Annotated in this window: 55 protein-coding genes and 2 pseudogenes (2 of these 57 only partly in view); 35 read left to right on the top strand and 22 right to left on the bottom strand. The window is 65.0% G+C overall.

Features of this window, described 5'->3' with window-relative positions:
• From AB7O82_RS01190 to AB7O82_RS01135, 12 genes are all read left to right on the top strand, one after another.
• Positions 1 to 41: the final stretch of a CopG family transcriptional regulator gene (locus AB7O82_RS01190; RefSeq protein ID WP_428618469.1), read on the top strand. Its footprint begins 397 nt before the window's first position; the window shows 41 of its 438 coding nt (coding positions 398-438); its start codon lies off the left edge, out of view; its stop codon occupies positions 39 to 41.
• Between the two features lie 189 nt (positions 42 to 230).
• The gene (gene trbB / locus AB7O82_RS01185) at positions 231 to 1,148 is read left to right on the top strand and encodes a P-type conjugative transfer ATPase TrbB (RefSeq protein WP_428618467.1); all 918 of its coding nucleotides are present in this window, start codon (positions 231 to 233) and stop codon (positions 1,146 to 1,148) included.
• A complete protein-coding gene (locus AB7O82_RS01180) occupies positions 1,148 to 1,471 on the top strand; it encodes a TrbC/VirB2 family protein (protein ID WP_428618465.1) in 324 nt (107 codons plus the stop codon). The genes trbB and AB7O82_RS01180 overlap by 1 nt, the downstream gene beginning before the upstream one ends.
• Positions 1,471 to 1,740 carry a VirB3 family type IV secretion system protein gene (locus AB7O82_RS01175; RefSeq protein WP_428618463.1) on the top strand — a complete coding sequence of 90 codons (270 nt, stop codon included), beginning with the start codon at positions 1,471 to 1,473 and terminating at the stop codon, positions 1,738 to 1,740. Before AB7O82_RS01180 ends, AB7O82_RS01175 begins: the two co-directional genes overlap by 1 nt.
• A gap of 10 nt (positions 1,741 to 1,750) precedes the next feature.
• Positions 1,751 to 4,183 carry a conjugal transfer protein TrbE gene (gene trbE, locus AB7O82_RS01170; RefSeq protein WP_428618460.1) on the top strand — a complete coding sequence of 811 codons (2,433 nt, stop codon included), beginning with the start codon at positions 1,751 to 1,753 and terminating at the stop codon, positions 4,181 to 4,183.
• A complete protein-coding gene (gene trbJ / locus AB7O82_RS01165) occupies positions 4,180 to 4,923 on the top strand; it encodes a P-type conjugative transfer protein TrbJ (protein WP_428618458.1) in 744 nt (247 codons plus the stop codon). The genes trbE and trbJ overlap by 4 nt, the downstream gene beginning before the upstream one ends.
• The gene (trbK-alt, locus tag AB7O82_RS01160) at positions 4,923 to 5,240 is read left to right on the top strand and encodes a putative entry exclusion protein TrbK-alt (RefSeq protein WP_428618457.1); all 318 of its coding nucleotides are present in this window, start codon (positions 4,923 to 4,925) and stop codon (positions 5,238 to 5,240) included. Before trbJ ends, trbK-alt begins: the two co-directional genes overlap by 1 nt.
• A 5-nt stretch (positions 5,241 to 5,245) precedes the next feature.
• On the top strand, positions 5,246 to 6,511 hold the full coding sequence (gene trbL / locus AB7O82_RS01155; RefSeq protein ID WP_428618455.1) for a P-type conjugative transfer protein TrbL: 1,266 nt from the start codon (positions 5,246 to 5,248) through the stop codon (positions 6,509 to 6,511).
• Positions 6,512 to 6,514: 3 nt separating this feature from the next.
• A complete protein-coding gene (gene trbF, locus AB7O82_RS01150; protein ID WP_428618452.1) occupies positions 6,515 to 7,195 on the top strand; it encodes a conjugal transfer protein TrbF in 681 nt (226 codons plus the stop codon).
• Complete coding sequence (gene trbG, locus AB7O82_RS01145) at positions 7,195 to 8,181, top strand: P-type conjugative transfer protein TrbG (RefSeq protein WP_428618450.1); 987 nt, start codon at positions 7,195 to 7,197, stop codon at positions 8,179 to 8,181. Before trbF ends, trbG begins: the two co-directional genes overlap by 1 nt.
• Entirely contained in the window at positions 8,178 to 9,350 is a 1,173-nt protein-coding gene (locus AB7O82_RS01140; protein ID WP_428618447.1) for a TrbI/VirB10 family protein, read from the top strand. The genes trbG and AB7O82_RS01140 overlap by 4 nt, the downstream gene beginning before the upstream one ends.
• A 9-nt stretch (positions 9,351 to 9,359) precedes the next feature.
• A complete protein-coding gene (locus tag AB7O82_RS01135; protein ID WP_428618444.1) occupies positions 9,360 to 9,629 on the top strand; it encodes a DUF2274 domain-containing protein in 270 nt (89 codons plus the stop codon).
• On the opposite strand, the gene AB7O82_RS01130 is transcribed toward AB7O82_RS01135, so the two are convergent.
• From AB7O82_RS01130 to AB7O82_RS01120, 3 genes are all read right to left on the bottom strand, one after another.
• Positions 9,612 to 10,517 carry a LysR family transcriptional regulator gene (locus AB7O82_RS01130; protein WP_428618443.1) on the bottom strand — a complete coding sequence of 302 codons (906 nt, stop codon included), beginning with the start codon at positions 10,515 to 10,517 and terminating at the stop codon, positions 9,612 to 9,614. The genes AB7O82_RS01135 and AB7O82_RS01130 overlap by 18 nt on opposite strands.
• A gap of 124 nt (positions 10,518 to 10,641) precedes the next feature.
• A complete protein-coding gene (locus AB7O82_RS01125) occupies positions 10,642 to 11,310 on the bottom strand; it encodes an acyl-homoserine-lactone synthase (RefSeq protein WP_428618441.1) in 669 nt (222 codons plus the stop codon).
• A 95-nt stretch (positions 11,311 to 11,405) separates the two neighbouring features.
• The gene (locus tag AB7O82_RS01120; protein WP_428618439.1) at positions 11,406 to 12,131 is read right to left on the bottom strand and encodes a helix-turn-helix transcriptional regulator; all 726 of its coding nucleotides are present in this window, start codon (positions 12,129 to 12,131) and stop codon (positions 11,406 to 11,408) included.
• A gap of 352 nt (positions 12,132 to 12,483) precedes the next feature.
• Between AB7O82_RS01120 and AB7O82_RS01115 the strand changes: the two genes are divergently transcribed.
• From AB7O82_RS01115 to AB7O82_RS01105, 3 genes and pseudogenes are all read left to right on the top strand, one after another.
• The gene (locus tag AB7O82_RS01115; RefSeq protein WP_428618432.1) at positions 12,484 to 12,981 is read left to right on the top strand and encodes a hypothetical protein; all 498 of its coding nucleotides are present in this window, start codon (positions 12,484 to 12,486) and stop codon (positions 12,979 to 12,981) included.
• A 251-nt stretch (positions 12,982 to 13,232) separates the two neighbouring features.
• Entirely contained in the window at positions 13,233 to 13,463 is a 231-nt protein-coding gene (locus tag AB7O82_RS01110) for a helix-turn-helix domain-containing protein (RefSeq protein WP_428618431.1), read from the top strand.
• Positions 13,464 to 13,571: 108 nt separating this feature from the next.
• Positions 13,572 to 13,736 (top strand): annotated as a pseudogene (locus AB7O82_RS01105) (JAB domain-containing protein); the annotation flags it as partial.
• Between the two features lie 7 nt (positions 13,737 to 13,743).
• Here AB7O82_RS01105 and AB7O82_RS01100 read toward each other — a convergent pair.
• Positions 13,744 to 14,808 carry an LLM class flavin-dependent oxidoreductase gene (locus tag AB7O82_RS01100; RefSeq protein ID WP_428555654.1) on the bottom strand — a complete coding sequence of 355 codons (1,065 nt, stop codon included), beginning with the start codon at positions 14,806 to 14,808 and terminating at the stop codon, positions 13,744 to 13,746.
• A 120-nt stretch (positions 14,809 to 14,928) separates the two neighbouring features.
• Here AB7O82_RS01100 and AB7O82_RS01095 point away from each other — a divergent pair, with 120 nt between their 5' ends.
• On the top strand, positions 14,929 to 15,981 hold the full coding sequence (locus tag AB7O82_RS01095) for an Ldh family oxidoreductase (RefSeq protein WP_428555657.1): 1,053 nt from the start codon (positions 14,929 to 14,931) through the stop codon (positions 15,979 to 15,981).
• A 41-nt stretch (positions 15,982 to 16,022) separates the two neighbouring features.
• Here AB7O82_RS01095 and AB7O82_RS01090 read toward each other — a convergent pair whose 3' ends face one another.
• Both AB7O82_RS01090 and AB7O82_RS01085 read right to left on the bottom strand, forming a co-directional pair.
• Positions 16,023 to 16,796, bottom strand: coding sequence for a class I SAM-dependent methyltransferase (locus AB7O82_RS01090; protein ID WP_428555660.1), 774 nt, complete (start codon positions 16,794 to 16,796; stop codon positions 16,023 to 16,025).
• Position 16,797: 1 nt separating this feature from the next.
• Positions 16,798 to 17,775 carry a Bug family tripartite tricarboxylate transporter substrate binding protein gene (locus AB7O82_RS01085; protein WP_428618428.1) on the bottom strand — a complete coding sequence of 326 codons (978 nt, stop codon included), beginning with the start codon at positions 17,773 to 17,775 and terminating at the stop codon, positions 16,798 to 16,800.
• Positions 17,776 to 17,889: 114 nt separating this feature from the next.
• On the opposite strand from AB7O82_RS01085, the gene AB7O82_RS01080 reads away from it, so the two are divergent.
• Positions 17,890 to 18,825 (top strand): LysR family transcriptional regulator, encoded by a 936-nt coding sequence (locus AB7O82_RS01080; protein WP_428555289.1) that lies wholly within the window; start codon positions 17,890 to 17,892, stop codon positions 18,823 to 18,825.
• A 232-nt stretch (positions 18,826 to 19,057) separates the two neighbouring features.
• Here the strand turns inward: AB7O82_RS01080 and AB7O82_RS01075 are convergent, their stop codons facing one another.
• Together AB7O82_RS01075 and AB7O82_RS01070 are read right to left on the bottom strand one after the other, a co-directional pair.
• Positions 19,058 to 19,945 (bottom strand): LysR substrate-binding domain-containing protein, encoded by an 888-nt coding sequence (locus AB7O82_RS01075; protein ID WP_428555292.1) that lies wholly within the window; start codon positions 19,943 to 19,945, stop codon positions 19,058 to 19,060.
• Positions 19,927 to 20,925, bottom strand: coding sequence for a phosphonate dehydrogenase (locus AB7O82_RS01070; protein ID WP_428555295.1), 999 nt, complete (start codon positions 20,923 to 20,925; stop codon positions 19,927 to 19,929). The genes AB7O82_RS01075 and AB7O82_RS01070 overlap by 19 nt, the downstream gene beginning before the upstream one ends.
• 96 nt (positions 20,926 to 21,021) lie before the next feature.
• Between AB7O82_RS01070 and AB7O82_RS01065 the strand changes: the two genes are divergently transcribed.
• From AB7O82_RS01065 to AB7O82_RS01040, 6 genes and pseudogenes are all read left to right on the top strand, one after another.
• A complete protein-coding gene (locus AB7O82_RS01065; protein ID WP_428555298.1) occupies positions 21,022 to 21,756 on the top strand; it encodes an MBL fold metallo-hydrolase in 735 nt (244 codons plus the stop codon).
• A 17-nt stretch (positions 21,757 to 21,773) separates the two neighbouring features.
• Positions 21,774 to 22,985 (top strand): MFS transporter, encoded by a 1,212-nt coding sequence (locus AB7O82_RS01060; RefSeq protein ID WP_428618426.1) that lies wholly within the window; start codon positions 21,774 to 21,776, stop codon positions 22,983 to 22,985.
• Positions 22,986 to 23,096: 111 nt separating this feature from the next.
• Positions 23,097 to 23,891: an adenylate/guanylate cyclase domain-containing protein gene (locus tag AB7O82_RS01055; protein WP_428553135.1), complete on the top strand. Its 795-nt coding sequence runs from the start codon at positions 23,097 to 23,099 to the stop codon at positions 23,889 to 23,891.
• A gap of 18 nt (positions 23,892 to 23,909) precedes the next feature.
• On the top strand, positions 23,910 to 24,353 hold the full coding sequence (locus tag AB7O82_RS01050) for a hypothetical protein (RefSeq protein WP_428553138.1): 444 nt from the start codon (positions 23,910 to 23,912) through the stop codon (positions 24,351 to 24,353).
• Between the two features lie 89 nt (positions 24,354 to 24,442).
• A pseudogene (locus tag AB7O82_RS01045) lies at positions 24,443 to 24,670 on the top strand (winged helix-turn-helix domain-containing protein); the annotation flags it as partial.
• Positions 24,671 to 24,841: 171 nt separating this feature from the next.
• Positions 24,842 to 26,005 carry a tetratricopeptide repeat protein gene (locus AB7O82_RS01040; protein ID WP_428553153.1) on the top strand — a complete coding sequence of 388 codons (1,164 nt, stop codon included), beginning with the start codon at positions 24,842 to 24,844 and terminating at the stop codon, positions 26,003 to 26,005.
• A gap of 269 nt (positions 26,006 to 26,274) precedes the next feature.
• Here the strand turns inward: AB7O82_RS01040 and AB7O82_RS01035 are convergent, their stop codons facing one another.
• Entirely contained in the window at positions 26,275 to 26,586 is a 312-nt protein-coding gene (locus AB7O82_RS01035) for a LysR family transcriptional regulator (protein ID WP_428553140.1), read from the bottom strand.
• A 272-nt stretch (positions 26,587 to 26,858) separates the two neighbouring features.
• On the opposite strand from AB7O82_RS01035, the gene AB7O82_RS01030 reads away from it, so the two are divergent.
• On the top strand, positions 26,859 to 28,019 hold the full coding sequence (locus tag AB7O82_RS01030; RefSeq protein WP_428553143.1) for a hypothetical protein: 1,161 nt from the start codon (positions 26,859 to 26,861) through the stop codon (positions 28,017 to 28,019).
• Between the two features lie 57 nt (positions 28,020 to 28,076).
• On the opposite strand, the gene AB7O82_RS01025 is transcribed toward AB7O82_RS01030, so the two are convergent.
• The 7 genes from AB7O82_RS01025 to AB7O82_RS00995 all read right to left on the bottom strand — a co-directional run bounded on the left by AB7O82_RS01025 (position 28,077) and on the right by AB7O82_RS00995 (position 36,160).
• Complete coding sequence (locus AB7O82_RS01025; RefSeq protein WP_428553150.1) at positions 28,077 to 28,991, bottom strand: carbohydrate ABC transporter permease; 915 nt, start codon at positions 28,989 to 28,991, stop codon at positions 28,077 to 28,079.
• Positions 28,992 to 28,993: 2 nt separating this feature from the next.
• On the bottom strand, positions 28,994 to 29,911 hold the full coding sequence (locus AB7O82_RS01020) for a carbohydrate ABC transporter permease (RefSeq protein ID WP_428553145.1): 918 nt from the start codon (positions 29,909 to 29,911) through the stop codon (positions 28,994 to 28,996).
• A gap of 9 nt (positions 29,912 to 29,920) precedes the next feature.
• A complete protein-coding gene (locus tag AB7O82_RS01015) occupies positions 29,921 to 31,303 on the bottom strand; it encodes an ABC transporter substrate-binding protein (RefSeq protein WP_428618423.1) in 1,383 nt (460 codons plus the stop codon).
• A 297-nt stretch (positions 31,304 to 31,600) separates the two neighbouring features.
• Entirely contained in the window at positions 31,601 to 32,482 is an 882-nt protein-coding gene (locus AB7O82_RS01010; RefSeq protein WP_428541133.1) for a carbohydrate ABC transporter permease, read from the bottom strand.
• The gene (locus AB7O82_RS01005) at positions 32,479 to 33,387 is read right to left on the bottom strand and encodes a carbohydrate ABC transporter permease (RefSeq protein ID WP_428541136.1); all 909 of its coding nucleotides are present in this window, start codon (positions 33,385 to 33,387) and stop codon (positions 32,479 to 32,481) included. The genes AB7O82_RS01010 and AB7O82_RS01005 overlap by 4 nt, the downstream gene beginning before the upstream one ends.
• A 73-nt stretch (positions 33,388 to 33,460) precedes the next feature.
• A complete protein-coding gene (locus AB7O82_RS01000; protein WP_428618422.1) occupies positions 33,461 to 34,279 on the bottom strand; it encodes a Bug family tripartite tricarboxylate transporter substrate binding protein in 819 nt (272 codons plus the stop codon).
• Between the two features lie 600 nt (positions 34,280 to 34,879).
• Positions 34,880 to 36,160, bottom strand: coding sequence for a CmcJ/NvfI family oxidoreductase (locus tag AB7O82_RS00995; protein WP_428541141.1), 1,281 nt, complete (start codon positions 36,158 to 36,160; stop codon positions 34,880 to 34,882).
• A gap of 60 nt (positions 36,161 to 36,220) precedes the next feature.
• Here AB7O82_RS00995 and AB7O82_RS00990 point away from each other — a divergent pair, with 60 nt between their 5' ends.
• From AB7O82_RS00990 to AB7O82_RS00950, 9 genes are all read left to right on the top strand, one after another.
• On the top strand, positions 36,221 to 37,153 hold the full coding sequence (locus tag AB7O82_RS00990; RefSeq protein WP_428541144.1) for an SDR family NAD(P)-dependent oxidoreductase: 933 nt from the start codon (positions 36,221 to 36,223) through the stop codon (positions 37,151 to 37,153).
• Positions 37,154 to 37,235: 82 nt separating this feature from the next.
• Complete coding sequence (locus AB7O82_RS00985; protein WP_428541147.1) at positions 37,236 to 37,658, top strand: PRC-barrel domain-containing protein; 423 nt, start codon at positions 37,236 to 37,238, stop codon at positions 37,656 to 37,658.
• The gene (locus AB7O82_RS00980; RefSeq protein ID WP_428541255.1) at positions 37,639 to 38,961 is read left to right on the top strand and encodes an MFS transporter; all 1,323 of its coding nucleotides are present in this window, start codon (positions 37,639 to 37,641) and stop codon (positions 38,959 to 38,961) included. The genes AB7O82_RS00985 and AB7O82_RS00980 overlap by 20 nt, the downstream gene beginning before the upstream one ends.
• 122 nt (positions 38,962 to 39,083) lie before the next feature.
• Positions 39,084 to 39,962: an N-acyl homoserine lactonase family protein gene (locus AB7O82_RS00975; protein WP_428541150.1), complete on the top strand. Its 879-nt coding sequence runs from the start codon at positions 39,084 to 39,086 to the stop codon at positions 39,960 to 39,962.
• Positions 39,963 to 39,984: 22 nt separating this feature from the next.
• A complete protein-coding gene (locus AB7O82_RS00970) occupies positions 39,985 to 40,911 on the top strand; it encodes an ABC transporter ATP-binding protein (protein WP_428541153.1) in 927 nt (308 codons plus the stop codon).
• On the top strand, positions 40,908 to 41,609 hold the full coding sequence (locus tag AB7O82_RS00965; RefSeq protein WP_428541156.1) for an ABC transporter permease: 702 nt from the start codon (positions 40,908 to 40,910) through the stop codon (positions 41,607 to 41,609). Before AB7O82_RS00970 ends, AB7O82_RS00965 begins: the two co-directional genes overlap by 4 nt.
• Before the next feature lie 19 nt (positions 41,610 to 41,628).
• A complete protein-coding gene (locus AB7O82_RS00960; protein WP_428541159.1) occupies positions 41,629 to 43,179 on the top strand; it encodes a GldG family protein in 1,551 nt (516 codons plus the stop codon).
• The gene (locus AB7O82_RS00955) at positions 43,176 to 43,727 is read left to right on the top strand and encodes a hypothetical protein (protein ID WP_428541162.1); all 552 of its coding nucleotides are present in this window, start codon (positions 43,176 to 43,178) and stop codon (positions 43,725 to 43,727) included. Before AB7O82_RS00960 ends, AB7O82_RS00955 begins: the two co-directional genes overlap by 4 nt.
• Positions 43,724 to 44,821 (top strand): HupE/UreJ family protein, encoded by a 1,098-nt coding sequence (locus AB7O82_RS00950; RefSeq protein ID WP_428541165.1) that lies wholly within the window; start codon positions 43,724 to 43,726, stop codon positions 44,819 to 44,821. The genes AB7O82_RS00955 and AB7O82_RS00950 overlap by 4 nt, the downstream gene beginning before the upstream one ends.
• A gap of 21 nt (positions 44,822 to 44,842) precedes the next feature.
• Here AB7O82_RS00950 and AB7O82_RS00945 read toward each other — a convergent pair whose 3' ends face one another.
• The 4 genes from AB7O82_RS00945 to AB7O82_RS00930 form a co-directional block, all read right to left on the bottom strand.
• The gene (locus tag AB7O82_RS00945) at positions 44,843 to 46,609 is read right to left on the bottom strand and encodes a hypothetical protein (RefSeq protein WP_428541168.1); all 1,767 of its coding nucleotides are present in this window, start codon (positions 46,607 to 46,609) and stop codon (positions 44,843 to 44,845) included.
• Between the two features lie 236 nt (positions 46,610 to 46,845).
• On the bottom strand, positions 46,846 to 47,781 hold the full coding sequence (locus AB7O82_RS00940) for a dimethyl sulfoxide reductase anchor subunit family protein (RefSeq protein ID WP_428541171.1): 936 nt from the start codon (positions 47,779 to 47,781) through the stop codon (positions 46,846 to 46,848).
• A 31-nt stretch (positions 47,782 to 47,812) separates the two neighbouring features.
• The gene (locus AB7O82_RS00935; RefSeq protein WP_428541174.1) at positions 47,813 to 48,559 is read right to left on the bottom strand and encodes a 4Fe-4S dicluster domain-containing protein; all 747 of its coding nucleotides are present in this window, start codon (positions 48,557 to 48,559) and stop codon (positions 47,813 to 47,815) included.
• Entirely contained in the window at positions 48,556 to 51,462 is a 2,907-nt protein-coding gene (locus tag AB7O82_RS00930; RefSeq protein WP_428541177.1) for a molybdopterin oxidoreductase family protein, read from the bottom strand. Before AB7O82_RS00930 ends, AB7O82_RS00935 begins: the two co-directional genes overlap by 4 nt.
• Positions 51,463 to 51,847: 385 nt before the next feature.
• On the opposite strand from AB7O82_RS00930, the gene AB7O82_RS00925 reads away from it, so the two are divergent.
• Positions 51,848 to 52,639: a hydroxyacylglutathione hydrolase gene (locus AB7O82_RS00925; RefSeq protein WP_428541180.1), complete on the top strand. Its 792-nt coding sequence runs from the start codon at positions 51,848 to 51,850 to the stop codon at positions 52,637 to 52,639.
• A gap of 458 nt (positions 52,640 to 53,097) precedes the next feature.
• Here AB7O82_RS00925 and AB7O82_RS00920 read toward each other — a convergent pair whose 3' ends face one another.
• Both AB7O82_RS00920 and AB7O82_RS00915 read right to left on the bottom strand, forming a co-directional pair.
• Positions 53,098 to 54,300 (bottom strand): amidohydrolase family protein, encoded by a 1,203-nt coding sequence (locus AB7O82_RS00920; protein ID WP_428541183.1) that lies wholly within the window; start codon positions 54,298 to 54,300, stop codon positions 53,098 to 53,100.
• Positions 54,269 to 55,636, bottom strand: coding sequence for an amidohydrolase family protein (locus AB7O82_RS00915; RefSeq protein ID WP_428541186.1), 1,368 nt, complete (start codon positions 55,634 to 55,636; stop codon positions 54,269 to 54,271). Before AB7O82_RS00915 ends, AB7O82_RS00920 begins: the two co-directional genes overlap by 32 nt.
• A gap of 251 nt (positions 55,637 to 55,887) precedes the next feature.
• Here AB7O82_RS00915 and AB7O82_RS00910 point away from each other — a divergent pair, with 251 nt between their 5' ends.
• On the top strand, positions 55,888 to 56,265 hold the 5' portion of the coding sequence (locus AB7O82_RS00910) for a GFA family protein (RefSeq protein WP_428541189.1). Its footprint extends 93 nt past the window's final position; the window shows 378 of its 471 coding nt (coding positions 1-378); the start codon lies at positions 55,888 to 55,890; its stop codon lies off the right edge, out of view.

Genomic DNA, 56,265 nt, shown 5'->3' with positions numbered 1-56,265 from the left:
CCCCTGCGTCTGAGCAGGGACAGGCCGACAAGAACTCCTGACACCGTTCGTCCCAGCCGCCTGTCTTTCCATCCCAGAGCCCTCCCGCCTCATCATCGTTGTTGCGGAGTCCCATTTCCGGCTCTTTCTAATCAACCCCGCTGACATCCGCCTCTGAGTTGAGGCGACCTTGCGGGGCTCATGTGACGACAATCTCCCTCCGGTCTGAAGCTTTCGCCCGCGGCGCGCGCATGCTGCGCACCGCGCTCGGGCCGGCGATCTCCGCCTATCTCGAAGATCCGAGCATCGTCGAGGTGATGCTCAATCCCGACGGTCGCTTGTGGGTCGATCGGTTGTCGGGTGGCCTCGAAGATACCGGCTGCCGCGTCACGCCAGCGGACGCTGAGCGCATCGTACGCCTCGTTGCGCATCATGTCGGTGTCGAGGTCCATGCAAACAGTCCGCGCGTCTCGGCCGAGCTGCCGGAAAGCGGGGAACGGTTCGAGGGCCTGGTGCCTCCAGTGGTCGCGGCGCCGTGCTTCGCCATCCGGCGTCCGGCCGTCGCCGTGTTCACGCTCGACGACTATGTCGGCTCCGGCATCATCTCGGCGGCGCAGGCAGAGCTGCTGCGCGTCGCGGTCCGCGAGCGAAAGAACGTGCTCGTCGCCGGCGGCACCTCCACAGGCAAGACCACCTTGGTCAACGCCCTCCTCGCCGAGGTCGCCAAGACCGGCGACCGCGTCGTGCTGATCGAGGACACACGCGAGCTACAATGCGCAGCGCCGAACCTCGTCGCGCTCCGCACCAAAGATGGCGCGGCGTCGCTCTCCGATCTCGTCCGTTCGTCGCTACGTCTCCGGCCGGACCGCATTCCGATCGGTGAGGTGCGCGGCGCGGAGGCGCTCGACCTCTTGAAAGCCTGGGGCACCGGCCATCCCGGCGGCGTCGGGACATTGCACGCCGGATCCGCGATCGGCGCGCTGCGCCGTCTCGAACAGCTCATCCAGGAGGCCGTCGTCACGGTCCCGCGGGCGCTTATCGCCGAAACGATCGATCTCATCGCGGTCCTCGCCGGCCGCGGCTCCGCGCGCCGGCTCGCCGAGCTGGCGGTGGTGAAGGGCCTTGGCCCGACCGGCGACTACGTCCTCACCTCCGCAGGAGACTCGTGATGCTGCTCAATCGTGCTCGCCGTGCGTTCGCCATGGCTTCGGCCTTCATCTTCGTCGCGCTTGCGACTGCGCCGGCCTACGCCGCCGGCTCCAACATGCCCTGGGAGCAGCCACTGACCCAGATCCTGGATTCGATCCAGGGCCCCGTCGCCAAGGTCGTTTCGGTGATCATCATCATCGTCACCGGCCTAACCTTGGCCTTCGGTGAGACGTCCGGCGGGTTTCGGCGGCTGATCCAGATCGTCTTCGGTCTCTCGATCGCCTTCGCCGCGTCGAGCTTCTTCCTGACTTTCTTCCAGTTCGGCGGCGGAGCGCTGGTGTGATGGAGCACGATGCGGCCATCCCCGGCTTCTACGCGCCTGTTCATCGCGCGCTGACCGAACCGATCCTGCTCGGCGGCGCGCCGCGCGCGGTTGCGATCGTCAACGGCACGCTGGCGGCCGCCGTCGGCCTGGGTCTTCGCTTGTGGATCGTCGGCGGGGCGATTTGGTTGCTCGGCCACCTCGCCGCCGTGTGGGCCGCGAAGCGCGATCCCGCTTTTGTCGATGTGGTGCGCCGCCATCTGCGCTACCCGCAGCATCTGGTCGCGTGAGGTTCGAACGATGATGAACCTCACCGAGTACCGTCGCCGCAGCCAGAGCCTGGCCGATTTCCTGCCTTGGGCGGCCCTGGTCGAGAAGGGTGTCATTCTCAACAAGGACGGCTCCTTCCAGCGCTCGGCGTGTTTTCGTGGGCCAGATCTCGACTCTTCGACGCCGGCCGAGCTCGTCGCCATCACGTCGCGCCTCAACAACGCCCTGCGCCGTCTCGGCTCCGGCTGGGCTGTGTTCATTGAGGCCCAGCGCGTGCATGCGCATTGGTATCCCGTCGGCGAATTTCCTGATGCGACCTCGGCTCTGGTCGATGCCGAACGGCGCGCTCAGTTTCAGGAAGAAGGCGCGCATTTCGAGAGCCGCTATTTCCTGACGCTGCTTTGGCTGCCGCCCGCTGACGATGCCGCGCGCGCCGAGGCTTGGCTCTACGAGAATCGCGCACAGGGTGCCGCGGACTGGCGCGCCGCGCTGGATGGCTTCATCGACCGCACCGATCGTGTCCTCGCCCTGGTCGAAGGCTTCATGCCCGAAGCTGATTGGCTCGATGACAGCGAGACTCTCAGCTACCTGCATTCCTGCGTTTCGACACGTCGCCAGCGCGTGCGCGTGCCCGAAACGCCGATGTATCTCGACGCCATCCTGGTAGACGAGGACCTGACCGGCGGCCTAGAGCCCAAGCTGGGCCGCGCCCATCTGCGCACCCTCACGATCATGGGCTTTCCGTCGCAGACCTGGCCCGGCCTGCTCGACGATCTGAATCGGCTCGCCTTTCCCTATCGCTGGGCGACACGCGCGATCTGTCTCGACAAGACCGACGCGACCAAGCTGCTCGCGAAGATCCGTCGCCAATGGTTCGCCAAGCGCAAGTCGATCATGGCGATCTTGAAGGAGGTGATGACCAACGAGGCGTCGGTGCTGATGGACAGCGACGCCGCCAACAAGGCGCTCGACGCGGACGCGGCTCTGCAGGAGCTCGGCACGGACCTGGTCGGCGAGGCCTACATCACCGCCACCGTGACGGTTTGGGACGAGGACTCCCGCGTCGCCGACGAGCGCTTGCGTTTGGTCGAGAAGACTATTCAGGCACGCGACTTCACGTGCATGCGCGAAGGCGTCAACGCGATCGAGGCCTGGCTCGGATCGCTCCCCGGCCACGTCTACGCCAATGTGCGTCTGCCGCCTGTCTCGACATTGAACCTGGCGCACATGATGCCGTTCTCGGCGGTCTGGGCCGGGCCGGAACGAGATGAGCATTTTCAGGCGCCCCCGCTGTTCTTCGCCAGGACCGAGGGCTCAACGCCGTTCCGATTCAGCCTCCATGTTGGCGATGTCGGTCACACGCTGATCGTCGGCCCGACCGGCGCCGGCAAGAGCGTCCTGCTCGCACTGATGGCGTTGCAGTTCCGGCGTTATACGGGCGCCCAGGTTTTTGCTTTCGATTTCGGCGGCTCGATCCGTGCCGCTGCGCTGGCGATGGGCGGCGATTGGCACGATCTCGGTGGCGCGCTGGCCGACAACGCGAGCGCGCCCGTCGCCCTTCAGCCCCTCGCGCGCGTCGATGACGCCGGCGAGCGTGCGTGGGCCGCGGAATGGATCGCGGCGCTGCTTGCCCGCGAATCCGTGACCGTCACGCCCGAGCTTAAGGAGCATTTGTGGTCTGCTCTGACCTCGCTCGCCTCCGCGCCGGATACAGAGCGGACGATCACCGGTCTTTCCGTCCTCTTGCAGTCCAATGCGCTCAAGCAGGCGTTGCAGCCCTATACGGTCGCCGGACCTTGGGGCCGGCTACTCGATGCGGAGACCGAACGCCTTGGGGAGGCGGAGGTGCAGGCCTTCGAGACCGAGGGCCTGATCGGCGCCGGCGCTGCGCCTGCCGTTCTGTCCTATCTCTTTCACCGGATCGAAGATCGCTTCGACGGCCGACCGACCTTGCTCATTGTCGACGAAGGCTGGCTCGCGCTCGACGATCCCGGTTTCGCGGGGCAGCTTCGCGAGTGGCTGAAGACGCTGCGGAAGAAGAACGCCTCCGTCATCTTCGCCACGCAATCGCTCGCAGACATCGACGGCAGCGCCATCGCGCCCGCGATCATCGAGAGCTGTCCCACACGGATTCTGCTGCCGAACGAACGCGCGCTCGAGCCGCAGATCGCGGCGATCTACGGGCGCTTCGGTCTCAATGACCGGCAGATCGAGATTCTGAGCCGGGCCACGCCCAAGCGCGAATACTACTGCCAATCGCGCCGGGGCAACCGCCTTTTCGAGCTTGGACTCTCTGAAGTCGCGCTCGCCTTCACCGCCGCATCCTCAAAGACCGACCAGACCGCCATCGATCAGATCCTCGCGGCCCATGGCCGCGAAGGCTTCGCCGCCGCGTGGCTGCGCCGCACGAACCTCGACTGGGCGGCCGACATGCTCACCCGCAACCAGGAGGTTTCCTCATGATCGCCCGTCGCCTGCGCGCCGGTCTCGTAACCGGCGTCGCTGCCTTGTCCATTGCCGCGCTCAGCGTTCCGGCGCGCGCCCAGTGGATCGTGTTCGATCCGACCAACTATGCGCAGAACATCCTGACCGCCGCGCGCGAGCTTCAGCAGGTCAACAATGAAATCCAGATGCTGGAGAACCAGGCGACATCGCTGATCAATCAAGCGCGCAATCTTGCAAGCCTTCCGTATTCCTCGCTCGCTACACTCGAACAGTCGATCGCCCAGACACAGCAGCTTCTCATCCAAGCGCAGCGCATCGCCTACAGCGTCAGCACGATCGACCAGGCGTTCACGCAACAATATCCGCAAGCCTATTCGAGCGGGACTTCATCGCAGCAGCTTCTCGCCGACGCGCAGTCACGCTGGCAGAACGCTCGCGCCGGATTCCAGGACACCATGCGCGTGCAGGCCGGCGTCGTGCAGAACCTCGACTCGACACGCACCCAGATCGACGCGTTGGTGACGGCGAGCCAAGGCGCTACCGGCGCGCTCCAAGCCGCGCAGTCCGGCAATCAGCTCGTCGCCATCCAGACCAAGCAGCTCGCCGACCTCACCGCTGTCATGGCCTCGATCGCGCGAGCCCAGAGCTTGGACGCCGCCCGCCAACTCGAGACCCAGGCCCAGGCGCAAGCGCAGATGCAGAACTTCCTCAACTATGGCTCGGGCTATCAGCCCGGCAATGCGCAGATGTTCCACTGATGCGCGGCCGTTTCCTCAATCTTCCCGCCATTGCGCGCGCCGTCGGCTTCGCTCTGGTCGGTATCGCAATTATCGCCGCCACGCTGCACTTTCGTGAGGCTCAATTGCGCTCGCCGGACCACGCTGCAAGTCCCGCGGCGACCTCCGATCCGCTCTCGGACGAACTGAAGCGGTGCCAGGTCCTCGCCGCGCAGGCGAAGGACGATGCCGATTGCGAAGCTGCCTGGGCCGAGAGCCGCCGCCGCTTCTTCACCTACCAGCAGCCGCCCAACACCACGACCCCGTCCGCAGCATCAGCCAAATCTCCCGACAGGTAAACGCAATGGGCGGCACCGGCGTCATCGACAATTTCCTGGGGACGTTCACCCAATACATCGATTCCGGATTTGGATTGGTCCAGGGCGATGTGCGCTGGCTCGCCGGCGTTCTCATCGCCATCGACATCACGCTCGCCGGTCTCTTTTGGGCGATGGCGCCCGACGAGGACGTGCTCGCGCGCCTCATCAAGAAGACGCTCTATATCGGCGTCTTCGCCTTCATCATCGGCAACTACAATAACCTCGCGCAGATCATCTACAACAGCTTCGCCGGGCTCGGCATCGAAGCGGGCGGCGGCACCATCAGCGCCTCGCAGCTTCTTCAGCCCGGCAAGATTGCCGAGGTCGGGATCGACGCCGGCAAGCCGATCCTGACCGCGATCTCCGGGATGATGGGTTTCACCAGCGTCTTCGCGAACCTGGTGCAGATCATCATCCTGCTCGTCGCCTGGCTGATCGTCATCATCAGCTTCTTCGTCATGGCGATCCAGCTCTTCGTCAGCCTGATCGAGTTCAAGCTGACGACCCTCGCAGGGTTTGTTCTCGTCCCCTTCGGCCTCTTCGGCCGCACCGCGTTTCTCGCCGAGCGCGTGCTCGGCAACGTGGTCTCGTCCGGCATCAAGATCCTGGTGCTCGCCGTCATCATCGGCATCGGCTCGACGATATTCAATCAGTTCACCAGCGGCTTCAACAATCCGCCGACGATCTCCGACGCGCTGACACTCATCCTGGCGGCGCTCTCGCTGCTCGGCCTCACGATCTTCGGTCCCGGCATCGCCAACGGCCTGATCGCTGGAGGCCCGCAACTGGGCGCTGGCGCTGCGGTCGGCACAGGCCTCGCGGCGGCGGGCATCGGCGCCGCTGGAATCGCTGCCACGGCGAGCGGACTCGCCGCCGCGGGTGGTGCGATCGCGGGCACGGCGCGCGCGGGCGCTTCCGTCGCGGGCGGTGCCACGGCCGCCTATCGCGCCGGCGGCGCGACCGGTGTCGCTCAGGCCGCCGGGTCGGTGGCGATGAGCCCGCTTCGCCGCGCGGCGGCCAGCCTGAAAGAGAGCTTTGCATCGGGCGAGCGCGCCGTGATGCGCGGAAGCGCGCCGGCGAGCGCCGGCGGTGCGGGATCCTCGACCGCTTCAGACGGCCCGCCGGCCTGGGCGCAGCGCATGAAGCGCAGTCAGACCATCAGCCGCGGCGTGTCCGCCGCCGACCACGCCATCCGCTCCGGAGACCGGGCGAGCGGCGGTCACCAGATCGACCTCTCGGAGGGGGATTAGCCCATGTTCAAACGATCCACGGTGCGCTACGGCAGGACGCCCGAGCCGGAGACACCCTATCAAAAGGCCGGCCAGGTCTGGGACGAGCGTATCGGTTCCGCCCGGGTGCAGGCGAAGAATTGGCGGCTCGCTTTCTTCGGAGCATTGGCGCTAAGCGGCGGCCTCGCTGGCGGGCTGGTCTGGCAATCGGCCCGGGGGACCATCACGCCGTGGGTGGTGCAGGTCGATAGGCTGGGCCAGGCGCAGGCCATTGCACCGGCGGTCGCGGACTATCAGCCAACCGATCCGCAGATCGCCTGGCATCTCGCTCGGTTCATCGATGAGGTGCGCAGCATTCCTGCCGACCCAGTCGTGCTGCGGCAAGACTGGCTCGACGCCTACAACTACGTCACCGACAAGGGCGCGCTGGCCCTCAACGATTACGCCCGCACCAATGATCCATTCTCGAAGGTCGGGAAGACGCAGGTGTCCGTCGAGGTGGCGAGCGTGATCCGCGCCTCCGACAGCAGCTTTCGCGTCGAATGGGTCGAGCGGCGCTATGTCGACAACGCGCTCGCCGCCACGGAGCGGTGGAGCGCCATCCTCACCATCGTTGTGCAGACGCCGACCGACGCCGATCGGCTGAAGAAAAATCCGCTCGGCGTCTACGTCCACGCCCTCAACTGGTCAAAGGAGCTCGGCTGATGCGCCCGCTGCCTCTCGCAACCCTTCTGCTTGTTTCGACGTCCCTGGCAGCGTGCTCGACGTGGAAGCCGCCCGAGATCACCTACGACGACACGCCGAAGCAAGCTGTGCTTCAGCCCGATCCACCCAAGCCCGTGCAGATTGTCGAGCTGCCGAAGCCGCTCCCTCTGCCCGGCCAGCTCAAGCGGATTCCCGGATCGACGAAAGCGCCACCCGAACCCGCCGATCCGCACGCGCGCGTCGATCAGGCGAATGGCGCGGCCCGAATTCAGCCAACACGAGCGGGTTATCTCAACGCGATTCAGGTCTATCCGTTCTCCGACGGCGCGCTCTACCAGGTCTACGCCGCGCCCGGCGAGATCACCGACATCGCGCTCGAGCCGGGCGAGCAGCTTGTCGGCTCCGGCCCCGTCGCGGCGGGCGACACCGTGCGCTGGATCATCGGCGATACGGAGAGCGGCGCCGGCGCGGCCAAGCGCATCCACATTCTCGTCAAGCCAACGCGCGCCGATCTCATCAGCAACCTCGTCATCAACACCGATCGGCGGACCTATCACCTCGAGCTGCATTCCGACGAGAAGACCTACATGGCATCGGTCTCCTGGGCCTATGCGCAAGACCAACTCATCGCCCTTCGTCAGCAGAACGCGGCCGCCGACGCTGCGACGCCCGTGGCGACCGGAGTCGATATCAACGCGCTGAACTTTCGCTATCGCATCGAGGGCGACAATCCCGCCTGGCGGCCGCTCCGCGCGTTCGACGATGGCCGGCAGGTGTTCATCGAGTTTCCGAGCGGCATCAGCCAGGGCGAGTTGCCGCCGCTTTGGGTCATCGGCGCCGAAGGGGACGGCCAGCTCGTCAACTACCGCGTCAAAGGCAACCATATGATCGTCGATCGGCTGTTCGCCGCAGCCGAACTCAAGCTCGGCGGCAAACATCAGCAACTCGTGCGGATTGTCCGCACCGACGGGAGGCCGCAGTCGTGACGGATGAACCCCGTCAAGAAGGCGAGCCGAGCGGAGGCAGTCGCCCAGCCGAGGAGATGCGGTTGCGGTCGAGCCGACCGCCGGTCACCCGTCTGTCGCGAAGAGTGCTCCTCGGTCTGGGCACGGCCGCGGCGCTCGGCATCGGCGGCGCGTTGTTCTTCGCGCTCAAGCCCCAGCATCAGACCACGGGCTCCGAACTCTACAATACCAACAATCGCAACACGCCCGATGGCCTGGCGAATCTTCCCCGAGATTACACGGGGCTGCCCAAGCCTGCGCCGCAGCTCGGGCCGCCGCTTCCCGGCGATCTCGGCCGGCCGATCCTCAACAGTGGAGCCCCAGCCCCCGGTATGCCGACCGGCACCGATCCCGAGCAGCAGCGGATCGCGCAGGAACAGGAGGCCGCGCGCACGAGCCGCCTCTTCACGACGACAAATGTCCGCCAAACTGCGCCAACAGCCTCGGCAGCAACTCCGGCCGGCACGACGCCTGCCGTCGCGGCCGTCGGTTCAAGCGACCTGACCTCGCAGGATCACAAGCTCGCGTTTCTCAACGGCGCCGTCGACCGCCGCACCACGAGCCCGGACCGCGTCCAGCCCGCCGCCAGCAAATACATTCTGCAAGCGGGCGCGGTGATCCCTGCAGCGTTGATCACCGGCCTTCGTTCCGACCTTCCCGGTCAGGTTACCGCCCAGGTGACGGAAGACGTCTATGATAGTCCGACGGGAAAGATCCTTCTGATCCCGCAAGGCGCGCGCCTGGTCGGGCAGTATGATGCGCAGATCGCCTTTGGACAGACGCGCGCGCTGCTCGTCTGGAACCGCCTGATCATGCCGAACGGCCATTCAATCGTCCTGGAACGTCAGCCGGGCGCCGACACCGAAGGCTATGCCGGCCTCGAGGACGAGGTCGACAACCATTGGGGCACGCTGTTCAAGGCGGCGATCCTCTCCACGCTCTTGAGCGTCGGCTCCGAAGCGGGCACGAGCAACAGCGAGAACAATCTGGCGCAGGCGATCCGACAGGGCGCATCGCAGAGCTTCAGCCAGGTCGGCGAGCAAGTCGTCGGGCGCTCTCTCAACATTCAGCCGACGATCACCATCAGGCCGGGCTTCCCCGTGCGCGTGATGGTCACCCACGATCTCGTCCTCGAACCCTACGGCGCATGAGGGACCAACATGGCAAAGCTGAAGCTCGGAACCATTCCGGACGACAAACCGGTCAAGCTCACGATCGAATTGCCGGCCACGATCCATCGCGACCTCGTGGCCTATGGCAATGCGCTCGGCCGTGAAACTGGCCAGGGAGTGGTGGAGCCAGCCAAGCTGATCGGTCCCATGTTGGTGCGGTTCATGGCGACCGACCGCGCCTTCGCCAAACTGCGCCGCACGGAATCCCCGCCGCAGCGTCCACATTCTGAAAAATCCGCCTCAGAAAAGCTGACGTGAGCGCGCCTCATCGCGCATGAAGGCGACGAACCGTCCGACGGCCGGGTCTTCGGCCTCCGGGCACCACACGAGCTCGACCTGCACCCAAGCGTTCTCCTCGCGGATCGGCCGATAGACGACGCCCGGGAACACGACTTCCGCCTGGCTCGTCGTGGCGAGGGTGATCCCGAACCCTGCTGCCACCAGCGCGAACACGCACTGCTTGCTGCCGGCGTGGGACTCGAACCTGACGCCGCAGCCCATGAACGAAGAGTAGAACTCGCGGGCGGAGTGACTGTTGTCCCAAGCCTGAACAAGGAAGGTTTCCCTCCGCAAGCTCTTCCAATCGACCGCGTCATCCTCCGAGAGAGGATGTTCACATGGGATCGCCGCAACAATCCGCTCGCGGTAGAGCGGTGCCGTCACGGCGTCTGGCCACAACGTGTGGCTCGTCATCAGAGCAACATCGATCCGACGCTCCCGCTCGGCTCTTTGAATCTCCCACTCGTTCATTTCCGCGATCGAAAGCACGACCTCCGGGTGTCTTTCTCGCCAACCGGAAAAGAGGCTCCGCAGCGGTTCGCCAACCGGCGGCATTCGCACCGCGAGGCGGACTTCCCCGACGATGCCATTGCCATTTTGATCGCCGGCATGACGAATGGCGTCGAGCTCGGCCAACGCGCGGCGGATGTGTGGCAGTATCGCCTTGCCGCCCGTCGTCAGCCGAACGCCCGCGTGCCCACGTTCAAACATCGCGAGACCGAGCTCGTCCTCGAATCGTCCCACGCGACGGCTGATCGTCGATGTGTTGATTCCGAGCGCCTTGGCGGCATGCGTGAAGTTGCCCGCGGCCGCCGACGCCTCAAGATACATGAGATCACGGATCTCCATGTCCGACAGGCTTTGCAAATTTACTCTGGCCTCCGAGGCTGAAATCGGCAGCCGATCGGCGAGCCCACGGACCGAGCGAAGGAGTCGCACGCGGTGGCGATGCTCGCCGGCGCCGGCTGCTACCGGGCTGCCGATCGGGGACTTACGCGACCGCCCGCTCCATCGCGCCACTTGGAGTGAAGCGTCGGTTTCGGACTCCCACATCGCTGATCGCCGGCGCGCTGAGGCCTCCGGCTTCTTGAACCTCCCGCAGCCGCTCAGGCGAGACTTCGAGGTAACCTGCGACCGCAATCGTTTTTCCGATAGCACGCGGTGTGCCGAGACGTTTCAGCGGCCAGCGCGCGCGGCAAAGAATGCGCTCCATCCGGGCGTCCGTTACTGTGACGATATCGGTGAGCTGTCGCATCAAGCCGAACTCGATCATGCCGGCGAAGAGCTCGTAGGTCGCTCGTGCGATGCTACCGGCGGTCTTCGCCTCTCTGGTGCAGAGATCGACGCCGAAGCGGCTGCTTTCCCAGATGGTGTCGGATGCCAGCGCAGCCTGTCCATCCAGGAGCGCCGGGAACGTGTCGCGAAGCATGGTGGGTCCGGCCGTCGGCAAGAGCCGCACGCAGCCCTGAACACGGCCGACGTCATCTCTCTGCAGCAGATAGACGGGCCGGCACGCATCGAATTCGTCGACTTCCATGTCGCCGCTGACCTGAACGTCCCAGCCGAGCCGTTCCTTGAAAATACGGTAACGAAGTCGATGCATTTCGGCGAGGTCATCGAGAAATGCACCGTAGCGATCGGGGGTGATGAGTTGGAGCATATTCGCCTCCTGGCAGGTTTGGACCTGCGCGATTGGAAGCGATCAGCGGGGCAGCCCACATCCTGTGCTGTTGCACAGGGGATGGAGAATGGAACCTATCCGGTGGCGGCCTTAGAGGCGGCCAACTTGGCGACGGCCTGGCATATTGTCCTGACGCCAAACTTCATCTTCGCATTGTCGAGATGAAACGCCGCCGTGCGACGTGAGATATTCAGAAGGCGTCCGATTTCCCATGCGGACTTACCCTCTGCGGACCATTCGAGGCACTCGAGCTCTCGCGGCGACAACGCGACACCATCAACAACGCGATTGATCGACAGCCGTCGGCGTGCGTGAGCATGAAAATACATCGCCATGAGCTGCAGCACAGTCCGATTTTGCTCGATACAGCGCTGGAACGTCGGGCGACGTTCGTCCGCGGCAAACGTGACCGCTGCTACCGGACCACGGGAGTCGTGAACCGGCACTGTGAAGCCACAGCGGATCCCGAACTGCGCCGCTTCGTCGAGCAGCGCGCATTGCGCCTTGGACAAACGCTTCGCCGTGAATTCTTGTCCCCACTCGAACGGCTCTGTGGCTTTCAGCGCCTCGACAATGACTGGGTCGACCCGCTCATAGTGTTCCCGCAGATAATGATCGGTCCACTCGACCGGGTAGTTCGAGATGAGCTCGGCCGCATCACCCCTTCTCGGCGGCATGGAAAGGTACGCGAAGCAGCTCAGATCGAGCGCCGCGCCCGCATCGGCGAGGACAGTATGGAGACGCTCGGGGTCGCCGTTGGCGGCAAGGCCGTCGATAAACGCTTGGAACACACGATGCATGCGGTTACGCCAGTTTCACATGAACTAATTGCCATCGCGTCGGTGCCGGGACGCAGCAAATTTCCTGGTTTCGCCCGTTGAGACACCGGTACGTGGCTGACTGGCCTGCACGTGCCTGGCAGGCACTGCCGCGCCCTCCCGGGGTGCCGGCGGCGTCACGACGCCGCTTGCGCCCTGCCTCGGGCCTATGTCCGTTCCGGGGGCCGGTGCGCAGGCCAGCCGGCACTCCTAAGGTCACGTCCACGGACGAGACCGGAGAGTAGCGGCGCCCGGAAGCCACCGGAAGAGCTAGAATAGCAGGTCGGAGCTGCGGAATCCGCACTCACAGGTAGTATATCATGTTGATCTGCACGTGTCGCAAGCACTGAGGCCAATTTTGGGGACCGCGCAGCACCTGCGGCTTGGGTTTCTCCTGGCCATAGCGCTTTTGATCGGAGGGCCGGCTCTCGCCGGAGATCCGCCGATCAGGCCGGATATGAACCTGACTCCGGGCGCGGTCTTCCCGGTCACTGCCGCGGAAGTGTGCCGACCGGGCTACGCGAAATCGGTTCGGCACGTGGCCGGAAGGACCAAAGCGCTGGTCTATCGTGAGTACGGCATCCAGGATCGTCGATCCGCCGCGTACGAGATCGATCACCTGATCAGCCTCGGTCTCGGCGGATCGAACGACATCCGTAACCTGTGGCCCGAAAGCCTGGACACGCAGCCCTGGAATGGGCGTGCCAAAGACAGGCTCGAGGATCGGCTGCACAAGCTGGTCTGTAAGGGCGCGTTGAGCCTCGACGAGGCGCAAGCGGCAATCGCGAGCGACTGGATCGCGGCCTACCAGAAATACGTCGAACAGCGATAGACATCCTCCGGAGTGATGAGCACCGGCGTCCGGTACACGGTGGTCGGCCAACTCTAAGGGCGTCCGATTTCTAACCTGCGCCGGCCTGCACGCCGCCGCCCGATCAGAATAGCTTTTCTCCCGCCGCCGCTCGCTGCATCTATTTGTCGTGCGTCATCGTGACTGTTCGGTGCCCATGGTCGTCGAGCGGGATTCAACGAACTTCGCACCGCTGCCGATGAGCGCGCCTTCGCCTTCCGTTGGAGGTTTTTGTGTCCGAAAGTAGGTACCTAACGACTGAAGAAGTTTGCGATCGCTATCGCGGTGAAGTCTCTGCGGGAACGCTCAGGAATTGGCGTGCGCAGCGCGTGGGACCGCCATTCATAAAAATCGGCAAATCGGTTTTGTATCCCGTGCAAGGTCTAGACGAATGGGATAAGAAGAATCTCGTGATCTGCCGTGCCTCACGCAAACTCGGCATGGTTGATGATGAGGGAGCGTGAGGATCACGTTGGATCACGCGCTACCGCTCCCAGCCCCATACCCCATCGATTTCTCCAGATGACGAAACTATTTGTCATTTCAGTAGGTTAGATCACTTGCGACGGCAGTTGCACAATCATCCCAGTGGCGATCCGAAACCCTCGCGCGACGACATCGAGATGACGCGCGAGATCAAGGCGGCGGCCGAGGCGCTCGGCATCGCGATCCACGATCACCTGGTAATCGGCCGCAAGGGGCACGCGAGCTTCAGGAGCCTGGGGTTGCTGTCGTAGGCTCGCCTCAGACACCGGCGATCACCTCCGCCCATTCCTCCAGCATCGCTGGATGGCCGTGACGGATGTGAATGGAAAAGTCGGTGTAGCCCGCGCCCTGCAGCTCGCGCAGCCGTTCGCGAAGCGCCGACCTGGTGCCGGTGATGGTCACGGCGCGGATCAGCTCGGCGGTGCAAACCTGATGCTCCTCCGGGCGCAGGAACATCAGGTGGCCGCGGTGGTTCTCCAGGTAGCGCGCATCGGCCGGCTCGTAGCGCTCGTAGATCTTCCGGTATTGATCAACCAGAGGCGAGAGCGCCGGCGGGACGCTGCGGCCGAAATTGCCGAACTGTTCCGCCTCGACAAGGTTGTGCAAGGCGACAGTCGCGTGCGGGCCGGCCTGCGCGCGGGCGCGCGGGCTGTCGAACGGCTCTCCCTCGGCCAGCACGCAGCCGCCGCAGAACGCGGTGACGATTCGCGTTGCCGGGTCGATGCCGGCCGAGCGCCAGGCGGCCTGCATGGCCGCGCTCGCGGCCTTCGCCGCATCGATGGGACCGACGGCGTTGATCCAATGGGCGCCGAGCTCGGCCGTCAGCGCCCTGGTGCGCGGGCCCAGCGCGGATATGTGCAGAGGGATCGGGTCGCGGTTGTTGACCACGCCGGTATCGGGGCTCAGGAACCGCATCTTCCGCCGGGCGCCCTCGAGCTCCCATTCCACCGTCTCGCCGGCGATCAGCCGCTGCACCTGATCGATGTAGCGCCGCATGTCGGCGAGCCGGACCGGACCAACTCCCATGGTGCGCCTGGCAGTGAAGCCGGTGGAGATGCCGAAGTCGATCCGCCCCGGCGCGAGCGCATTGAGCGACATGAGAGCGCTGGCGGCCACCGGCGCGATGCGATTCGAGGGGATCAGCACACCGGTTCCCAGGCGGATCCTGGATGTCTTCACCGCCGCCGCACCCATGGCGACGAAGATCTCCGCATTGAGCAATTGCGTGTCGTAGAACCAGGCGCGGGTGAAGCCCAGCTCTTCGGCGCGCTTCACCACCTTCCAGGAATCGGCCGCGGTCGCAAGATTGATGCTGTAGTCCATGTCCCGACCTTCCCGATGGCGGAACCCGTTGTCAAATCACCACCCACATGGAACCCTCGCTGTCGGTCGTCCGCCCCCTGTCGGCTTCGCGACTGAATGTCGTTGTCCTGAGGACCTCCCATGCCGATCGTTCAAGCTGATCGACTTTCCCGTATCGGCGCAGCATTGTTGAAGGCTGCCGGCGCCTCCGACGAAGAGGCGGGCGCGGTCGCCGTCGGTTGCGTTAACGCCAACCTCGCCGGCCACGATTCACACGGCGTGATCGCAATCCCGACCTACATCGATCGCGTGAAGGCAGGCCACATCGTGCCAGGCGCGAAGTGGACCATCGTCCGGGAGTCTCCCACGACGGCGGTGATCGATGGTCACTGGGGCTTTGGCTTCCACGTCAACGCCAAGGCGATGGCCCTCACGATCGAGAAGGCCAGGACCGCGAATGTCGCGGCCTGCACGGTATTCCGTCAAAGCCATGTCGGCCGGCTCGCAGCCTATCCGATGATGGCGATGCGCGAGGGCATGATCGGGCTTGCCACCGCCGATTCCGGCCGGTCGCCCAAGCACGTCGCGCCATTCGGGGGACGAGAGCCGCGCCTCGGCACCAATCCAATCTCGATTGCGGTGCCGTCGGATCTCGAGGGTCCCTTCTATCTCGATATGGCGACCTCGGCGGTTGCGGCCGGAAAGATCGCGCTTGCAGTGGCGCGCGGCGACCAAATCCCGAATGGCTGGATCATCGATGCTGCCGGTCGTCACACGACGGACCCCACGGACTATCGCAAGGGTGGCGCGCTGCTGCCGCTCGGCGGTACCGAAGGCTACAAAGGAAGTGGTCTCGCGGCGATGGTGGAGGTGCTGTGTGGATTGTTGACCGGCCTGGGCTTTGGCGTCGAGCCGTCCGGCCGCCACAATGACGGCTGCTTCATGGCCGTGTTCAACGTCGCCGCGTTCCGGCCCCTGCAAGATTTCAAGAAGGAGGTTGCCGAGTTCGCACGCTATCTCAAGTCGACGCCACCTTCCGAAGGGTCGAACGGCGTGTTTTATCCAGGCGAGATCGAATATCTGCGCGAGCAGGAGCGTCGCAGGAACGGCATCGAGGTCGAGGACGCGACCTGGGACAAATTGCGCGCGCTCGCCGCCGAATACGGGATTGCGGACGAGCTCGGTCTTGCCTGAGCGCCGCGACAGCCGCCGCCACGCTTTGGCTGCGACTGCAGCTACTTTGGCAAGTGACCCTTTATCGCGTTGGCACGGGCGCAATACGTGATGCTTCCGGATTCTGCGGAAAGCCGCGTGCGCACCCTGTCCTTGAGCGTCTCGATTTCGCCCGACGCCAGATCGGCGACTGCAGCGGCAACCGTCGGCGCCGCAAGGTTGATCAGCCAGAACTCGTCGAAGCTCGCGAACGTTCGTTGTACCGTGACCTCTCGCGTCTCCACGTCCTCGAGACCCGCAGCCATCCACAGGTCGCGCAGCCTCGCCACACGCGATACCTCGACCTGCGGCGGCCTCGGCGGCGTGAGGCCCATTGCCCGCATCTCGACAAGAATCGGGTCGAGGGGAAATCCACCACCCGTCATGTCCCACATGTAACTGGCGATCAGGCCACCGGGGCGCACCACGCGGACCATTTCCTCAAGGCCTTTGACCGGATCGGGAACGAAGACAATCGCCAGGGCCATGACAGCGGCATCGAAGCTGTCCGCCGGACAGGGAAGCGCCATGGCATCGGCCAGATGAAAGGTCACCCGGCACGCCGCCGGTCGCGTGCGGGCAAAGGCGAGTTGGCCCTCGGACGGGTCGATGCCCTGGACCTCTACCGGGGCGCAGCGTTCGACCAGCAGCTCGGTGAAGGCACCGTTGCCGCAGCCGACGTCGATCCATCGCAGCCCCAGGGGCGGAGCCAGCCAATCGACGAAGACCTCGCCGACGAGCCGGCTCCATATCCCCATCATGCGCTCATAGCCGGCGCCGTCCTCGAAACGAATCATGTCACTCCGCCTTCACGCTCGCGAACCTGATGACCTTCGCCCACTTTTCCGTCTCTTCGACAATCAGCTTGCCGAACTCAGTCGGCCCGAGATCAAGCCGCACGATGCCGAGCTCGGCGAAGCGCGCCTCGAGCGGCGCGCCAGCCAACGCGTCGCGGAGCGCCGCATGGAGCCGTTGCACGATTTCCGGCGGCGTGTTGCGGGGGGCGGCCAGTCCTTGCACCGACGTGACTTCATAGCCGGGCAAGGTTTCGGCAACCGTCGGAACGCCGGGCAGGACCGCCAGTCCGCTGCTCGTCGTGACCGCCAGCGGCCGCAGCCTTCCCGTCTTGATGTGCTGTAGCGAAGACGAGACCGCGTCGAACATCACATGCACCTGCCCGCCGACGAGGTCGGCCAGAGCCGGCGCGGAGCCGCGATAGGGCACGTGCACCAGCTTGACGTCCGCCATCATCTGAAAAAGTTCGCCCGCCATGTGGACCGGCGTTCCGACGCCGCCTGAAGCCATGTTGAGCCGACCCGGATGGGCCCGCGCTCGAGCGATGAACTCGGCAACGCTCGTTGCCCGGACCGATGGATTCACCGTCATGACCAGCGGCGTGCGTGCGATGCCACCGACCGGCGCGATATCGCGGATGAAGTTGAATCCGAGATTCTCGTAGAGCGTCGCGTTGATGTAGTTGTTCGACCCCGACAATAGCAGGGTGTGGCCGTCCGCGGGGGCTTGCACGACCGACTCCGCGCCGACATTGCCTGCGGCACCCGGCCGGTTCTCGATGACGAACGGCTGGCCCAGTCGCTCGGCCAGCGCTTGACCGATCAGTCGGGCAACGATGTCGATGGGACCGCCAGGCGGATAACCGACGACAATCCGCACCGGACGAACGGGATAGGCCTGTGACCCGGCGCGGCGAGCGATCGCCGGGAGCGCGAGGGCGGCTGTGGCCAAAGGAAGAAATCGGCGACGGGCAAGACGCATGACGCTTCTCCCATGTGCTGTTTTCAGGCGACTGCGATATCGCAGCGTCGGGCAAGCGGCGTCCAATAGAGGTTTTCTCTCGCTCTTCATGCCGATTCGGCATAAAGCACCCGAATGGATCTGAGGCACGCCAGGACCTTCGTCACAGTCGCTGAGCTCGGCACCGTCTCCAGAGCGGCGCAGCACTTGCACATAGCCCAGCCGGCCTTGTCGCGGCAGATCAGGGATCTCGAGCAGGAGCTCGAGATCAGGCTGTTTGATCGCGTCGGGCGTCGACTGATGCTGACGGGCGAAGGCGAGCAGCTGCTCGACGATTTTCGGGCACTGCTGGGCTGCGCCACTGCGCTCAGCGAACGCGCGCAGCAATTGCAGCGCAAAGACACCGGCGTGTTGAAGTTCGCCACCTCTCCGCAGATCATCGAAGGGGTGATCGCGACATTCCTTGCGCGCTACGCGCAGCGCTACCCGAAAGTGCAGGTGAAGCTGACCGAGGCGTTCGGGTGGAGAGATACCGTGCGCATGCTGGAGACCGGTGATGCCCACCTCGGGCAGAACCTGGGGAGCGCAGTGACGCCGAACGACCATCGCTTCGCAAGTTACCCGCTCGAGCCCATCGATCTCCTTGCCGTCTGCCGCCCGACTCTCGACCTCGGCAGCAAAGGGAAAATCGAGATTGCCCGCCTCGCGCCCTACCCCCTGCTCCTGCTGGATACCAGCTATGTCTTTCGCCGCAACTTCGATTCCGCCTGCCGCCTTGCCGGACTGCAGCCGAACATCGCCTACGAAAGCCGAACGCCGCACACGCTCCTGGCGATGGCCGAGAATGGGCACGGCGTCGCCATCATTCCGTCTGCCATGCCGACCAATCGCCATCGCTTGCAGGTCGTGGCCGTCGTCTATCGGGGCAAACCTCTGCGCGAGCACCCGACGATCTATTGGGACAAGCGAAGGTCGCTGCCGCCCTACGCAACGGAATTTTGCGAGATGCTCGCTGCCTACGTGCGCGAGGTCTTTCCAATCTCGCGACCAACGAAGTCGAAAAGACGCTGATTCATTGGCTGCACCGGCGCGCAAGTGCGAAGCCGAAGTCGCCAAGTGATCGATCGTGACCCGAAAGCACGTGCCGGGAACGAACATCAGGCGGCATGATCATCACGTACAGTCACGAGGTCCCTTCCCCATCCGCGGCCCCTGTCCGAGCCCGTGAGGTCAATAGTCATGGAAGATCGGCGCCGCAGGTCGAGCGGCTGCTTTGTGCACAACCATCCAAGCCGACGGCCTGTCAGGTCTTGGCGCCCTGAAGGAACGCATTGAATTGTGCCGCCGGGCTGGTGGTGGAGAGCCCTGCGGGAAAAATCGACAACAATGGTTTCGCGAGTGGCATGTCCTCGACGCGAAGTGCCCTCAGTGTTCCGGCCCTGACCTCGTCCCGGACCGCGCTTTCGAAGGTGATCGAGATGCCGAGTCCGGCGCGCACCGCCTGTTTCACCGCCTCGGTGCTGCCGAGCTCGAGACCGATCTTCAGGGAGCTGGCGTCGACGCCGAAGGTCTGCTGGAGAAGTCGCGCCGTGCCGGTTCCGGGCTCGCCGCCGATCATCGGCTCGCGCAGCAGCTTCGCTTTCTCGACTGACATTCGTCTGGCCCAGGGATGCTCGGGAGGCACGATGACGACCAGCTTCTCCCGCCGCCAGACCGCGGCTTCGAAGCCCGGGCGATCGTCCCACCATTCCATGAGCGCAATGTCGATCTCCGCATCTTCGAGCCGTCTTGCGGTATCGGGATTGGTGCCGATGCGGATATCGATGGGACCAATGGAAGGTCGTGCCGACGTGAATGCCCGCACCAGCGGCTGCAGGAGATAAACCCCGATGTTGCTGCTGGCGCCGATGGCAAGGTTGCCTTGGTCGAGCGTTGCACGCGCTCGCCCCTCGAGGCGGAGCAACGCCTTCGCGAACGGCAGGAACCGCAGGCCGGCGGCGGTGGTGGTGGCGCGGGCGCGATTGCGCTCGACGAGCAGGTGACCGAGCGTCGCCTCGAGCTTCTGCACATGCTGCGAGACCGTTGGCTGCGCGAGCTCCAGGCGTTGGGCCGCATCGCGGAAGCTGCCGGCCTCGATCACACCGACGAAGCTTCGAACCTGATCGAGATCGATCACGCCAGCACCGGGCATCGCGGCGAAGAAGGGCGGTTCACTGCGCCGGCGGGAACCTCGCCGCGCAGCGCCTGCAGCATGCTCCCGGCTGCCTCAAGGGCGATCTCCCGCCGCACGCGATCGACAGCCGAGCCGAGATGAGGCGTCAGCACGGTCTTGTGACTTCCGAGCAGCCTCGCCGACACGTCCCGTGGCCGATCGGGCAGCGCCCAATCCTCCATCGAGAAGACGTCGGCGGCATAACCGGCAAGTCGATCGCCTTCCAGCGCTTCGGCGACAGCGGCCTCGTCCACAAGTGACCCCCGCGCGGTGTTGATCAGCAAGGCGCCGGGCTTCATCCGTGCGAGGAAGTCCCGGTTCACCAGCTGCCTCGTCGCGTGCAGCAGGGGTAGACAGAGCACGACGAAATCGCTCTGCTTCAGCAGGTCGCCGAGAGCCACTCGGCGCAACCCAAGCTCGTTCTCCTGGTCCGCCGGGAGGGATGAATCGTCCGTATAGAGCAGCGTCGGCCGAAATCCGGCGAGGCGTCGCGCAATCGCCCTGCCGACGGCGCCGGCGCCGAGAAGGCCGACGGTGCTGCCCTCGATTCCCCGGCCATAGAGGATTGGGCGCCAGCCGCCGAAACTGCCACCGCGTACCAGCCGATCGCCCTGCAGGATGTTCCGGCCCAGCGCGATCATGAGACCGATCGTCAGCTCCGCGGTGGGAGCCGTCAGCAGATCCGGCACGATGGTCAGCCAGACACCGCGGCGCGTACAGGCCTCGACGTCGAAGTTGTCATAGCCCTTGAGCGCACAGGCGATGACGCGAAGCTCGGGACAGGCACCGAGGAACGCGTCGTCGACGCGCTCCGGCATGAAGGCCATCAGGCCGTGAGCATCTCGGCAGCGTTCTCTCAGGTCTTCAGGCGCTAGCGACTGGCGGGTGTCGTTCGGCACGACCGTGCAGGTCCCGTTCAGCAGGGCTTTCACTTCCGGATGGACCCAGCTCGAGATCACGACTTTTGCTGAGGATCGCATATTACAATATATAACCCTTTGACATCATGAATTGCAATCTGTAAAGCGGCGAGATGCCGTCAAATGGAGTTGTCGATGGAGTTGCAGTTCCTGGGCTCGGGAGATGCGTTCGGCAGCGGTGGCCGCTTCAACACGTGCTTCCATGTCCGCGACGAGCGCGGCGCTTTCCTCATCGATTGCGGCGCCTCCTCGATGATCGCGATCCGCAAGTTCGACATCGATCCGAATGCCATTCGTGCCGTCCTGATCACCCATCTGCACGGCGACCATTTCGGCGGCTTGCCGTTCTTCATTCTGGATGCGCAACTCGTGAGCCGCCGCACGGCGCCCCTCACGATCGCCGGGCCGCCGGGACTGCGCAACCGCCTCACGACAGCCATGGAGACTTTCTTCCCTGGGTCGACCGAAGTGGAACGCCGCTTCGCCACCGAGATACGCGAGCTCGAGCCGCACCGCACCCATGATGTCGAGGGGATCGAGGTGACGCCTTTCGTAGTCAAGCATCCTTGCGGCGCACCGCCTTTCGCGCTCCGCCTGACGGTCGACGCCAAGACCCTCTGCTACTCCGGCGACACCGAATGGGTCGACGGCCTGCGCGCAGCGGCCACGGGCGCCGACCTCTTCATCGCCGAGACCTATTTCTTCGACAAGCAGGTCAGGTTCCACCTCGACTACGCAACACTGGCCCGTCACTTGCCGGAACTCGGCGCCAGGCGCGTGGTGCTGACCCACATGAACCCCGGCATGCTCGCCCGCATCGCGGAGACTGGATGCGAAGCCGCCGAAGACGGGATGGTGATCAGAGTCTGAAGATTGGTGGGTCGTGGATGTTGGCCTTGCTCGCCTTCAGCCGCTTCGGGGCTGGCGTTGCCACCATGGTGTATGCAGGGACCCTCCCTTTCCTGCTGCAGGAGTGGGACATGTCTGGCGTCGAGGGTGGAAGCGTACAGTCGGCTTCCAACCTGTCCTACGCAATTTCGCTCCTTGTCTGCTCCTGGGCGTCTGATCGCATTGGACCTCGCAAGATCTTCGTGACTGCGAACTGGTTCACGGCAGCAATGCTCGTTGCGTGCACACTGTTCGCCAGGAGCTACGAAAGCGGGTTGATTCTGTTCAGCTTGCTCGCGCTCGGGCTCGGCGGCTCGTACACGCCCGCCATCATGCTTGTCGCCCGCCATTTGCCTCGCAACATGCGCGGACGTTCGGTGGGAGTGCTGCTTACCGGAGCGTCGCTCGGCTACTTCTTCGCAATCGCAGGCTGCGCCAGCCTGACGCTTGCGTGGGGCTACGCCACTCTGTGGCTTGCGCTTTCGGTCATTCCACTGTTGGCTGCTATCGGAGCCACATTCGCGGCGCCGGGCCCGTCGCTCTCGACAGAAGAAGCCGCAGCAGATCCTCCGCTCACGAGAGCAATGCTCTCGCGCAACTCGGTCCTTCTGACAGCCGGCTATACTGCCCACTGCTGGGAGTTGCTCGGCATGTGGGCCTGGACACCGGCATTTCTGGCATTCGCGTTCGCCGAGCGGGTGGCTCTGTCGCCCATGATCGTTGGTGTCGTGATCGCCGGGGCGCTGCATGTATCAGGCGCGGCTGCAACTCTGTTCGGCGGCTGGGCGAGCGATCGCTGGAACCAGCGCGCCGTCCTTGTCGGGATGGGCGCGGCAGGCGCCCTGCTTTCAGTCACGGTCGGATGGACTGCTTCTCTGCCCCCCATTGCAGTCGTCATCGTGGTCTTCCTCTACGGCTTCGCTGCCCTCGGAGATTCCGGCGTCCTTTCGGCGGCGATGGCCGACGCCGTTGCCCCCGGTCAACTCGGTCGCATGCTCGCCCTGCGCTCGATCCTCGGTCTGGGCGCAGGCGCTGTCTCGCCGGCCGCCTTCGGCATTGTGCTAGACCTCGTAAACGCGCCGGGACAGGCCCCGTCACACTGGGGCTGGGCGTTTGCAATGCTGGGCGGCGGCGGGCTCATCGCCACCGCGGCCGCCCTTCTACTCAAGCCCTCGGACTTCAAGGCAAGGCAGTTGCATCGCGCACCCTAATTCCACAGACGGAATGAGTCTGCCTCTGCCTGACGAAGGGTTGCCAAGGCTGGAAGGCGCGATCACATTCCACCTTCGGTGGACCACACGGAATAGTCGCGCCGCACGCATATGCCCAAGTTCCTTCGCATTGGAGTCCACCAATCGAACGTGTCCGGATACACGTCGAAGGCCTGGTGGGTTCGCCGGGTTGGCTCGACGGTTTTCCTGAAGTGGGGCGCTGTCGAGGTCCATGGCGTGGGAGACGGACGCAAGGTTTACTGGACGGTCCCACCACGCGAGAAAGCAGTTCGCTGCGGCTCGGTGCAGCCTGCCAAGGACTATGTGAAAAACGCCATCGCGCGGCGACGCAGCCATCGCTATGAACCGCTAGCCGGAAAGATCACCATCAAGCGCCGACCTGCCAATCGCGGCGCCGAGCTCGAACAGGCGCTTGCCACGATCCTGTTCGTCGACATCGTCCGGTCCACGGAAAAAGCCGCGCGGCTCGGCGATTCGCGTTGGACACAGGTGATGAATCACTACTACGCCACCGTCCGCAGAGAGCTAAAGACATTGCGCGGGAAGGAAGTCGTGACGACGGGGGACGGGCTGCTCGCCACATTCGAGGCGCCGGCGGCGGCGGTCCGGTGCGCGACCGCAATCCGCGAGGCCGTGCGCACCCTGGGACTCGAGCTCAGGGTGGGGCTGCACGTGGGCGAATACAAGGTGAGCGGGCCCGACGTTTTCGGTCTGGCATTCCACATCGGCGCACGCGTTGCCGCGAAAGCGCGCCCAGGCGAGGTCCTGGTCTCGAGCTCGGTCAGGGATCTGATGCAGCAGTCCGAAATCCTGTTCAAGGATCGCGGTGTTCACCAGCTCAAAGGCGTGCCGAAGCGGTGGCGCCTTTACCGGGTCGATCGGTGAGCGACCCCCGGAAGACGGGTGCTCGGCGTCAGGCCTTCCGAGACGCGACCGACACGCAGCCCCTCACCCTGGAGCGAAACACCAAGTCGCAAGGACAAGAAGGACGATGGAGACCACGATCACGATGATGTCCCGCCGATCAAACGGATTGTCCAAAACGTCCATCTCCCGATCGGTGTCTTCTCCCTGACCCCGGTTGGCACGCCGCACTTCAACGGTGAACCGTTTTTTCGGCTCGACAAGAGTATCAAGGTGGTTAGTCATGATCCGCTTCCCCGGTTGCGCGCCCATCCACAGTCGATCAAGTCGTCGGCGACTGCGACCTCACCCGGCCTGCATGACTTTCGCGACGCCTGTCGGCAGCCGGCGCTCGCGGTCGACTTCATCACGCAGCGCCTTCAAGGTTGGACCAAAGTCGCCGGCGCGAAGGTACGATGCCACCATGTGGCGAAGCGCGCTTGAGGAAGGTGTCAGGTCGACCTTGGCTTTTCCTCAGGATGTCCTGACTTGACGTACTATGGTAAGCTCTTCAAAGATCGGGCAATCGCAAGTTGCGCTATCTCTTTGAACACTTTTCCCTCGATACGGAGCGGCGCGAGCTTCGCCGCGACGGCGCTCTGCTGTCCCTCGAGCCAAAAGTCTTCGACTTCTTGGTTCATTTGATCGCCAACCGCCACCGCGTCGTCAGCAAGGACGATCTTCTGGCGGCAATTTGGGGCGGACGAGTTGTTTCGGAGACAGCGCTGACGACCTGCGTCAATGCGGTTCGGAGGGCGGTCGGCGACAATGGCAAGATACAGCAGCGGATCAAGACGTTGCCGCGCAAGGGCTTCCGTTTCGTCGGGGATGTGCGCGAGGAGCGCGATCTCGAGCACCCCGGCTTCAGCGAAATTTCTCCCGACGCGTCCAATCCCGCCTTGGTCATACCCGACAAACCCTCCGTTGCTGTGTTGCCTTTCGCCAATCTGAGCGGTGACCGCGAGCAGGAATACTTCGTCGACGGTCTGGTGGAGGACATAACGACAGCGCTGTCGCGCATCTCCTGGTTCTTCGTCATCGCCCGCAATTCTTCGTTTACCTACAAGGGCCGCTCCATCGACGTTCGCCGGATTGGCCGCGAGCTTGGCGTGCGCTATGTCCTGGAGGGCAGCGTGCGCAAGGCGGACAACCAGTTGCGCATCAGCGGCCAGCTCATCGACGCCGAGAGCGGCGGTCACCTTTGGGCCGAGCATTACGACAGCGCCCTGGCGAACGTGTTCGACCTGCAGGACAAGATTGCCTCGAATGTCGCCAATGCCATCGAGCCCAGGTTGCAGGACGCGGAGATCAGGAGGGCTCAAGCCAAGAGGACTGACGATCTCACGGCCTACGATCTCTATCTTCGCGCCTGCGCCGCGTTCAATGTCCTGACGGAGAGCTCACACGCCGAAGCCCTGACGCTGCTCGATCGCGCGGTCGGCGCCGACCCGCGCTTCTCTCCGGCCTATGGCTTGATCGTCTGGTGCTACGCACACCGCATCGCCCTGTGGTGGGGCGACCCGGCCGAGGCGAGGGCGCGCGGCTCAGCGGCAGCCAGGTTGGCCCTCCAGATGAGCAAGGACGACTCGTTCGCTCTTTCGGGAGCAGGCCTGGTGCTTGCGATGTGTGGCGGCGGCCTCGACGAGGCTGAGGCGCACATAGAACGGGCACTGGCGCTGAACCCCAACGACGCGAGGGCATGGGTCGCTGGAGGCTGGGTGTCCTGGTTCGCCGACAAGTACGAACGGTCGATCGAGTGCTTCACGCGGGCGATACGACTCAGTCCGCGCGACCCGCTCGGTTACGGCTACTACGCCGGCATCGCCTTTCCCTGCTTTTACATGGGCATGTACGACGAGGCGATCGCCTGGGCCGACAAGGCCCTTCACCTCGAACCTAACTTCTGGCACGCGCTCATGATCAAGGTCGCCGCGGCAGCCATGGCGGAACGCCCCGCAGCGCTCGAGGATGCGACCCGGCGCCTTCTCGCCGCCCGGCCGGGCTTCTCGATCTCACGGGTCTTGCCAATCGCCAGGGCGCGATCCCAACGCGAACTCTTCGACTCGGCGCTGCGCAAGGCTGGGCTGCCGGAATGAGGCTAGCCCGCCCCTGCGATCAGCTCCACCGCGGCGCCGATAAACCGCGACGGCGAAGGTGCCGAGCCTGGCGACGTGGTAGTTGCCGCTGTCCGGCGGCTCGTGACGCAACGCCAGATCGGCCTCACGTCACGCGAGGTTGGCGGGCTGCTGTGACTGAAGCAGTTCCACGGTGATGCCAGAGGGCAGCGGCGCTGTCGTCGCTCCGGACAGGCAACGGGCCAGGAATCCGGCCGCACACTCGCCGGCCGCCACCCGTACCGTGCCGCTCAGGGCCGACGAGGCGGCCGCGCGCCGCCGCTCCAGGCCAGCATGGCCTGTTCGACCCCTTCGGCCGCCGGGATCAGGCCTTCGCCGACAGCATTGAGACGAGTCCCTTCGGGCAGGCGATCGAACAACGGCGTCCCGCCGAACATGGCCTCGAGCCCCTCCAGTCTGCGGGCCATGGTCGGTTGGCTCTGCCAGAGCGCCTGCCCTGCCGCGCGCAAGCAACCGTGCCTCGCGATGGCGAGGAACACGCGGACATCATCCCAGTCCATCGCCGCGCCGTTCGCAGGCACGCCACGAGTCTTCGGATCCATGCGGGCTATCACGATCCTCACCTGGCATGCATCACTGACACCGATTCATCCTCTTATACTGGATTGACGCAAGATCGGGAACGCCGACGCAACTCGTGGAGGGCGCAATGGCGACCATAATCGATGTCAACGCGGGGGAAGGGGTCACGGCCAGCAGTGTCGCGCCGTCAGGTGAGGCACGGCGACGGCGACGGAGCGCGGCTTGCTTTGCGATGGCCCCGCGGTTTCTACTTCGATCCCGACAGGCGCGGCCTGCTTTGAGGATCGAGAGCATGAAACGCAGCACGGACCGAATCCTGACCACTCACATGGGCAGCCTGCCGCGGCCCGAAATGCTGGCTGACCTGCTGGTGGCCCAGGCCGAGGGCAAGCCGGTCGATGCCTCGCGAATCCCGGCGCTGACCGACGAGGCAATGGACTACGTCGTCCGTCGCCAGCTCGAGAGCGGCATCGATGTCGGCAACGATGGCGAGATGCCGCGCTCCACTTTCTTCGGCTACATCACCGGGCGCATGTCGGGCTTCGGCGGCCGCTCGAACCGCCGGCCGATCCTCGACATGCAGCGCTTTCCCACGTGGTGGCAGAATTACCAGGCGCGCGGCGTCCGCCGGCTCAACGTCTACGGCTTTCCGGCGGCGATCGGACCGGTGCGCTACGAGAGCCTGGATGGCGCCAGGACCGAGCTCGACGCGTTCGCCCGCGCGCTGGCACGCCAGACACGGCGCTTCGCCGAGACCTTCGTAACCGCCGTCTCGCCCGGCTTCGCCGCCTGCTCGCTGGAGAACCAGCACTACGACAGCCACGAGGCCTACGTTTTCGCGCTCGCCCGCGAACTCAGGCAGGAATACCGGTTCATCGTGGCGCAGGGCCATGTGCTGCAGATCGACTCGCCCGACCTCGGCATCGAGCGCGCCGGCTTTTTCCAGGACCAGCCGCTGCCGAAGTTCATCGAGGCGATGGAGATGCACATCGCGGCGCTGAACGAGGCGCTTGCCGACATCCCATCGGAGCGGGTGCGTTTCCATGCCTGCTGGGGAAACCGCGACAGCCCGCACGTGCACGACGTGGCGGCACCCGACGTGCTGCCTGTCTGCTTCCAGGTGAAGGCCGGGGCGCTCTGCCTGCCGTTCGCCAATTCGCGTCACAGCCACGAGGTCGACGCGTTCCGGACCCAGAAGTTGCCCGATCGCATGTCCCTGGTCTGCGGCGTGGTCGAGACAACGCACAACTACGTCGAACATCCGCTGGTGATCGCCGAGCGGCTGGAGCGCGCCGTGCGCGCCGTCGGCGACCGCGAGCGCGTCATGGCTGGAACCGACTGCGGCTTCGGTACCATCGTCGGCGATGCCCAGGTGTCCGAAGACGTGGTCTGGGCCAAGCTCGAGGCGATGCGCGACGGCGCGGCAATCGCGAGCAAGCGACTATGGAGTTGAGGCAGACCGAAGGCCGACGCAACCCGGAGGCCGACGGCGACGAGGGTGCGTCGCGGCTCAACCCTTGACGCCGCCCATGGTCAGGCCGGAACTCATGCGGTGCCTAAACGCATAGTAGATACAGATCGGCGGCAGCGCATAGATGATCGCCGTCGCCATCATGTAGTTCCACGGCGAGACGTCGCTGTTCAGGAACTGAGCCAGGGCAACGGGCACCGTCATGCTCCGCTTATCCGACAGCAGCAGGAACTGGTACAAATACTCGTTCCAGGCCAGCAGCAGTGCATAGGTGCCGACCGCGACCAGTGCCGGCGCCATCAGCGGCAGATAGATGTGCAGGTAGATGTGCAGCGGCGACGCGCCATCGATCTTGGCCGACTCGTCGAGCTCGATCGGGATGCTTCGACCGTACTCCTGGAAGATGAAGATCGCGTAGGGCGTCGCAAAGGTCACCAGGGCGGCAATGACCGACCACGGATTGTTGGCCAGCCCGTAGGTGTTCATGATCAGGTAGAACGGAATCGCCAGGAACGATGCCGGGATCACGTATGTCAGCAGCGCCGCATTGGTGAGCAGCCAACCATTGCGTATGCGCATTCGCCCGACCGTGAAGCTGGTCAGCGACGCGATCAGCAGCACCAGGAAGGTCACCATGCCGGCGATGAATGTGCTGTTGCCGAACTGGTGCCAGAAATTTTTCAGGTACCAGAACCCCTGGGTGATGACGACCCAGAAGCTGTCCAGCGAGGGCTGCGCCGGCACGATATTGGTGCTGTAGACATCGCCTTCGTGCTCGAGCGCGATCATCACCATGTTGTAGATCGGCAGGAAGGTCCACACCACCAACACGGCATAAACCAGGGCTACCGCCGAGTTGATCGCATATCGCCGGCGTCGCGCCGCGCGCCGCATCCGCACGGCTGAACCCGACGGGGCGGCGAAGACCGGCGCCGCAGCCGCGACACTTCTCATGCTCACAGCTGCACCTCCGCCGTCTTCAGCTTGCGCATCAGGATGATCACCAGGGGGATCAGCACCGGCAGCGCCGTCATCACCGCCGCGACACCGAGATCCGGCCGGGCGAGGTCGAAGGCATTGCGTACGCCCAGGGTCGCGAGCAGGTGCGTCTCGTTGTTCGGGCCGCCTCCCGTCACGAAATATATCGTGTTGAAGTCACCGAGCAGGAAGATCGTCGCCAGCAGGGTCAACACGAGGTACAGGTTGGCGAGCAGCGGGAAGGTCACGAACAGGAAGCTGTTCAACCCGGTCGCGCCGTCGACCTTCGCCGCGTCATAGATGTCCTGCGGGATCGACATGCGGCCGGCCAGCAGGATCACGGTCCAGAACGGCGTCCATTTCCACAGATGCGCGACGATCGCGCTGCCCAACGCCGTCCAGCGCTCGTTCAGCCAGGACGGCCCCTCGATGCCGCCGAGAGTCCAGAGCGCGTTGTTCAGCAGGCCCCATTCGCCGTTGAGCATCCAATGGAGCGAGATGAAGGCGGGGAGCTGCGGCACCGCCCAGGGCAGCACAAACAGCATCAGCATCGCCTTGGTCACCCAGCCCGGCCGCATGAAGAGACCGGACAGCAGCAACGCCAGGAACAGCTTGAGGTTGACCCCGAGGGCCACGAATATCAGGGTGTTGACGACCGTGTCCTGGTAGGTCACGTCGGAAAAGACCTCGGAATACAGGGCCGGGTCTCTCCCCATCCACAGTCCGTAAAACACGGGATAGGCGACAAAGGCCAGGAACACCGCGACGTAGGGAACGCTGAAGGCGAGCGCCCAGGTGAACTCCGACCCCTTGAGATTTCCGCGGCAATAACGCCAGAACGACCGCCCCGGCCTCGCGGCAGGGCGGCCGACTTCCACTACGGACGCAGCAGTCATCGTCGCCTCTCAGGATTGCTGGATCGGATACTTGGCGAATATCTCCTGGAGCTCCTTGAAGCAGACGTCGATCGCGTCGGCCGCCTTCGCCCCCTTCTTCGCAACGGCGATCATCGCCTTGCTGTAGACGTGCTGCGCATAGACTTCCGCCATCGCCGGATTGTAGACGTAGTACTCCGGCTGGGTCGGGCCGAGCAGGCCGAACTGCACATAGCCTTTCAGATGCGGGTCCTTCGGGTTCTCCCAGAACGGAGTCTTGGCCAGCTCCGGCATCGTGGGAAGCCAGCGACCCAGGCCCGTCTCGATGAAGCTCTGCAGGACCTGCGGCTGGATGAAGAACTTGAGAAACTCCTTGGCGACCGCGACGTTCTTGGCTCCTTTCGGGATCACCGCGTTGGTGACCCCGACGATGGCAGTCACCGGCTTGCCGTCATCGGTGGTCGGATAGAGCAAGCCATCGCTCACGATCTCGTCGAAATACCATTCGGGGTGCTTTGCCTTGACCGCGACCTCGGTCGACAGCGTGCCGTCGACATCCATCACCATCAGCTTGGCGTGGAACGCGTTGTTGTCGTCGGCGTCGTTCCAATTGATGGCGCTCGGCGGAACGTAGCCGTCGCGGTAAGCCCCACCGAGATACTCGCAGGCCTTGATCGCCGCCGCCTTGATCCTCTCGTCGAGATTGAGCTTGCCGTCGGGCGTGACGATGCCCTGCCCGCCGAACCCGTGCATGAATGCGTTGAAGGTGTTGGCCGGGTCGACGCCGTTGGCCGACACCTGGAAACCGAGCCCATAGACCTTGCGCTCGCCCTTCTGGCGCAGGTTGTCCTGCACCTTCTTGTAGAAGTCGAAATAGCCTGTCCAGGTCCTGGGACGCTCCGCCAGCTTCATGCCGGCCTTCTCGATCAGGGAATTCCAGGTATGAGCAGGCACGCAGCCGCCGCGGATCGGCACGCCGTAGTAGGCGCGCTTCTTGGTGACGCTGTTGTAGGCGCGAGCTGCGCTCAGGTAAGTCTGGCTGAACTTGGCCTTCTGCGTCTCGACGACGTCCTCGGTCTCGATCAGTTTGTCCTGCCAAGCATAGAGCTGCAGGATCTCGTTCGGATTGTTCTGCGTCACATCCGGGACGACGCCGCTGGTGATGGCGGAGACGATCTTCTGCCGCATCGGCGCGAACGGGATGATGCTGAGCTCGACCTTGTTGCCGCTCGCCTTCTCGTAGTCGGCGACGGCCTTGCGCAGCGCTACATCCTCGTCCTCGACGAAGCCTTGCGCGAACCACATCGTCATCGTCTTGGCCTGGGCGTTGGCGATGTAGGGCGCCGCCAGGGTACCGGCAGCCGCCAGGCCAAACGATCCCTGCAGCAGCGAACGCCGCTTGAAGTGAGCCATGGTCGTCTCCTTACTGTGTCGCACCGCGTACTTGACGCTGACGCTACATTCTCGGTTTGGACGACTGATAAGGCAGGCTCGCCTGACAGGCGCTACTCGCCCGCCTGAACACTCAACACCAGTGAGTTCATAAAAACGCTAGCACATGCTCAGTCCCGAGGGAACCGGTGAAACCGGGATGGCGGCGTTCTCCCTGTGATCAGACTAGCCGCGCCGTACCGCACTGGACGGCGCGGGTGGCGGTCATGGACCCGCGTCGAGCCGGGCGGCTCCAACACGAGCGACTGGCCTTCGGCGTCATTGCTTGACGCCTCCCGCGGTCAGCCCCGCCGCGATGTAGCGGCGGATCGCAAAGAACAGGACAATGGGTGGAACGGCATAGATCAGCGAGGCCGCTACCGGATAGTTCCAGGGTGTATCCTCGTTGTCGAAGAAGGTGGCGAGCGTTATCGCCACGGTCTTGCTGTCGGGAGAGCTGAGCAGGATGAACTGGTACAGGTACTCGTTCCAGGCGGTGAGAAACGCGAATATCCCGACAACGGCCACGGCAGGTGACATGAGCGGCAGATAGATCCGCGTATAGACCTGGACCGGCGTCGCGCCGTCGATCCGCGCGGCATCGTCGAGCTCGATCGGAATCAACCGTCCGTACCATTGGAGTATCACCAGCGCGTAGGGGACGGCGAAGGTCACGTTCGCGGCAACGACCGCCCACAGGGTATCGATCAGACCATACCTGTGCATCAGCAGGTAGAACGGGATGACCAGGAAGTAGACTGGCACCGTGTACATCAGCAGCGCAGCGGTCGAGATTGTGCCGCCCTTGCCGCGCCACATGCGCCCCAACGCGAAGCTGCCGAGCGAGCTGATCAGCGCGGTGAGCGCCATCGTCATGGTGCCGATGAAGAAGCTGTTGCCGAACTGCAGCCAGAAATCCTTGAGGTACCAATAGCTCTCGAAAAACACCCCGGCGAACGCCTTGAGCGTCGGATCCGACGGCCAGATGTCCCCGGTGAACTCGGTGTCGCCTTCGGGATCGAGGGCAATCAGCAACATGTTGTAGAGCGGCAGAAGCCACCAGATCAGCAGCAGGACGGAGAGCACGGCCGCTCCAGCTGCATCGGCCGCCCGGCGCCACCGGTAGTTCGACCGGCGCGGCGAATACAGGGCGATGCTCATAGCTGCACCTCCCTCGTCTGAAGCCGGCGGACCAGCAGGATCCCGACCGGGATCAGTACAGGTAACGCTGCCACCACGGCGGCCACGCCGAGATCGGGGCGACCGTCGTCGAGCAGAAACTCGACGCCGACCGTCGCCAGGACAGCAGTGGACCCGAGGGGCGCTCCGCCGGACACCATATCGGGCGTGTTGTAATCGCCGAGCATCCAGATCGTCGCCAGCAAGGTGCAGATCAGATAGAGGTTCGCCAGCAGCGGGATCACGAGGTGGATGAAGCGGCGCAACCCAGTAGCGCCGTCGACCTCGGCGGCATCATAGAGGTCCTGCGGGATGGCCATCCGGCCAGCGAGGAAAATCAAGGTCCACAGCGGCATCGTCTTCCACGTGTAGGCGACGATGTTGGCGCCGAGCGCGATCCAGTAGTGGTCGAGCCATTCCGGACCGGCGATGCCAAACAGCTTCTCCAGCAGGCTGTTCAGGAAGCCCCAATAGATCATCATCCAATGGAAGGAAATGAACGCAGTCTGCGCCGGCAGGACCCACGGCAGCATCGAGACGACCAGCAGCGCCTTGACCCACCATCCGCGACGCATGAAGAATCCGGACAGCAACAGCGCGAGAAACACGCTGGCGTTCGCACCGATACCGACATAGAGCGCAGTGCTGACCAGCGCCTCGACGTAGTCGTCGCTCGCGAACAGCTCGACGTACAGGGCCGGATTGCTGGCCATCCACAATCCGTAGGCGATCGGAAAGACGGCAAAGGCGAGCAGCACGCCGACATACGGGATGATGAAGGCGACTGCCCAGCCAAACTCGGAGCCATGCAGAAGGCTGTGCCAGGCCGGCGGAAGGTACTGGTTGAAACTGACGCGACCGGAAGCGACCACATGCTGCGTGCTCATGCCTGGCCTCCCCTTCGTCCGAGACCACCCCGTTCATTCCATCCGAGGGCCCTTGCCGTTGGGGCCGCCGAAGTCACACCGGCTTGAGATTGGCCCGGCGGATCACCCTGGCCCACTTCTCTGCTTCGTGGGCGACGAGCTTGCCGAACTCGGCGGGCGTCATCGGCATCGGCGCGCCTCCAAGATCGGCAAACCGCACCTTCATCCTGGGATCGGCGAGGCCGGCGCCGATTTCCTTGTTGATCTTGTCGACGACCTCGGCCGGCATCCCCCTGGGGCCGCCCACGCCATACCACGCGCTCATCTCGTAGCCCGGCATAAACTCGGCGACGGTGGGTAGGTCCGCTACGGCCTCCGAGCGAGTCGCGCCCATCGTCGCAAGTCCGCGCAGCCTGCCGGCCCCGATGTACTCGATCGAAGAGGGAGGCGTGGGAAACAGAACTTCCGCCTCGCCTCCCAGCAGGCCGGCGAGGGCAGGTCCGTTGCCTCGATACGGGACATGAACCAGGTTTACGCCAGTCATCGTGTTGAACAGCTCGCCGGCAAGATGGCCGGCACTGCCAATGCCGGCGGAGCCCATGTTGATCTTGCCGGCGTTGGCCTTGGCGTAGGCGATGAATTCGGGCAGCGTGCGGGTCTGGACCGAAGGCTTCGTCACCACGTAGAGCGGTATGCTCATGACCCCCGCCGCCAGCGCGATGTCGCGAAGGAAATTGAAGGTGAGATTGCCGTACAGAGTCGTGTTGATGGCGGCTGGCACGCTCACCAGAAGGAGCGTATAGCCGTCGGCCGGCGCATTGACGACAATCTCGGTCGCGATGTTGGTTGCCGCCCGGGGCCGGTTCTCGACAATGAATTGCTGGCCGGTCCGCTCCGTAAGCCATTGCCCCATCAGGCGCGCGACGATGTCGTTGCCCCCGGCGGGGGCAAAGCCGACGACCCAGGCGTACCAGGCGCGACGGATAGGCCTGCGCCATCGCGCCGTGCGCCAATGCGGGCAGTGCGGTCCCGGCTGCGACCTCCAGGATTCGTCTGCGAGAAAACGTCATAGCGTTCCCTTTGCCTGGGAATAGCCCGCCGGAACGATCACGCAACCCGAAGTGCGACCACGCGGCGTAACCCGCCTGCACGCGATCCAATCAAAAGTGTTCGCTACACGACCGCTTGCGGGTCATCCGCCACGGTCAACAACGCGGGAACAGCACACCCTGGACGCTCGCCTGCGAATGATACGGCGCTGGCCAAGGCATGGAAAGGGAGATGATGGACCCGAGGAAGATCGGCGTCACCGCGACCAGGGCGGCGAGGCCCGACCGACCCTCGCACGCCGCCGCGAGCGCCCATTCCGTCGACAAATGCAAATTTTCCGTCATCCCGAGCGGAGCTGCCCGAAGACCGGCGCAGTCGAGAGACCTCAAAGGTCCCTCGACTACGCAGCTCCTCGGGCGGGTTCGGTCGGGAGGATGGTTTTTTTGCCAGATGCGTATGCGCTCTAAAAGAAGACGTAGGACCGGACCACGACGTTCTTGCGGCAGCGCGCATCCGCAGGCGCGGTCGGATCGATGCAGGCGGTGTGGAAGGACCAGCGCGAGACCGAGCCGTCGGTCACCGAGTCGTAGCATTTCAGCATCGACACTTCCGTCGACGTCTGGCGCGGGAACCAGTACCACTCGTGGTCGGGACGGTGCGTGAAACGCGTGGTCTCGCCGACGCGGTCGTCGTAGATGCGGTAGTTGGTGATGTATGGCTGGTCGGCGAAGGAGGGCCAGGCGCAGAGCACGAAGGGGAATTGCTCGACCGTCTCCATCGGCTTGGCGAGATTGATCGACACGAAGCGCCGCGACATCTTCCGATCGGCCTCTTCCTCCGTGTAGTGCTGCGTGCGCCCGAAGTTCCGCAGGTTCCTGGTGAGCAGCTCGCGACAGCGCACGCGGCCGCTGTTGTCGTTCAGGTCGTTGTGCACGAGGTTGACGTAGCGGGCGTTCACGCCCGGGTTCTTGTTGTCCTGGTCCTCCGTGCGGTCGCCCGCGTAGTCCTTGTCGAAGACGTCGTGGTTGTAGACCAGGGCATCGGTCGCGCCGGGGAAGAACTCGAGAAGGAGCTTCTCGATCTCGGGGTAGAACACCCGCTCCACCTCGGCCGAATCGTAGAAGTTCCGGCACTTCGACTCGAGGTGCGCCAGCGAGACGCCGAGCCGGTCCATGCAGTCGGGGCTGTCGGGCGACAGGCCCGGGTGGTACTCGCCGATGCGCCGGGCGTCGCGCATCACGTGCGGGAAATAGAGATCGCGCCGCCGATTCTGCTCCTCGTTCTTGCGCAGGATCTTCGCGACCTCGGCGCGCGCCGGGTCGCGCCACAGGGCGTTGGACGGGACGACCGAGTAGGTCGGGCGTTCGTAGACGGTATAGGCAAGCGGCAGCGCCAGGCCACCTTCGGGCGCCGTCATGCCCGTCGTGCGGATGTAATCCATGCACGCATCGTAATCGTGGAACCCCGGCCCCCACCGGGTCTCGATCGGACGACCCTGAGGCGCGTTGTCGATCATGTCGACGACGCGCTGGCCCTCGCCCTCGGCGATCTGGGCGAGTGCGTCCTCGAGCGCCTTGGCGGTTCCCGCATCGCCGTTCCGGTCGAACGACATGTAGGACAGGCCCCCGTTCGCCGCGATCGGCGCCGGCTGACCCTTCGTGAGCTGGAGCGGCGGCACATAGGCCGACGAACCTCTCTTCGTGCTAGCGGCGACGTTTCTTTCCGCGACCTCGAGCTGGCTCATCGCACACCTCCGGTTGATTTCCACGTGACGGTGGCACACGGCGCCTGAGCTTTCCAGATCATGAATCTTTTCCGGGTCATTAATCCAGGTCATGCGAAACGGCGCGGCGCGCCGCGCAAACATCTCGTCGCGTTCAGGTCCTCGAACGTGTCTGGCGTTTCAGCCTGTCCGGCCGGTATCGTCGTCGCTCGGGGCAAAGGCCTGACCACCAAGCGGCAGCACGGCCCCATAGCAAGGGAGAACAGTATGAAGCTCGCGGGGAAAATCGCCCTGGTCACCGGCGGCTCACGCGGAATCGGCCGCGCCACGGCGCTCGCCTTCGCCGCCGAGGGCGCCGACATCGCCTTCTGCCATCTGAACGATGATGCCAAGGCCGACGAAACCGCAGGCGAGATCCGCTCCCTGGGCCGACGCGCCCTCCACGGCTCGGTCGACGTTGCCGATATCGGGTCCGGGCGGGCCTTTGCCGGCCGGGCCGCCCAAGAGTTCGGCCCCATCGACATCCTGTTCAACAACGCCGGCATGAACATCCGCAAGCCGTTCGAGGCCTACACCGAGGAGGAATTCGACCGGATCCTCTCCGTACACCTGAAAGGCATGTTCTTCATGGCGCAGGCTGTCTATCCCGCGATGGTGGCACGTGGGCAGGGCTGCATCATCAACGTCGCCTCCCAGCGAGGCTTGAAGGGCGCGGTCAACTCGGCGCCCTACTCCGCGGCCAAGGCCGCAATCATGGGGTTCACGCGCGCGCTGGCGTGGGAAGCGACACCGAAGGGCGTTCGCGTCAACGCCATTGCACCCGGCCCGATCGTCACCGACCTCACCGCGACCATGACGCCGGAAGATCGTCAGGCCTTCATCGATGCGCTGCCGGTAGGCCGCTTCGGACGCCCGGAGGAGATCGCCGCTACCGCACTGCTGCTGGCCGGTCCGGACGGCGGCTTCTACGTCGGGGCAACCCTGTCGCCCAATGGCGGAGACGTGATGTACTAGGGGTGTCCAGGGAACCAAAGCGGATGCCATTCGTTGCGCTGAAACTTCGCCGGAGGCGTTCGACGAATGGCAGGGGCGTCAAATGCGCAGCAGGTTCACGATCGTCCTTTTCGCCTCGGCGCTGATCGCGCTGGCGGCGGCCGCCCAGCCCGGCGCGGTCCAGACACCGTCCGTCACCGTCCTCGCGGCGCAGGAAGTCCGCGGCATTCTCGGCCGTGACGTGCGCAGCAGGGCGGACGAAAACATGGGCCGCATCGTCGACGTGCTGGTCGATGGCGCAGGGCGGGTGCGGGCAGCCGTCATCGACTTCGGCGGATTTCTCGGTGTGGGCAGCCGCAAGATCGCCGTCGACTGGAAGGCGCTGCACTTCGTGCCTGCGGCAGGCAAGCAATATGCCGTCGTGCTGGAGCTGACACGCGATCAGGTGAAGCCCGCACCCGAGTACAAGGAGGACAAGCCGATCGTCGTGTTGGGCGCATCGGGCAATCTCGAAACGTTGCCATGACGGGCCACCGGTGACGGAGAGCGCCGCTCCTTCACCGCCCCGACCTTCGCAGCGCAGCCTCCGCAGGCTCGACTGGTTCGTCTTCCTTGTCGCCGACGTGCAAACCGGCTTCGGGCCGTTCATCGCCGTCTACCTGACGACACAGAAATGGACGCTGGTCGAGATCGGCCTCGTCATGACGGTCGCCGGCCTGGTCTCCCTGGCAGGCCAGATGCCGGGCGGCGCGCTGGTCGACGCCGCCCGTTCCGAACGCACCGTGGCCGGCGTGGCCGTCTCGCTGATCGCGCTCAGCGCCCTCATCTATGCGACCATGCCGGTCTTCCCGGCCGTGCTGGCGGCCGCGATCCTGCATGCTGCCGCGAGCTGCGTCCTGGGGCCGTGCATCGCTGCGATCAGCCTGGGCCTGGTTGGCCACGCCGCGGTTGGCGAGCGGTTCGGACGCAATGCGCGCTTCGCCTCGATCGGTTCGGGCCTCTCGGCCGCCGCGATGGGCGCCTGCGGTTATTTCTTCTCCGCCCAGTCGGTCTTCTTCGTCACCGCGGCGCTACTCGTCCCCACCCTGCTGGTGCTTCGCGGCCTGGCCCCGGAGGAGATCGACCCCGAGCGGGCGCATGGCAACATTCCCGGGCAGCAGGGCGATCCGATGCAACAGGACGGTCCCGATGGGCAGAGCGGGCCCCCTCAAAAAAGGAGAAGGTTGCTGGCCGATCTGTGGAGCCTTTTGCGCAATCGTTCACTGGCAGTGTTCGGCGCCTGCATCCTGCTCTTTCATCTCGCCAATGCAGCCATGCTTCCGCTCATGGGCAGCGTCCTCACGACCCGCTCGAGTGAATGGGCGACGGTGTTGATCGGCGCCTGCATCGTCGGACCACAGATTGTCGTCGCCTTGTTCTCGCCGTGGGTCGGACGCCAGGCCGAGCGCCTGGGACGTCGCCCGCTGTTGCTCGCCGGGTTCGCGGCCCTGCCGATTCGTGGCCTGCTCCTTGCGGTGGTGACCGACCCCTATCTGCTGGTCGCCGCGCAATTGCTGGACGGGCTGACAGCCGCCGTGTTGAGCGTCATGGTGCCCTTGACGGTAGCCGACCTGACGCGCGGCACCGGGCGCTTCAACCTGGTGCAGGGCGCCGTCGGAACCATGATGGGTTTGGGTGCTTCCCTCAGCCCGACGTTCGCGGGATACCTGAGCGACACGTTCGGCAGCCCCTTTGCCTTCCTCGGGCTCGCACTCACCGCCACACTCTGCCTGGCGACTGCGTGGCTCTTCATGGCGGAGACCCGACCGTCCACCGCCGTCGAGCGGTGAATGGGACGGGTTCGGCCGATGATGTCGGGCGGTGGATGATTGACGACCTCCGAAGGATGTGATGGACTTGCACGAATAGCGCGAGTTCCCTTGGTGGACGCGCGTTCAACGGGGAGGCTGGCATGATGCGCAAGACGATTGCTGCTTTGATGGCCTTTGCTTCGGCGACCATGCTCAGTGCCGTGTCACAGGCGCAAGACATCAAGCTCTACGCCTTCAGCTCGGGTGCACTCACCATCGGCAAGGGCGTGCTGCAGAACAACGCGCCGATGACGCCGGAGATTCAGGTTCCGGTCGGTTTTTATGTTGTGCGGCATCCCAAGGGAATTGTGGTATTCGACACCGGCAACAACGACAAGATCATCACCGACCCGTCCTACTGGGGCGAGGCGTTCAAGGCGCTGAAGCCGGTGAATACTCCCGACATCGCGATCGACGCCCAGCTTCAGAAGATCGGCGTGAAGCCGGACGACGTCACCTACGTGGTCGTCAGCCATCTTCACCTCGACCATGGCGGCAACGTCGTCAAGTTCCCGAAATCGACCATCGTCGTCCAGAAGTCGGAGATTCAGAACGCGTTTTGGCCGGAGGCCGGCACTGGCGGCCCCTACGTCCTCGGTGACTTCCTGCCGCTCAGGGCTCCCGGCGCCGACTTCCCGAATGCCGTCAAGATGCTGCAGCTCGACGGTGACAGGGATCTGTTCGGCGACGGTACGGTCGTCGTGAAGCGCTGGGTCGGCCATACGCCGGGCAGCCAGATGATGACGGTGCGGCTGAAGAACAAGGGTATGACCATTCTCACCGGCGACAACGTCTATTTCCGCGAGAACGTCGAGAAGAATCTGCCGCCCAACATCGTGCTCGCCTATTCCCCCAACGGCATCCTGACCGCCTACGAGTGGATCCGCTACATGATGGCCACGGAGAAGGCCGACTTCATGACCGCCCATGATCCCGACGCCTTCAAGGCAATGAAGAAGGCGCCGGAGTTCTACGACTGAGGCCCAGTCGCGGCGCCCCGCCATGGCGGTGGTCTCGCTCGAGGGTCTGAGCAAGCGCTACGGTAATCATCTCGCGGTCGACGATGTCTCGTTCGACGTCGGCGACCGCGAGGTAATGGGGCTGCTCGGCCCGAACGGCTCGGGCAAGACCACTATCCTGCGCACGCTTACCGGCTATCTGCGCCCCACGGCGGGGATTGTGCGCGTGGCCGGCTTCGATGTCGTGCAGGAAGGTCGGCTGGCCCGCCGGCGGATCGGCTACGTGCCCGAAGACGCGCCGCTCTATCCGCAGATGCGGGTCAACGAGTTCCTGGCCTTCATGGGCCGGCTGCGCGGCCTCGACGGGCAGAAGCTGGACGTTTCCCTGGGGCTGGCCCGAAAGCGACTCGGCCTCGAGGATGTCGGCGAAACGATCATCGGCCGCCTGTCACGCGGCTATCGCCAGCGCGTTTGCCTCGCCCAGGCGGTGCTGCACGAGCCCGATCTGCTGGTGCTCGACGAGCCGACGAACGGCCTCGATCCGCGCCAGATCATCGAGTTCCGCACCCTCATACGCAGCCTCGCGGAGCACTGCGCGATCGTCGTGAGCTCGCACATCCTCGCCGAGATCGCCCGGTTGGCCGATCGGGTGGCCATTCTGCTCGACGGGCGCCTGCTCGCCGTGCGACAGGTGAAGGCGTCGGGATCGATCCGCCTTCGCGCCCGCACGGACCTCGCGCCGGGGATCGTGTCCGCCCTGAGAACGGCGATGGCCGGTGTCGAGATCGCCGAGGCGCCGCAGGCCGGTGGCATGGTCTCCCTGCACGTAAGCACTGCGGAAGACGGTGCGGTCGACCAGGTCATCGCCAGGCTCGCCGCAGCCGGCATCGGTATCGTCGAGATGTCGGAGGCCGGCGCGGACCTCGAGGAAACCTTTCTTGCCGTCACCTCGCGAAAGGCCTTTCATTGACTGTCCTGCGAACGCTCGCGCTCAAGGAGATCCGCGCCCTCTTCGTGTCGCCGATCGCCTATGCGGTGGTCGCCGTCTTCCTCGTCCTCAACGGCTACAGCTTCGTCATGGCGCTGGTCATGTCCAAGCAGGCCACGCTGGTCCACATCTTCTTCCAGTCGGCCATGCAGCTCGTGCTCCTGGTGCCGCTGATCACGATGCGCCAGTTCGCCGAGGAGCGCCGCGGCGGGACCCTGGAGCTCCTGCTGAGCTCGCCGGCGCCCGAGATCGATATCGTGCTGGCGAAGTTCGCCGCCACCATGGTGCTGCTGATGGCGATGATCGGGCTCACGTTCACCTATGCCGTTATCCTGGGCCTGTTCGGCAAGCCTGACTGGGGACCCGTCTACAGCGGCTATCTCGGTCTCGTCCTGCTGGCTGGCGCGCTCGTCTCGATCGGCTTGGCCATCTCGGCCCTCACCGCCAACCAGATCGTCGCAGCGGTGGCATCGCTGGGCGTGTTCGGTTTCCTGTGGGCGATCGATTCGCTGGCGGCGCTACTGCCCGCACCGGTCGACAACTGGTTCATCGGCCTCTCGCTGCTGGCGCGCTTCACCCCATTCGCCGTGGGTGCCGTCTACACGTCCGACGCAGGCTTCTTTGTCTCCGTCACGCTGCTGGGGCTGTTCCTCACGGTGCGCGCGCTGGTACGCCGCTGAAGCATGCGTCGCTGAAGTCATGGAAGAGCATCACGTCGAGATCGTGCCCCTGCTCTGGCTCGCCGGCTGGCTGGCCGCTGTCGTGGCGGTGTTCTGGGCTGGCCTGAAGCTTCCCCTGGAAACCCGCCTCGGCCCCTGGAGCGGCCGGCTCTACGCGGCCGGCGTCGCCATCGCCGCGGTCGGCGTCTGCGCGCTGGCCAACGTCGCGCTTACCCTTCACGACAGCCATATCGATCTGACACGCGAGAAGATCTATACGCCGTCCGCCTCCGCCCTGCGGTTGGTGGACGCGCTCGATCGCGACGTCACGGTTACCTACTTCTACCATTCGCGCGACCCGGCGGCGAAACGGTCGCGCGACATCCTCATGGTCATGGCGCGCCGCAATCCGCACTTCAAGCTCAAGGCGGTCGACCCCGACAAGGAGCCGACCCTCGCGCGCACCAGTGGCGTCAAGATCTACAATGCCGCGCTGATCGAGGCCGAGGGACGTCGCGTGCTCGTTCAAAGCACCGACGAAGCGGAGATCGCGCTCGGTATCCAGCGTGTGCTGCGCGAACGCAAGATCACGGTCTGCTTCGTCGAGGGCCATGGCGAGCTGCCGATGGACAATTTCGAGTTTCATACGCACCTGGAGAACGTGGCCGACCACAGCCACGGCGATGCGTCCTCGCACGTCGTCGAGATGCCCGGGCATGGCGTGGGGCGCTTCCGCCGCGCTCTCGAGGCACAGGGCTACGAGACCCGGAAGCTTGTCCTGGCCACGCGCGCCGATGTTCCGGCCGACTGCACCGTGGTGGTGCTGGCAAGCCCTCGCACCACCTTGTTGCCCGCCGAAAGCGCCGCGCTTCGCGCCTATCTCCGCCAGGGCGGCTCTGCCCTCTTCATGTTCGATCTCGGCTATGTGCTCGAGCCCGAGCTCGAGCGCCTGCTGTCCGATCTCGGCGTGCGCTTCGAGCAGCAGGTCGTGATCGACCCGTTGAGCCACTACCAGAACGATCCCGAGTTGGTCGCCGTCGCGGGCTATGACCGGCATCCGATCACGCGATCGCTGTCACTGACTCTCTATCCCGGGATCCGGCCGTTGGCGCTCTTGCCGCCTCGGCCGGGCCTGCAGGTCGTGCCGTTGCTGGCCAGCAGCCGTGACAGCTACACGCGCGCCGTGACGACGGCGGGGCACCGCGTCGCCGGGCGCTCCGGCGCCGCCCCTGAGGCCGTCGTGGAGCCCGCCAGGGCCGGCCCTCCCGTGGCGGGGGTGCGCGTGCTGGGCGTGGCGATCGAAGGGCTGGTCGACGGCGGCAGCCGGCCAATGCGGGTCGCCGCGGTCGGCGACGGCGACTTCGCCAGCAACTCGTTCTTCCCCTACATGGCCAACAGCGACCTGCTGCTGGCCGTGACGCGGTGGCTGTCGCGCGAGGAGCGCAACACCGCCGTGACGTCGCGCATCCCGGTGCCGCCTCACGCCCTTCTGACCGGCCTGCAGACCCGCCTCGTGTTCGGCGTCATCGTCGTGCTGCTGCCGCTCATGGTCGTGGCCCTCGGGTGCTTCGTCTGGTGGCGCCGGCGATGATCGGATGGCGTCGCCTCGCCGTGCCGGCCACGGCGATCGCCGCGCTGGCCTTCCTTGGTGGAATGGTGCTGAGTGGCAGCCAGCCCGTGCTGCGCCAGAACGTGAAGTTCGAGGCAAAGGGCCTGCTGGAGATGCCCCCCGAGCAAATCCGCCGCGTCGAGCTGAGCCGCGGCGCGGAGCGGATCATGGCGGTGCGCACCGGCGAGAAGCGCTGGGCGATGCCCAACGGAACCGACCTGGGCGAGGAAGCCGGCAAGCGCCTCAGCATGGCCGTGCAGATGATGCACACGTCCGCGCCGGCCAACGAAATTTCGGCCGCCGAGCTGCCCGGTGTCGATGTCGCGGCATTCGAGCTCGATCCACCGCGCTTCGTGGCAAGGCTCTATGCCGACGGCCCAACGCCGGTCCTCGCCGCGCAGTTCGGCGCCTACAATCCCGATGGCTTCCTTCAGTACATGCGGATCGAAGGCGAACCCCGCATCCACCTTTTATCGAAGTTCGTGGGCGAGGAATGGACGGAGGCGCTGAACCGGAGTCTCCAGCGATGAGGCACGGATGGCGCCGACACGTCTTCGCGACGCTGCCGATCGGACTGCTCCTGCTGTGGATCGGATCAGCAGGCGCGCATACCGGCGGCACGACCGGGTTTGCGCGGCTGACCGTCGAGGGACAGACCGTCCGCTACAGCCTGACACTCGATCTCGAGACGGCGGCCAAGGCCCGCGACCCTGCCGCCGGCACGTCGCCGGCGCCGCGTGCCGTCGGGTACGATGCGCTCCCCGGCATCGTGACGCGCCACGTCGAGATCTCGGCCGACGGCAAGGTCTGCGCCCCGCTGCCCGACGCCGTGCAGCCCCCACCGCCCGGCCGATCCATCGTCGTCATCGTCATCCACTACGCGTGCGCGGGGACCATCCACACCCTGACGACACGCGACACGCTGGCGGCCGTGTTCGGTCGCGACCACCACTCGCTCACCAGCATAGAATGGTCCGGGCGAACCGAGCTGGTCCTCCTCGATTCCGATCGAACCGAAGCACACGTCACAATCGACAATGGGCCGGCGGGCGCACCGGCGGCGAACCCGACCGGCGAGGGAGCGCTCGGCTTTTTTCTCCTGGGCATCGAGCACATCCTCGCCGGCTTCGACCATGTTCTCTTCATTGTCGCGCTGATACTGGGTGGCGGGCGGATCGCATCCCTCCTGGGGATCATCACGGCCTTCACGGTCGGTCACAGCATCACCCTCGCCTTTGCCGTCCTGGGACTGGTGAGGCCCCCGGCATGGCTGATTGAGCCGCTGATCGCGGCGTCGATCGCCTACGTCGCCTGCGAGAACATGTTCCTGAAGCGCACACCGTCGCGGCGATGGCTGGTCGCCCTGCTCTTCGGTTTGGTGCACGGCTTCGGCTTCGCAGGCGCGCTGCTCGAGCTCGAGGTGCCGGGCGAGAGCCTGTTCTCGTCACTGCTGTCCTTCAATCTCGGAGTCGAGGCCGGGCAGGCAATGATCATCGCCCTGCTCTTCCCGGCGCTTCTCCTGCTGTCCCGCTTTGAATGGCGAAGGCAGGCGGTGACGGCCCTCTCGGCCGTCATCCTGGTCGCGGCGATCGGGCTGCTGGCGGAGCGGACCCTGCTGCAATAGCTGCCTGTGCCTGAGCCATCATCACATCAGACCGAGGCGGGGCGACAATGTCGACAGGCGCTCCAGGATGCTTCGATATCGAACCTGCGCTTCCAATAGCGACCTCTCTTGTATCTTGCCCAGCTGAGTTGCCCTCACGAGCTTGTCGACGAGCCCGGCCAGATGGCAATAGGCGCCTCCGGCCTCGATCGTCTTCATCGTCTGCCTGGCCAGCGACACATGCTCGGTGACGCGATCCTGAGCGAGATGTCCGCTCGCCCAGCCGGACACGTTTCCGGACGTTGCGAGCCTCAGAGCCGCCATGAGGTCCTTCACGATGGCTTCGAGCCCCAGGTCCCCACCGTAGTACTCGGCCAGCATCCCATCCCAGCGATTTCGCCCATTGTGGACCGGGAAGCCGGAGAGGGCGGGAGGTATGAGACCGGCATGTCTCTGCGCCACCGGAACAGGCAGATGGCCATAGTCCCTTGCTCTCTTGGCAACGAAATCCGCCACCACTCGATAGTTCATCTGCCGACGAGCGGCGTGGAGGAAATCGGCAGGCTCGAAGTACAATGCATCGTGATCGGTGACGTACACCGATACGAAGGCCCCGGGCTCGAAAAGCAGATTCGATTCGAGAAACTGCACTGCCGTCTGGAGCTGCTGATAGCCCGGCTGGTAGTGTCCGCTGCGATTGTCGATGGCGACGACGCGGCCATCGTCGGCCACCAGCATGCCGGCGGCGGATGTCTCATGACCCTCGAACAACGCGCTGTGAAACTTCGTCGACGGATAACAGCGCATTGCCGTCACCCCCTTCATTGCGTAGAGCGTGCCTCGCGAGAAGTCATGAGAGACAGCGCGCTCGGAGGGAACGCGCACCGTGTGGATGACACGCAGGATGGGAAGGCTGAACGCCGCCTCGGACCAGGCCTCCGCCGACCAGACCCAACCGGCGGGGGCGTTGTCCGAGGTTTTGTGCGGAACCTTGACCTGGTACGTCCACATGCGCGGCGGGCCCTTGGTCGAGAACCTGTCGTCGCCTGGAACATGGGTAAGGACCTGGACATTCAACAGGTCGCCGACCGGCTCCGTCGCGTGCAGTCGCGCCTGCCTCGCTTCGGAGTAGCCGTAAAGGTAGTTGTTGATCAGTTGCGCGCTGCCGAGCTGCGTCCTGCTGATCAGAAAGTCGACGACATGATCGAGAGGATCAGCCTTCTCCTTTAGCCTCTTTTGGGCAAAAGAAACAAATGCCTTCCCGAAGTCCCACCATCGCAGAACGGCCAACGGGTCGATCCGTTCGTCGAAGTGGTGATCCCGGACGGCAACATCGCCGCCCTTGTCGAGGTCCTGCCCTACCGAGGTGACTCCCCTCAGGAAATCCTTGCCTTCGCGCGTCTGGTAGTATGCCAAGCGCTCGTAGTAGTTGCTGGCCAGCTCTATGCATTCACGGATGCGGCTGAATTCCAGGGCGTTCTTGCCCACCCGGACGAGCCTTATCGAGCTGAACTTGTGGGTGATCTCCAGATCCTTGACGATGCTCTTGCATTTCCGCATCTGGAGGGCAAGTCGGCCGACGTTACGGGCACTCTCCTGGACGAGGGACGCGTCGTTCAGCGCCTTGATGAGCTCATCCAGACGGCCCAGCGAGTCCATCGGATAGTCGGACGAGGTCGGTTTCGCAGACGTCCACCCCTTCGACGCCGGTTGCCGCGCAGGTACCGGTGGCGCGGCCAGCTGGTCGTGGATCTGCTTCAGCCACTCGTCCAAGGCTTCTTTCAGTTGGACGTTGATTCCATCTGCCATGAAATGCTCGCCCCCATGCATGCCACCCCTTATGCAGCGGCGAACTGCCCGCGCCCCTTGCCGGGCGCCCTACTCCGCCAAGCATTCCGGTTCGCACGACACCATCGTGCATCCATGGCTCTACGGCAAGGCCGCAGGGGCTACGCAAGGTTGAGGCTCTTTCTGCCTCCACAAGCTGGCCCTCGGCGCCAATCCATTGAGACGCTCGGATTGCCACCAACCTTACGCGCCGAAACTCAAACCGCTTGCCTGCCGTAGAACAGGGTCACGGCATGCTGCGCCTCGGCGAAGAACAGCCAGCGCTCGACAAAGACGCCGACGGTTCCCAGAACTGCGGCCACGAAGGCCGTCGCGATGGCCGGCCAGCCCGTGGCAAAGAAGGGAACGAACGACAAGACAAATGGCAGGCCGAAGCCCAGCGCCACTGCGATCCTCCGCAGCTTGGCGGCATGCTTGCGGGCAATCCTGAAGCCCATCTCCTTCAGCAGGTAGTTCTCGGACGTGTGCGGTGCCTCGAACAGGCGCACCGTGCCGATGGAACCGAGGCCGGTCGCGCTGCCGGCGGTGCTGGTGGCCGGGGCGCCGTCGATGAAGTGCCAGTAGGCCAGCTTCAGAGAGGCGGCGAGCACGACCACGGCCGGCGTCAGCGCGTACAGCTCCGGCCGCGGGCCGAAGATCTCCAGCACCAGCATGAGCCAAAGCGTGCCGCTCATGAGGGCAAGAGCCAGGTAGTTCGGCACGACCCATCGGTTGTGCCAGCGCGGAACCGGCTTCAGCGACCGGTAGATCATCGCCGTGCAGAAGACCGTGGCGATGGCGCCGAGCGCCGACAGCAGGCCCGCCGCCTTCACGACGACGCCGAGGAACACCCAGCCGATGCCGAACAGTCCGGCAGGCAGGTAGGTCGCGACGGCGGCGACGCCCTCGCGCGACAGCCACGACGAGCGCCATTGCGAGAAGGCCCGCCAGGCGCGCTGGTGCTGCCCGAGATGAAAGACCGACGACACGAGGCCCGCCGTGATCGCGCCCAGCGCCAGGGCCAACGCCACCAGACCGAACATCCGATCGGCGGGCAGCACGCCAAAGGGCGCCAGCACGCCGAGCAAGGCCAGGAGCCCGTAGCCGGCGCCAGAGGCCGTGGTGAACAGGATCACCGAAAGCGAAGGATGCACGGCGTCTCCACGAGATCCGATTGGTTGTTCTTCATTGCGACAGCAGCCGGTCGAGCCATCCCAGCAGACCGCCGGCCTGGGCCGGCGTTGCGGGCATCAGCTGGGCCGGCGCGCCGGTGCAGCCGACGCTCTGCCGGCGCGGACGTGGCGGCAGGTACTTGTTGGTGGGCGCATAGCCCAGCTCCGCCATCAGATCGAAGCCTTCGCGCTCGGCGACCAGCTTGGAGACCGCGGAATCCGGATCGCCGAGGTCGCCGAAATGGCGCGCCGACGCCGGACAGGTGGCGACACAGGCCGGCACGCGGTCGGCCGGATCGAACGTGATGTTGTAGATCCGATCGATGCAGAGCGTGCACTTCTTCATCACGCCGGCGTCTTCGTCGAACTCGCGGGCGCCGTAGGGACAGGCCCACGAGCAGAGCTTGCAGCCGATGCAAAGATCCTCGTTGACCAGGACGATGCCGTCCTCGGCGCGCTTGTAGGAAGCGCCGGTCGGGCACACCGTCACGCACGCCGGCTCGGCGCAATGCAGGCACGAGCGCGGGAAATGCACGGTGCGGCCGGCCGCACCCTCCCCGACCTCGAAGGTGTGCACGCGATTGAACCAGACACCGTCGGGATCGGCGCCGTACGGCGCCAGGTCCGTCAGCGGCGCGGCGACACCGCCGCTGTTCCACTCCTTGCAGTTCACCGCGCAGGCATGACAGCCGACGCAGATGTCGAGATCGATGACCAGGCCCAGGCGCTTGGACGAAGGCTGTGCAGGCAGACTGGTCACTCGACGTCTCCGTGGGCGGGCGCCCGGAAACCGGCGCCGTAGCGCAACACGCTCGGACGCTCGGGCAGATGGGGCGGCACCGGCAAGGTCGCGAACTGGGGTTCGCTCACGCTCTCTCCCGCAGCAATCTTCTCGACCTTGACGCGGAGGTCGTACCAGGCCGCCTGCCCGGTAACCGGATCGCTGTTGCCGTAGCGATAGCCGTCGCCGCGCACGGGCAGCAGCTCGGAGATGACGTGATTGAGCAGGAACCCGCGCTGCGACTCGCCCGCCTTTGGCGCCAGGTTCCAGGCGCCGGAGCGCTTGCCGATGGCGTTCCACGTCCACACCGTGTTCGGGTTGACGCCGTCCATCAGCTTGGCCTGGACCTTTATGCGTCCGTGATGGCTGGTCACCGCGACCCAGTCGTCGTCGGCGATGCCGAGCCTGGCCGCCGTCGCGCGATGGATGTGAAGTCGGTTCTCGCCATGGATCTGGCGCAGCCAGGCGTTCTGCGATCCCCAGGAATGATACATCGCCATCGGCCGCTGCGTGATGGCGTGCAGCGGGAAGGCATCGCGCGCGACACTGGCCTCCTCGAATGGCATGTACCAGAGCGGCAGTGGATCGAAGTAGGTCCTGACCCGTTCGCGATGCTGATCGGGTGGCTGCACCTCGCCGTGGCCGTCTGCGGCCAGACGGAACTTCTGCAGGACCTCGCCGTAGAGCTGCAGCACGATGGGGTCGGGCTTGTCGATCAGGCCCATGCCCACTGCCCAGTCGAGATAGGCGCGATTGGCATGCTTGAAGTAGCGGGCTTCCGCCGGGATCTCGTGCCGCCAGAAACACGAGTTGGCGACATAGGCGTCGAGCTGCCCCTCGTTGACGGCGCCGACGCCCTGCTTGTCGCCAGCCGCGCCGCGCCAACCGGCCAGGCTGCCGACTCCGGGCTTGCGCTCATGATGGACGAGATAGTCGGGATAGCCGCCGGGATAGCGCGGGCTGCCGTCCTCTTTCACGAGACCGGGCAGACCGAGACGCGCGCCCAGGTCGATCAGGACGTCCTGGAAGGGGCGCACGTCGCGATCGGGCGCGATCACCGGCTGGCGGATCGAGTCGGCGACACCATCGGCATCACAGATCGGACGGTCGAGCAGCGAGATGCAGTCCCAGCGCTCGAGATAGGTCGTGTCGGGCAGGACGAGGTCGGCGTAGGCCACCATCTCGCTGGCGTAGGCGTCGGAATAGATGATGCGCGGGATCCTGTAGTCGCCGGTCTCGGGATCCTTGTCCGTCAGCATGTCGATGGTACCCGCCGTATTCATCGACGAGTTCCAGCTCATGTTCGCCATGAACATGAAGAGCGTATCGATCTTGTGCGGATCGCCGGCCCAGGCGTTGCGGATGACCTGGTGCATCACGCCGTGAGCGGCCAGCGGCGATTCCCACGAGAAGGCCTTGTCGAGCCGTCGAGGCGTGCCGTCGGCCTCGACCAGGAGATCCTGCGGCGACGTCGGAAAGCCGAGCGGTGGCCCGGGCATCGGTTTCCCGGGCTGGACCTGGGCAGGACTGCCGGTCGGCTTCACGGCGGGCGGCGTGGGCCGAGGGAACGGCGGCTTGTAGCGGAAGCTGCCTGGCGAATCGACGGCGCCCAGCAGCATCTGCAGGACGTGGATGGCGCGGCAGGTGTGGAAGCCGTTGGAATGGGCCGAGATGCCGCGCATGGCATGCATCGACACCGGCCGTCCGATCATCCTGTCGTGGCGGCGACCGGCCCAGTCGGTCCACGGCTGGTCGATCACGACGGTCTGCTCGAAGGCGGCGTGCGCCAGCTCGGCGGCGATCCGCCGGATGACATCGGCGCCGATGCCGGTCTCAGCCGCGACGGCATCGGCGGAGTATTGCGGCTCGAGGCAGCGTCGGGCGACCAAATGGAAGGCCGGCACGGCCGAGCGCCCGTCGGCCAGCGAAACTTTTCCGGCGAGCTGCGGCCTGGCGTCGACCCGATGGGCGCCGGTGACGGTCTGGGTCACGGCGTCGAACACCAGGGGCTGGCCCGCGGCGTCGCGCGCAAAGAGCCCGTGATCGGCGGCGCCTTCGTCCTGGATCACCAGCCAGGGCGCGTTGGTGTATCGACACAGATATTCCTCGTCGATCTTGCCGGCACGCAAAAGCTCCTGGATCAGCGCCAGGATGAAAAGGCCATCGGTGCCCGGCCGTATGCCGATCCATTCGTCGGCGATCGCCGAATAGCCGGTGCGGATCGGGTTGACAGAGACGAACTTGGCGGCGCCGCGGCTCTTGAGCTTGCCGAGGCCGATCTTGATCGGATTGGAATCGTGGTCTTCGGCAACCCCGAACATCAGGAAATAGCGGGTGTTCTCCCAGTCGGGCTCACCGAACTCCCAGAACGATCCGCCGATGGTGTAGAGCCCCGCGGCGGCCATGTTGACGGAGCAGAAGCCGCCGTGTGCGGCGTGGTTGGGCGTGCCGAACTGGCTCGCCCACCATCCGGTCAAGGCCTGGCTCTGATCTCGGCCGGTGAAGAATGCGAGCTTGCGTGGATCGCTACGCCGGATCGCGCCGAGCCACTCGGTCGCGACCGCCATCGCCTCGTCCCATTCGATCTCCTGGTACTCACCGCTGCCGCGCGGGCCGACCCGGCGCAAGGGCTTGCGCAGCCGCGCCGGCGAGTAGTGAGACATGATCCCGGCGGAACCCTTGGCGCAGAGCACCCCCTTGTTCACCGGATGGTCGCGATTGCCCTCGATGTAACGGATATGGCCGTCCTTCAGGTGAACCTTGATGCCGCAGCGGCAGGCGCACATGTAGCACGTCGTGCGCGCGATCCGATCGGCGCTCGACGAATCGAGCTCGAGGGCCGCAGCCTGGTGATCATTACTCCCTACCCTCTGGTTCGGCATCCTGCTCCTCCCGGGGAAAGGCTAGTCTCCCGACCTCCATCCAGAAAGAAAATTATTCCATGCCACATCACAAGCACGACGAGATCTTGCGTTCCCCGTCGGCCTCTGCTCTGCTCAAGTTGCGTAGCTCTTTGCATCAGATCGTCGAAGCATGATCGGAGGTGCGCATGTCGCACGCGGGCCGCAATTGTGTACGCCGTTGGCATGATGAGTGGCTGCTGTCCGTCACCCAGGCCTTGGCGATGCTGACGTTCAGCGTGCTCATTCGCTGGATGGTGTCGTGACCAGGCATCTGCTGTAGCTTCGTACTCTTGCAGCCCCTGCCGGACCCGCCGACAGACCAGCGCTGTCATCATTGTCGGACGACACTGACGGAGACGATGCCGTGATAGTCAAACAGATCTGGACCGCCAACGCCTACCGCAACTTCAACTATCTCATCGCCTGCGGCGAAACCGGCGAGGCCCTGGCCATAGATCCCCTGGATCATGAGAAGTGCCTGAAGGCCGCCAAGGACGAAGGCTGGACGATCACCCAGATCCTGAACACCCACGAGCACGGCGACCATACGGGCGGCAACGAGGCGCTGGCCCGCAAGACCGGCGCGAAAATCCTGGCTCACAAGAATGCCAAGGACAAGATCCCCAACATGGCGCGCGGCCTGAGCGCGGGCGACGTCGTCAAGGTAGGCAAGACGGTCGAACTCGAGGCGCTGGACACGCCGGGCCATACCATGTGCCATATCTGCCTGTTGTCGCATACCGACCAGCCGGCCCTGTTCTGCGGCGATACGCTGTTCAATGCCGGCGCCGGAAACTGCCACAACGGCGGCCATCCTAACGAACTGTACAAGACATTCGACGGGCAGCTCGCCAAGCTGCCGAACTCGACATTGATCTATCCGGGCCACGACTACATCGAGAACAATCTGCGCTTCACCCTCAATCGCGAGCCCGACAATGCGAGTGCCCGCAAGCTGCTCGACAAGCTCGAGGGCCAGGACCCCAACAATGCATACGTGTCGACGCTCGAGGTCGAAGGCGAGGTCAACACGTTCTTCCGGCTGACCAGCCCCACGGTGATCGCCAAGTTGCGCGAATCATTCCCCGATTTGCCCGAGAAGCCAGATCAGCGCACGGTGTTCCTGAAGCTCCGCGAGCTGCGCAACTCGTGGTGAACGCCGCTTGGCGCGAGGGCGCGGCGACCAGAATCCATCATTCATGTTCCTCCCTCGTAATCGGGGGAGGTGGCCCGTGTAGGCGCTGTTTACAGCGCCATTGGCCGGAGGGGGAGAGCCCCAGTCCGGATTGCTCCAAGTCCGACGTCGGAATCAGAAGGATCTCGTCTGAGGCCTTCCCCCCTCCGCCCTGCCCGCGCGGCCTTCGCCGCTTCGGCGCGGCGAAGGCCCGTATGACAGGGCACCTCCCCCGACGACGGGCAGGGCATTCGCATATGGCAAAATACTCCGTCATCCCGAGCGGAGCGGCCCGAAGGGCGGCGCAGTCGAGAGACCTTTCTTACTGATGCTGCAAAAGAAAGGTCCCTCCACTGCGCCTCGCTATGCTCGGCTTCGGTCGGGATGACGAAATTTTTGCCATATGCGAATGCCCTGCGATGAGGGGGGAGGAAGATGACTCAGGACCGACCCGCCTTCCCCACATCGAACCCGTACACGCGGGCCGTGTTGCCGCCGGCGATCTTGGCCTGCTCTTCGGCCGGCACGCCGGCCAGGATCTCCGCCAGGATCCTCTGCGATTCGGGGAACGTCGATTCGCTGTGCGGATAGTCCGAGCCCCACATCATGTTGTCGACGCCGATGAGGTCGCGCAGTCGAACACCGACGGCATCCTCCTGGAAGCTCAGCACGACGTTGCGGTGAAAGAAATCGCTCGGAACCATGCCATCCTTGAACCGGTAGATCGCCTCGCCGTGACGCTCGCGATACGTATAGTCCATGGAAGAGAGCACGTGCGGCACCCATGCCAGCTCGAACTCGACGATGGCCAGCGTGAGGCGCGGATGACGCTCGAACACGCCGGAGAAGATCATGTCGCACATCGACAGCGCCGGATAGAACGCCTTCGTCGAACGGCTGCTGGCGTCGCGCAGCGTCTTCTCGCCGGCTCCGCGAATCTTGCCCTGCCGCCGCGTGGCCGTGTGCAGGCTGATCGGCAGGCCGAGCGCCGCGGCGGCAGCCCAGAACGGTTCGTACTCGGACTGGTCGTAGCGCCGGTGCTCCAACGGATACTCGGTGATCATGGCGCCCGACAGCCCGAGACGGGCGGCGCGCTCCAGCTCCCCGACCCCGTCGCGGACATCGTCCAGGTTGATCATGGCGATGCCCTTCAGCCGGGCAGGATCGGTGCGGCAGAACTCGGCGAGCCAATCGTTGTAAGCGCGAAAGATGGCGGACATCAGCTGCGAGTCCGCCAGCCTGAAGTAGAAGAGCCCTTGCGAGGGGTAGAGGACCTCGCCGGCGACCCCGTCGAGCGCCATGTCCTCGAGATGCTGCCGGGGATCATAACCTCCACGCAGCACGTCCTCGAATCGCCCGTCGGCGGAAATGGTCTCGGGCGCCTCGAAGCGCGCGCCGGCATTCGAGATGAGACCGATACCGGAGAGGACCTGATCGGCTTCGACGACGATCTGGTCGGCGTCGTCGATCCGCTGGATACGCGGCGCGCGATCGCGGAACGCCGCATCGATGCGCTTCTGCCACAGGTCGGGCGGCTCGAACACGTGCGAGTCGGACGAGAGAATCAAGGGCAGCACCGGCATCTCCTCTCTCATTGGGTCGGGGATGATACTACTCCGCCGCCCTGCGCAACGGCTTGTCACGCCCGAGCTCGGCGACGCGCGCCTGGGTGTAGACGTCACTCCAGTTGGTCATGGCCGCATCGGTGACCTCGCGCGGATTGTAGTCGCGCGCCGGAAGCGCCATGCGCCTGCCGCCGACGTGCACGGCGTGGATCCGGCTCTTGTCGAGCAGGATGGCGATGTCCTCGAGCGGAGAGCCGTCGAGCGCGATGAAGTCGGCGATGCGGCCAGGTTCGAGGCTGCCAATCCGCTCGCCATCGGCGAGGAAGCGCGCGTTGGTACGGGTCGCAACGCACAGCGCCTCGGCCGGCGTGAAGCCCAGGTCGTTCACGAAGATCTCGAGCTCGCGGGCATGCCATTCGCCGTAGGGCGTCACCGCGAAGCCCGAATCGGTACCGGCCATCATCGGCACACCGGCCTCGCGGGCCCTCGCGAGGTTGCGGACGGCGCGCTCGTACTGGCGCTGTACATGGCCGACCCGGCCGTTGACCGCGGCGGGTTCGTGCGACTGGGTGAACTCGATGATGTTGCGCTGGAAGGTGAACGTGGGCGCGATCGCCGAGCCACCCTTCAGCACCGCGTCGATGCATTCATCGTCAAGCTCGAAGGCATGGAAGATCAGATCGACGCCGGCGCGCGCGGCATACAGAACCGCCTCGCGGCCGATCGCGTGGACCACCGCCTTGCGGCCGAGTCGCTGGATCTCGCGCACCATCGCGCCAGTCTCTTCCTCGGTGAAGGCGGCAATCAGGGATCCGTCGGGCCGGCGCTGGATGCCGTCGAGCGCGATCTTCACGCAGTCGACACCGTTCTTGGCCTGGACGCGGATTTCCTCGATCGCCTCGTCACGGTTGGTAACCAGCCTGCCGATCGAGGTCGACGGAGCGCCGATCCAGGTCGGATACCAGTCGGTCAGGCTCTGGCGCGCCGTGATGTAAGGTCCGGCGGCGGTGATTCGCGGCCCCTCGAACAGGCCGGCCCGGATCGCATTGCGAATCGACAGGCTGACCTGGCCGGCATCGCCCGGCGAGCAGAGCGCCGTATAGCCGGCCGCCAGGAGCTTCTGGGCGAAGAACAGGCCGCGCAGCGCGCGAAACTCGAGCGGGCTGTAGAGATCGATGTCCTCCTCGCTCTTGGCGTTACCGTAGGCCAGATGCACGTGGATATCGATCAGGCCCGGCATGACGAATTGCCGGGAATAGTCCAGCACCGGCTCGCCCGGGATCGCCCTGGGCGCCCGGTCCGCCGGACCGACGAACTCCAGGACGCCACTCTCGTCGTACACCATGGTCTGCCCGGGCCTTGCCTCCCGATCGCCGGCGCTGAACAGAGTGCCGCAACGGACATGTGTCCTCATGGTTTTCCCCTCGGCCTGCAGCGCGAGTCTAGTCGCGCCGGCCGCCTCCGGATAGTCCTCCTGCACAAGGCCCAAGCATCCTCGGCCCGTCCCTTCGGCCCACCAGCTCGCGAGTGCACATGCTTCGGTGGAGACGCGTTCGACGCACGTTTCGACGCGAGGTATCGTGCCGTTCCATGTCTGGACACACGACTGCACGAAGAGGAAGCAGGCTTCAGGAACCCGGCATTGCCGCAAACCTGAGGCGACTGGTGGAGGAACCTGGTCGGGTAGCGGGCGAATGCCTGTGCGGCGCCGTCCATCTCCAGATCGACTTCCCGGCCCGCTGGGCCTGGCACGACCATTCCGCGGCGAGCCGACGTGCCCACGGCGCCGCCTACGCAACCTATGTCGGCAGCTGGCGCAAACGCTTCCGGGTGACCAAAGGCGCCCGCAAGATCGTGCGTTTCGACGACCAGGCCACCGGCACGTCGCGCAGCTTCTGCGGTCGCTGCGGCACGCCGCTCTTTTATGAGCGCAACTGCTCGCCGCACATGGTGAACATCCCGCGCGCGCTGTTCCATGGCCGTACCGGCCGACACCCCCTCTACCATGTTGGCATCTCCGAGCTTCAGGACTGGACCTACACA

The sequence above is a fragment of the Reyranella sp. genome, from assembly GCF_050185545.1.
Classification (GTDB): domain Bacteria; phylum Pseudomonadota; class Alphaproteobacteria; order Reyranellales; family Reyranellaceae; genus Reyranella.
This window is presented reverse-complemented; position numbering and strand designations above follow the sequence as displayed.

Coding starts and splice junctions, on each gene's coding strand:
- trbB (WP_428618467.1), top strand. CDS start 231: ATGCTGCGCACCGCGCTCGGGCCGGCGATCTCCGCCTATCTCGAAGAT.
- AB7O82_RS01180 (WP_428618465.1), top strand. CDS start 1,148: ATGCTGCTCAATCGTGCTCGCCGTGCGTTCGCCATGGCTTCGGCCTTC.
- AB7O82_RS01175 (WP_428618463.1), top strand. CDS start 1,471: ATGGAGCACGATGCGGCCATCCCCGGCTTCTACGCGCCTGTTCATCGC.
- trbE (WP_428618460.1), top strand. CDS start 1,751: ATGATGAACCTCACCGAGTACCGTCGCCGCAGCCAGAGCCTGGCCGAT.
- trbJ (WP_428618458.1), top strand. CDS start 4,180: ATGATCGCCCGTCGCCTGCGCGCCGGTCTCGTAACCGGCGTCGCTGCC.
- trbK-alt (WP_428618457.1), top strand. CDS start 4,923: ATGCGCGGCCGTTTCCTCAATCTTCCCGCCATTGCGCGCGCCGTCGGC.
- trbL (WP_428618455.1), top strand. CDS start 5,246: ATGGGCGGCACCGGCGTCATCGACAATTTCCTGGGGACGTTCACCCAA.
- trbF (WP_428618452.1), top strand. CDS start 6,515: ATGTTCAAACGATCCACGGTGCGCTACGGCAGGACGCCCGAGCCGGAG.
- trbG (WP_428618450.1), top strand. CDS start 7,195: ATGCGCCCGCTGCCTCTCGCAACCCTTCTGCTTGTTTCGACGTCCCTG.
- AB7O82_RS01135 (WP_428618444.1), top strand. CDS start 9,360: ATGGCAAAGCTGAAGCTCGGAACCATTCCGGACGACAAACCGGTCAAG.
- AB7O82_RS01125 (WP_428618441.1), bottom strand. CDS start 11,310: ATGCTCCAACTCATCACCCCCGATCGCTACGGTGCATTTCTCGATGAC.
- AB7O82_RS01120 (WP_428618439.1), bottom strand. CDS start 12,131: ATGCATCGTGTGTTCCAAGCGTTTATCGACGGCCTTGCCGCCAACGGC.
- AB7O82_RS01100 (WP_428555654.1), bottom strand. CDS start 14,808: ATGGACTACAGCATCAATCTTGCGACCGCGGCCGATTCCTGGAAGGTG.
- AB7O82_RS01095 (WP_428555657.1), top strand. CDS start 14,929: ATGCCGATCGTTCAAGCTGATCGACTTTCCCGTATCGGCGCAGCATTG.
- AB7O82_RS01090 (WP_428555660.1), bottom strand. CDS start 16,796: ATGATTCGTTTCGAGGACGGCGCCGGCTATGAGCGCATGATGGGGATA.
- AB7O82_RS01085 (WP_428618428.1), bottom strand. CDS start 17,775: ATGCGTCTTGCCCGTCGCCGATTTCTTCCTTTGGCCACAGCCGCCCTC.
- AB7O82_RS01080 (WP_428555289.1), top strand. CDS start 17,890: ATGGATCTGAGGCACGCCAGGACCTTCGTCACAGTCGCTGAGCTCGGC.
- AB7O82_RS01075 (WP_428555292.1), bottom strand. CDS start 19,945: ATGCCCGGTGCTGGCGTGATCGATCTCGATCAGGTTCGAAGCTTCGTC.
- AB7O82_RS01065 (WP_428555298.1), top strand. CDS start 21,022: ATGGAGTTGCAGTTCCTGGGCTCGGGAGATGCGTTCGGCAGCGGTGGC.
- AB7O82_RS01060 (WP_428618426.1), top strand. CDS start 21,774: ATGTTGGCCTTGCTCGCCTTCAGCCGCTTCGGGGCTGGCGTTGCCACC.
- AB7O82_RS01055 (WP_428553135.1), top strand. CDS start 23,097: ATGCCCAAGTTCCTTCGCATTGGAGTCCACCAATCGAACGTGTCCGGA.
- AB7O82_RS01035 (WP_428553140.1), bottom strand. CDS start 26,586: ATGGATCCGAAGACTCGTGGCGTGCCTGCGAACGGCGCGGCGATGGAC.
- AB7O82_RS01030 (WP_428553143.1), top strand. CDS start 26,859: ATGAAACGCAGCACGGACCGAATCCTGACCACTCACATGGGCAGCCTG.
- AB7O82_RS01025 (WP_428553150.1), bottom strand. CDS start 28,991: ATGAGAAGTGTCGCGGCTGCGGCGCCGGTCTTCGCCGCCCCGTCGGGT.
- AB7O82_RS01020 (WP_428553145.1), bottom strand. CDS start 29,911: ATGACTGCTGCGTCCGTAGTGGAAGTCGGCCGCCCTGCCGCGAGGCCG.
- AB7O82_RS01015 (WP_428618423.1), bottom strand. CDS start 31,303: ATGGCTCACTTCAAGCGGCGTTCGCTGCTGCAGGGATCGTTTGGCCTG.
- AB7O82_RS01010 (WP_428541133.1), bottom strand. CDS start 32,482: ATGAGCATCGCCCTGTATTCGCCGCGCCGGTCGAACTACCGGTGGCGC.
- AB7O82_RS01005 (WP_428541136.1), bottom strand. CDS start 33,387: ATGAGCACGCAGCATGTGGTCGCTTCCGGTCGCGTCAGTTTCAACCAG.
- AB7O82_RS01000 (WP_428618422.1), bottom strand. CDS start 34,279: ATGGGGCAATGGCTTACGGAGCGGACCGGCCAGCAATTCATTGTCGAG.
- AB7O82_RS00995 (WP_428541141.1), bottom strand. CDS start 36,160: ATGAGCCAGCTCGAGGTCGCGGAAAGAAACGTCGCCGCTAGCACGAAG.
- AB7O82_RS00990 (WP_428541144.1), top strand. CDS start 36,221: ATGAATCTTTTCCGGGTCATTAATCCAGGTCATGCGAAACGGCGCGGC.
- AB7O82_RS00985 (WP_428541147.1), top strand. CDS start 37,236: ATGCGCAGCAGGTTCACGATCGTCCTTTTCGCCTCGGCGCTGATCGCG.
- AB7O82_RS00975 (WP_428541150.1), top strand. CDS start 39,084: ATGATGCGCAAGACGATTGCTGCTTTGATGGCCTTTGCTTCGGCGACC.
- AB7O82_RS00970 (WP_428541153.1), top strand. CDS start 39,985: ATGGCGGTGGTCTCGCTCGAGGGTCTGAGCAAGCGCTACGGTAATCAT.
- AB7O82_RS00960 (WP_428541159.1), top strand. CDS start 41,629: ATGGAAGAGCATCACGTCGAGATCGTGCCCCTGCTCTGGCTCGCCGGC.
- AB7O82_RS00955 (WP_428541162.1), top strand. CDS start 43,176: ATGATCGGATGGCGTCGCCTCGCCGTGCCGGCCACGGCGATCGCCGCG.
- AB7O82_RS00950 (WP_428541165.1), top strand. CDS start 43,724: ATGAGGCACGGATGGCGCCGACACGTCTTCGCGACGCTGCCGATCGGA.
- AB7O82_RS00945 (WP_428541168.1), bottom strand. CDS start 46,609: ATGGCAGATGGAATCAACGTCCAACTGAAAGAAGCCTTGGACGAGTGG.
- AB7O82_RS00930 (WP_428541177.1), bottom strand. CDS start 51,462: ATGCCGAACCAGAGGGTAGGGAGTAATGATCACCAGGCTGCGGCCCTC.
- AB7O82_RS00915 (WP_428541186.1), bottom strand. CDS start 55,636: ATGAGGACACATGTCCGTTGCGGCACTCTGTTCAGCGCCGGCGATCGG.